Annotated in this window: 64 protein-coding genes and 1 riboswitch (2 of these 65 only partly in view); of the genes, 29 read left to right on the forward strand and 35 right to left on the reverse strand. The window is 64.7% G+C overall.

Annotated elements, in window-relative coordinates:
• A protein-coding gene (gene uvrC / locus ABIB06_RS23210) for an excinuclease ABC subunit UvrC (protein WP_354052392.1) crosses the window boundary here: on the reverse strand, positions 1–1190 show its 5' portion. The gene continues 886 nt to the left of window position 1, outside the view; the window shows 1190 of its 2076 coding nt (coding positions 1–1190); its start codon is at positions 1188–1190; its stop codon lies off the left edge, out of view.
• 251 nt (positions 1191–1441) lie between these two features.
• Here uvrC and ABIB06_RS23215 point away from each other — a divergent pair, with 251 nt between their 5' ends.
• The gene (locus ABIB06_RS23215) at positions 1442–2065 is read left to right on the forward strand and encodes an outer membrane protein (protein ID WP_354052390.1); all 624 of its coding nucleotides are present in this window, start codon (positions 1442–1444) and stop codon (positions 2063–2065) included.
• Between the two features lie 86 nt (positions 2066–2151).
• On the opposite strand, the gene ABIB06_RS23220 is transcribed toward ABIB06_RS23215, so the two are convergent.
• The 4 genes from ABIB06_RS23220 to ABIB06_RS23235 form a co-directional block, all read right to left on the reverse strand.
• Positions 2152–2367 carry a cold-shock protein gene (locus ABIB06_RS23220; protein WP_092029496.1) on the reverse strand — a complete coding sequence of 72 codons (216 nt, stop codon included), beginning with the start codon at positions 2365–2367 and terminating at the stop codon, positions 2152–2154.
• Between the two features lie 250 nt (positions 2368–2617).
• A complete protein-coding gene (locus tag ABIB06_RS23225) occupies positions 2618–3478 on the reverse strand; it encodes a 23S rRNA (adenine(2030)-N(6))-methyltransferase RlmJ (RefSeq protein WP_354052387.1) in 861 nt (286 codons plus the stop codon).
• 52 nt (positions 3479–3530) lie between these two features.
• Positions 3531–4223, reverse strand: a complete 693-nt coding sequence (locus ABIB06_RS23230) for a ribonuclease T2 family protein (RefSeq protein ID WP_247352972.1) — start codon at positions 4221–4223, stop codon at positions 3531–3533.
• A gap of 138 nt (positions 4224–4361) precedes the next feature.
• Entirely contained in the window at positions 4362–4826 is a 465-nt protein-coding gene (locus ABIB06_RS23235; RefSeq protein ID WP_247352974.1) for a hypothetical protein, read from the reverse strand.
• A 181-nt stretch (positions 4827–5007) separates the two neighbouring features.
• On the opposite strand from ABIB06_RS23235, the gene ABIB06_RS23240 reads away from it, so the two are divergent.
• Together ABIB06_RS23240 and ABIB06_RS23245 are read left to right on the forward strand one after the other, a co-directional pair.
• Positions 5008–5301, forward strand: coding sequence for a hypothetical protein (locus ABIB06_RS23240; RefSeq protein WP_247352976.1), 294 nt, complete (start codon positions 5008–5010; stop codon positions 5299–5301).
• A gap of 45 nt (positions 5302–5346) precedes the next feature.
• Positions 5347–5877: a DUF3617 domain-containing protein gene (locus ABIB06_RS23245; protein WP_247352977.1), complete on the forward strand. Its 531-nt coding sequence runs from the start codon at positions 5347–5349 to the stop codon at positions 5875–5877.
• Positions 5878–5897: 20 nt separating this feature from the next.
• Here the strand turns inward: ABIB06_RS23245 and ABIB06_RS23250 are convergent, their stop codons facing one another.
• The 3 genes from ABIB06_RS23250 to ABIB06_RS23260 are packed head-to-tail and all read right to left on the reverse strand — an operon-like array spanning position 5898 to position 8581.
• Positions 5898–7286 (reverse strand): ATP-binding protein, encoded by a 1389-nt coding sequence (locus ABIB06_RS23250; protein ID WP_247447843.1) that lies wholly within the window; start codon positions 7284–7286, stop codon positions 5898–5900.
• 24 nt (positions 7287–7310) lie between these two features.
• Positions 7311–8042, reverse strand: coding sequence for a response regulator (locus ABIB06_RS23255; RefSeq protein ID WP_247352981.1), 732 nt, complete (start codon positions 8040–8042; stop codon positions 7311–7313).
• Positions 8039–8581, reverse strand: coding sequence for a MarR family winged helix-turn-helix transcriptional regulator (locus ABIB06_RS23260; RefSeq protein WP_247352983.1), 543 nt, complete (start codon positions 8579–8581; stop codon positions 8039–8041). Before ABIB06_RS23260 ends, ABIB06_RS23255 begins: the two co-directional genes overlap by 4 nt.
• Before the next feature lie 339 nt (positions 8582–8920).
• Here ABIB06_RS23260 and ABIB06_RS23265 point away from each other — a divergent pair, with 339 nt between their 5' ends.
• The 5 genes from ABIB06_RS23265 (at position 8921) to ABIB06_RS23285 (ending at position 13098) form a co-directional block, all read left to right on the forward strand.
• The gene (locus ABIB06_RS23265) at positions 8921–10003 is read left to right on the forward strand and encodes a branched-chain amino acid aminotransferase (protein ID WP_354052383.1); all 1083 of its coding nucleotides are present in this window, start codon (positions 8921–8923) and stop codon (positions 10001–10003) included.
• A 215-nt stretch (positions 10004–10218) separates the two neighbouring features.
• A complete protein-coding gene (locus ABIB06_RS23270; RefSeq protein WP_354052381.1) occupies positions 10219–10743 on the forward strand; it encodes a YegJ family protein in 525 nt (174 codons plus the stop codon).
• 48 nt (positions 10744–10791) lie between these two features.
• Positions 10792–12312, forward strand: coding sequence for a histidine--tRNA ligase (hisS, locus tag ABIB06_RS23275; protein ID WP_354069244.1), 1521 nt, complete (start codon positions 10792–10794; stop codon positions 12310–12312).
• Positions 12313–12367: 55 nt separating this feature from the next.
• Positions 12368–12616, forward strand: a complete 249-nt coding sequence (locus ABIB06_RS23280; protein ID WP_256467622.1) for a tautomerase family protein — start codon at positions 12368–12370, stop codon at positions 12614–12616.
• 86 nt (positions 12617–12702) lie between these two features.
• Positions 12703–13098: a thioesterase family protein gene (locus ABIB06_RS23285; RefSeq protein ID WP_247352989.1), complete on the forward strand. Its 396-nt coding sequence runs from the start codon at positions 12703–12705 to the stop codon at positions 13096–13098.
• Positions 13099–13231: 133 nt separating this feature from the next.
• Here ABIB06_RS23285 and proC read toward each other — a convergent pair whose 3' ends face one another.
• Together proC and ABIB06_RS23295 are read right to left on the reverse strand one after the other, a co-directional pair.
• Positions 13232–14056, reverse strand: coding sequence for a pyrroline-5-carboxylate reductase (gene proC / locus ABIB06_RS23290; RefSeq protein WP_354052653.1), 825 nt, complete (start codon positions 14054–14056; stop codon positions 13232–13234).
• 224 nt (positions 14057–14280) lie between these two features.
• A complete protein-coding gene (locus ABIB06_RS23295; protein WP_354052651.1) occupies positions 14281–14781 on the reverse strand; it encodes a type III secretion system chaperone family protein in 501 nt (166 codons plus the stop codon).
• 430 nt (positions 14782–15211) lie between these two features.
• Positions 15212–15371, forward strand: a riboswitch (FMN riboswitch).
• Between the two features lie 76 nt (positions 15372–15447).
• Here ABIB06_RS23295 and ABIB06_RS23300 point away from each other — a divergent pair.
• On the forward strand, positions 15448–16011 hold the full coding sequence (locus ABIB06_RS23300; protein WP_354052649.1) for a 6,7-dimethyl-8-ribityllumazine synthase: 564 nt from the start codon (positions 15448–15450) through the stop codon (positions 16009–16011).
• A gap of 85 nt (positions 16012–16096) precedes the next feature.
• Here ABIB06_RS23300 and ABIB06_RS23305 read toward each other — a convergent pair whose 3' ends face one another.
• The 4 genes from ABIB06_RS23305 to ABIB06_RS23320 form a co-directional block, all read right to left on the reverse strand.
• Positions 16097–17131 carry a D-alanine--D-alanine ligase family protein gene (locus ABIB06_RS23305; RefSeq protein ID WP_247447850.1) on the reverse strand — a complete coding sequence of 345 codons (1035 nt, stop codon included), beginning with the start codon at positions 17129–17131 and terminating at the stop codon, positions 16097–16099.
• Positions 17128–18156, reverse strand: coding sequence for a putative zinc-binding metallopeptidase (locus tag ABIB06_RS23310; RefSeq protein ID WP_354052647.1), 1029 nt, complete (start codon positions 18154–18156; stop codon positions 17128–17130). The genes ABIB06_RS23305 and ABIB06_RS23310 overlap by 4 nt, the downstream gene beginning before the upstream one ends.
• A gap of 215 nt (positions 18157–18371) precedes the next feature.
• Positions 18372–19325 carry a ribose-phosphate pyrophosphokinase gene (locus ABIB06_RS23315; RefSeq protein ID WP_015688527.1) on the reverse strand — a complete coding sequence of 318 codons (954 nt, stop codon included), beginning with the start codon at positions 19323–19325 and terminating at the stop codon, positions 18372–18374.
• Positions 19326–19518: 193 nt separating this feature from the next.
• Positions 19519–20142, reverse strand: coding sequence for a hypothetical protein (locus tag ABIB06_RS23320; RefSeq protein WP_354052645.1), 624 nt, complete (start codon positions 20140–20142; stop codon positions 19519–19521).
• A gap of 93 nt (positions 20143–20235) precedes the next feature.
• Here ABIB06_RS23320 and ABIB06_RS23325 point away from each other — a divergent pair, with 93 nt between their 5' ends.
• Entirely contained in the window at positions 20236–20811 is a 576-nt protein-coding gene (locus ABIB06_RS23325; protein ID WP_354052644.1) for a hypothetical protein, read from the forward strand.
• Between the two features lie 3 nt (positions 20812–20814).
• On the opposite strand, the gene pgeF is transcribed toward ABIB06_RS23325, so the two are convergent.
• The 4 genes from pgeF to ABIB06_RS23345 all read right to left on the reverse strand — a co-directional run bounded on the left by pgeF (position 20815) and on the right by ABIB06_RS23345 (position 24503).
• Positions 20815–21582 carry a peptidoglycan editing factor PgeF gene (gene pgeF / locus ABIB06_RS23330; RefSeq protein ID WP_354052642.1) on the reverse strand — a complete coding sequence of 256 codons (768 nt, stop codon included), beginning with the start codon at positions 21580–21582 and terminating at the stop codon, positions 20815–20817.
• Positions 21579–22697, reverse strand: a complete 1119-nt coding sequence (locus ABIB06_RS23335) for a class I SAM-dependent methyltransferase (RefSeq protein ID WP_354052640.1) — start codon at positions 22695–22697, stop codon at positions 21579–21581. The genes pgeF and ABIB06_RS23335 overlap by 4 nt, the downstream gene beginning before the upstream one ends.
• 21 nt (positions 22698–22718) lie before the next feature.
• Entirely contained in the window at positions 22719–23561 is an 843-nt protein-coding gene (lgt, locus tag ABIB06_RS23340) for a prolipoprotein diacylglyceryl transferase (protein ID WP_354052639.1), read from the reverse strand.
• 210 nt (positions 23562–23771) lie between these two features.
• A complete protein-coding gene (locus ABIB06_RS23345; protein WP_027520357.1) occupies positions 23772–24503 on the reverse strand; it encodes a dienelactone hydrolase family protein in 732 nt (243 codons plus the stop codon).
• Between the two features lie 168 nt (positions 24504–24671).
• On the opposite strand from ABIB06_RS23345, the gene ABIB06_RS23350 reads away from it, so the two are divergent.
• The 4 genes from ABIB06_RS23350 to ychF all read left to right on the forward strand — a co-directional run bounded on the left by ABIB06_RS23350 (position 24672) and on the right by ychF (position 27632).
• The gene (locus ABIB06_RS23350; RefSeq protein ID WP_247353013.1) at positions 24672–24923 is read left to right on the forward strand and encodes an accessory factor UbiK family protein; all 252 of its coding nucleotides are present in this window, start codon (positions 24672–24674) and stop codon (positions 24921–24923) included.
• A 222-nt stretch (positions 24924–25145) separates the two neighbouring features.
• The gene (locus ABIB06_RS23355) at positions 25146–25865 is read left to right on the forward strand and encodes a 50S ribosomal protein L25/general stress protein Ctc (RefSeq protein ID WP_354052636.1); all 720 of its coding nucleotides are present in this window, start codon (positions 25146–25148) and stop codon (positions 25863–25865) included.
• A gap of 58 nt (positions 25866–25923) precedes the next feature.
• Positions 25924–26529: an aminoacyl-tRNA hydrolase gene (pth, locus tag ABIB06_RS23360; protein ID WP_354052634.1), complete on the forward strand. Its 606-nt coding sequence runs from the start codon at positions 25924–25926 to the stop codon at positions 26527–26529.
• A 5-nt stretch (positions 26530–26534) separates the two neighbouring features.
• The gene (ychF, locus tag ABIB06_RS23365; protein WP_247353018.1) at positions 26535–27632 is read left to right on the forward strand and encodes a redox-regulated ATPase YchF; all 1098 of its coding nucleotides are present in this window, start codon (positions 26535–26537) and stop codon (positions 27630–27632) included.
• A 144-nt stretch (positions 27633–27776) separates the two neighbouring features.
• Here ychF and ABIB06_RS23370 read toward each other — a convergent pair whose 3' ends face one another.
• Entirely contained in the window at positions 27777–28073 is a 297-nt protein-coding gene (locus ABIB06_RS23370; protein ID WP_211381495.1) for a DUF4282 domain-containing protein, read from the reverse strand.
• 157 nt (positions 28074–28230) lie between these two features.
• Here ABIB06_RS23370 and ABIB06_RS23375 point away from each other — a divergent pair, with 157 nt between their 5' ends.
• From ABIB06_RS23375 to ABIB06_RS23385, 3 genes are all read left to right on the forward strand, one after another.
• The gene (locus ABIB06_RS23375; protein ID WP_354052631.1) at positions 28231–28683 is read left to right on the forward strand and encodes a MaoC family dehydratase; all 453 of its coding nucleotides are present in this window, start codon (positions 28231–28233) and stop codon (positions 28681–28683) included.
• Positions 28683–29165 carry a MaoC family dehydratase gene (locus ABIB06_RS23380; protein ID WP_247447881.1) on the forward strand — a complete coding sequence of 161 codons (483 nt, stop codon included), beginning with the start codon at positions 28683–28685 and terminating at the stop codon, positions 29163–29165. The genes ABIB06_RS23375 and ABIB06_RS23380 overlap by 1 nt, the downstream gene beginning before the upstream one ends.
• Positions 29166–29364: 199 nt before the next feature.
• A complete protein-coding gene (locus ABIB06_RS23385) occupies positions 29365–29511 on the forward strand; it encodes a hypothetical protein (RefSeq protein WP_015688514.1) in 147 nt (48 codons plus the stop codon).
• A 40-nt stretch (positions 29512–29551) separates the two neighbouring features.
• Here the strand turns inward: ABIB06_RS23385 and ABIB06_RS23390 are convergent, their stop codons facing one another.
• The 5 genes from ABIB06_RS23390 to ABIB06_RS23410 form a co-directional block, all read right to left on the reverse strand.
• Positions 29552–29731 (reverse strand): hypothetical protein, encoded by a 180-nt coding sequence (locus ABIB06_RS23390; protein ID WP_354125638.1) that lies wholly within the window; start codon positions 29729–29731, stop codon positions 29552–29554.
• Positions 29732–29840: 109 nt separating this feature from the next.
• Positions 29841–30263, reverse strand: a complete 423-nt coding sequence (locus tag ABIB06_RS23395; protein ID WP_007596788.1) for a hypothetical protein — start codon at positions 30261–30263, stop codon at positions 29841–29843.
• 195 nt (positions 30264–30458) lie between these two features.
• The gene (locus tag ABIB06_RS23400) at positions 30459–31364 is read right to left on the reverse strand and encodes a hypothetical protein (protein ID WP_354052626.1); all 906 of its coding nucleotides are present in this window, start codon (positions 31362–31364) and stop codon (positions 30459–30461) included.
• 214 nt (positions 31365–31578) lie between these two features.
• The gene (locus ABIB06_RS23405) at positions 31579–32019 is read right to left on the reverse strand and encodes a nuclear transport factor 2 family protein (RefSeq protein ID WP_247353023.1); all 441 of its coding nucleotides are present in this window, start codon (positions 32017–32019) and stop codon (positions 31579–31581) included.
• Positions 32020–32232: 213 nt separating this feature from the next.
• A complete protein-coding gene (locus ABIB06_RS23410) occupies positions 32233–32685 on the reverse strand; it encodes a nuclear transport factor 2 family protein (protein WP_354069241.1) in 453 nt (150 codons plus the stop codon).
• A gap of 302 nt (positions 32686–32987) precedes the next feature.
• On the opposite strand from ABIB06_RS23410, the gene ABIB06_RS23415 reads away from it, so the two are divergent.
• The 3 genes from ABIB06_RS23415 (at position 32988) to ABIB06_RS23425 (ending at position 34336) form a co-directional block, all read left to right on the forward strand.
• Positions 32988–33230: a hypothetical protein gene (locus ABIB06_RS23415; protein ID WP_354052621.1), complete on the forward strand. Its 243-nt coding sequence runs from the start codon at positions 32988–32990 to the stop codon at positions 33228–33230.
• 169 nt (positions 33231–33399) lie between these two features.
• Positions 33400–33786 (forward strand): hypothetical protein, encoded by a 387-nt coding sequence (locus ABIB06_RS23420; protein ID WP_354052619.1) that lies wholly within the window; start codon positions 33400–33402, stop codon positions 33784–33786.
• A 7-nt stretch (positions 33787–33793) separates the two neighbouring features.
• Complete coding sequence (locus ABIB06_RS23425; RefSeq protein WP_354052617.1) at positions 33794–34336, forward strand: hypothetical protein; 543 nt, start codon at positions 33794–33796, stop codon at positions 34334–34336.
• Here ABIB06_RS23425 and uvrB read toward each other — a convergent pair.
• The 4 genes from uvrB to ABIB06_RS23445 all read right to left on the reverse strand — a co-directional run bounded on the left by uvrB (position 34233) and on the right by ABIB06_RS23445 (position 38850).
• Positions 34233–37223 carry an excinuclease ABC subunit UvrB gene (gene uvrB, locus ABIB06_RS23430; protein WP_354052614.1) on the reverse strand — a complete coding sequence of 997 codons (2991 nt, stop codon included), beginning with the start codon at positions 37221–37223 and terminating at the stop codon, positions 34233–34235. The two genes, ABIB06_RS23425 and uvrB, sit on opposite strands and share 104 nt — an antisense overlap.
• Before the next feature lie 83 nt (positions 37224–37306).
• On the reverse strand, positions 37307–37534 hold the full coding sequence (locus tag ABIB06_RS23435) for a hypothetical protein (RefSeq protein ID WP_354052611.1): 228 nt from the start codon (positions 37532–37534) through the stop codon (positions 37307–37309).
• Positions 37535–37591: 57 nt separating this feature from the next.
• A complete protein-coding gene (locus tag ABIB06_RS23440) occupies positions 37592–37819 on the reverse strand; it encodes a hypothetical protein (protein ID WP_247320737.1) in 228 nt (75 codons plus the stop codon).
• Between the two features lie 113 nt (positions 37820–37932).
• Positions 37933–38850, reverse strand: coding sequence for a LysR substrate-binding domain-containing protein (locus tag ABIB06_RS23445; protein ID WP_354052657.1), 918 nt, complete (start codon positions 38848–38850; stop codon positions 37933–37935).
• A 126-nt stretch (positions 38851–38976) separates the two neighbouring features.
• Here ABIB06_RS23445 and ABIB06_RS23450 point away from each other — a divergent pair, with 126 nt between their 5' ends.
• From ABIB06_RS23450 to ABIB06_RS23460, 3 genes are all read left to right on the forward strand, one after another.
• Positions 38977–39756 carry a TSUP family transporter gene (locus ABIB06_RS23450; protein WP_354052608.1) on the forward strand — a complete coding sequence of 260 codons (780 nt, stop codon included), beginning with the start codon at positions 38977–38979 and terminating at the stop codon, positions 39754–39756.
• A complete protein-coding gene (locus ABIB06_RS23455; protein ID WP_247353035.1) occupies positions 39753–39983 on the forward strand; it encodes a hypothetical protein in 231 nt (76 codons plus the stop codon). The genes ABIB06_RS23450 and ABIB06_RS23455 overlap by 4 nt, the downstream gene beginning before the upstream one ends.
• Before the next feature lie 178 nt (positions 39984–40161).
• The gene (locus tag ABIB06_RS23460; RefSeq protein ID WP_354052606.1) at positions 40162–40860 is read left to right on the forward strand and encodes a glutathione S-transferase family protein; all 699 of its coding nucleotides are present in this window, start codon (positions 40162–40164) and stop codon (positions 40858–40860) included.
• Positions 40861–40875: 15 nt separating this feature from the next.
• Here the strand turns inward: ABIB06_RS23460 and ABIB06_RS23465 are convergent, their stop codons facing one another.
• Complete coding sequence (locus ABIB06_RS23465) at positions 40876–41088, reverse strand: cysteine-rich CWC family protein (RefSeq protein WP_354052604.1); 213 nt, start codon at positions 41086–41088, stop codon at positions 40876–40878.
• Between the two features lie 114 nt (positions 41089–41202).
• Here ABIB06_RS23465 and ABIB06_RS23470 point away from each other — a divergent pair, with 114 nt between their 5' ends.
• From ABIB06_RS23470 to hmuQ, 3 genes are all read left to right on the forward strand, one after another.
• Positions 41203–42765 (forward strand): DUF1800 domain-containing protein, encoded by a 1563-nt coding sequence (locus ABIB06_RS23470; RefSeq protein ID WP_354052602.1) that lies wholly within the window; start codon positions 41203–41205, stop codon positions 42763–42765.
• Complete coding sequence (locus ABIB06_RS23475; protein WP_354052600.1) at positions 42762–43985, forward strand: DUF1501 domain-containing protein; 1224 nt, start codon at positions 42762–42764, stop codon at positions 43983–43985. The genes ABIB06_RS23470 and ABIB06_RS23475 overlap by 4 nt, the downstream gene beginning before the upstream one ends.
• 79 nt (positions 43986–44064) lie before the next feature.
• Entirely contained in the window at positions 44065–44388 is a 324-nt protein-coding gene (gene hmuQ, locus ABIB06_RS23480) for a heme-degrading protein HmuQ (RefSeq protein ID WP_354052598.1), read from the forward strand.
• Between the two features lie 16 nt (positions 44389–44404).
• Here hmuQ and ABIB06_RS23485 read toward each other — a convergent pair whose 3' ends face one another.
• The 6 genes from ABIB06_RS23485 to ABIB06_RS23510 all read right to left on the reverse strand — a co-directional run bounded on the left by ABIB06_RS23485 (position 44405) and on the right by ABIB06_RS23510 (position 48327).
• Positions 44405–45346: an aldo/keto reductase gene (locus ABIB06_RS23485; RefSeq protein ID WP_354052596.1), complete on the reverse strand. Its 942-nt coding sequence runs from the start codon at positions 45344–45346 to the stop codon at positions 44405–44407.
• A 302-nt stretch (positions 45347–45648) separates the two neighbouring features.
• Entirely contained in the window at positions 45649–46104 is a 456-nt protein-coding gene (locus tag ABIB06_RS23490) for a GNAT family N-acetyltransferase (RefSeq protein ID WP_247447649.1), read from the reverse strand.
• A gap of 65 nt (positions 46105–46169) precedes the next feature.
• Entirely contained in the window at positions 46170–46982 is an 813-nt protein-coding gene (locus ABIB06_RS23495) for a PAS-domain containing protein (RefSeq protein WP_247353048.1), read from the reverse strand.
• A 129-nt stretch (positions 46983–47111) separates the two neighbouring features.
• On the reverse strand, positions 47112–47270 hold the full coding sequence (locus tag ABIB06_RS23500) for a hypothetical protein (RefSeq protein WP_247353050.1): 159 nt from the start codon (positions 47268–47270) through the stop codon (positions 47112–47114).
• 73 nt (positions 47271–47343) lie between these two features.
• Complete coding sequence (locus ABIB06_RS23505; RefSeq protein ID WP_247353051.1) at positions 47344–47520, reverse strand: hypothetical protein; 177 nt, start codon at positions 47518–47520, stop codon at positions 47344–47346.
• Between the two features lie 156 nt (positions 47521–47676).
• The gene (locus tag ABIB06_RS23510; RefSeq protein ID WP_354052594.1) at positions 47677–48327 is read right to left on the reverse strand and encodes a glutathione S-transferase family protein; all 651 of its coding nucleotides are present in this window, start codon (positions 48325–48327) and stop codon (positions 47677–47679) included.
• Between the two features lie 595 nt (positions 48328–48922).
• On the opposite strand from ABIB06_RS23510, the gene ABIB06_RS23515 reads away from it, so the two are divergent.
• The 3 genes from ABIB06_RS23515 to ABIB06_RS23525 all read left to right on the forward strand — a co-directional run.
• Positions 48923–50125, forward strand: a complete 1203-nt coding sequence (locus ABIB06_RS23515; protein WP_354052593.1) for a pyridoxal phosphate-dependent aminotransferase — start codon at positions 48923–48925, stop codon at positions 50123–50125.
• A 164-nt stretch (positions 50126–50289) separates the two neighbouring features.
• The gene (locus ABIB06_RS23520) at positions 50290–50769 is read left to right on the forward strand and encodes a DUF992 domain-containing protein (protein WP_354052591.1); all 480 of its coding nucleotides are present in this window, start codon (positions 50290–50292) and stop codon (positions 50767–50769) included.
• Positions 50770–50907: 138 nt separating this feature from the next.
• Positions 50908–52647, forward strand: the 5' portion of a protein-coding gene (locus ABIB06_RS23525) for an elongation factor G (RefSeq protein ID WP_354052590.1). The gene runs 309 nt beyond the window's last position; 1740 of the gene's 2049 nt are visible here — the first part of the coding sequence; it begins with the start codon at positions 50908–50910; its stop codon lies beyond the right edge, outside the window.

The raw sequence follows: 52647 nt of genomic DNA on the forward strand, positions 1-52647 counted from the left end.
GCCAATGCGCTGGCGAGCAGCTCGCTCTCCTCGATCTCGTGCGAGAGCAGGATATTCCTCGGCGGCGGCTTGTCGTCGTAGAACTGGGCGAGGAAGGAGCCGAGCACTTCCTCCGGCGTATACGTCTTCTCCGCGCGCGGAAAATAGGCGCGGTTGCCCCAGTTCTGTCCGGTGCGGAAGAAGAACACCTCGACGCAGGAGAAGCCGCCCTCCTGGTGGATGGCGAACACGTCGGCTTCTTCCACCGTGCGCGGATTGATGCCCTGCTGCGACTGGATCGCAGAGAGCGCGGCGAGGCGGTCGCGGTAGAGCGCGGCGCTCTCGAATTCGAGCTCGCCGGAAGCCTTCTCCATCTCGCCAGCGAGCTCCTGCTTCACCGCCTGGCTCTTGCCCGAGAGGAAGTCGGTCGCCTCGCGCACCAGCGTCGTGTAGCCGGGGAAGTCGATCTCGCGGGTGCAGGGGCCGGCGCAGCGGCGGATCTGGTAGAGCAGGCAGGGCCTGCTGCGGCTCTCGAAGAAGGAATCCGTGCAGGAGCGGACCAGGAACGCGCGCTGAAGCGCGGTGATGGTGCGGTTGACGGCGCCGGCCGAGGCGAACGGGCCGAAATAGCGACCGGGACGGGTCTGCGCGCCGCGATGCTTCAGGATCTGCGGCGCCCAATGGTCGCCGGTGATCAGAATATAGGGAAACGACTTGTCGTCGCGCAGCTGCACGTTGAAGCGCGGCCGAAGCTGCTTGATGAGGTTGGCTTCCAGCAGCAGCGCTTCGGTCTCGGTGTTGGTCGAGATGATTTCCACGGTAACCGTGGCGGCGATCATGCGCAGGATGCGCGCCGGCAGTGGCGCACTCTGACGCGCATAATTCGACAGGCGCTTTTTGACGTTCTTGGCCTTGCCGACATAGAGCACGTCGGCATTCGCACTAAGCATGCGGTAGACGCCGGGCGAGGTGGGGGCGAGGCGAACCGCGCGCTCGATCGCCTCATGGCCGGTCGCCAGCGGCTCTTCGCCGACCGTGCCGCTCTCTTCCGGGATATCCGGCAGCCGTGCATCGTCCTCGTCGTCACCGCTTGCGGTCGCGGGATCGAGGTCCGGGGGCGCCGTTTCCTGGGGCGGGACGTCCGGCACGTTGCCGTGCACGGGTTTGCGCGCGTGCATGTCGTCCGGATCGTCGGTGGAATCGTGAACCATGGAGCGAATTTAGGCGCTTGGGGTGCTGATTTGAAGTTCCGGCCGTGCGGCACGCACAGAATGGCGGCGCAGTTCCCGGTAACGCTTGCTTAAGCCTGTTAACAGCGCGGTAACCCGACTTAACAGGCCTTTAACTTAAAACTCTCGATAAATCTTACACGAAAAGGTCTTGGTTCCGTAACCATGCGGTTTTGCCTCGCGCGGCGGCGCAGGTATCGCACCCGGTGACGGCAGTTGCGTTGGAGTGTGTGATGAAGAGGCTCGTTGTGGGCGCAGCTGCGTTGGTTGCTGCCGGCTGGACGGCTTCGGCAAAGGCGGCCGATCTCAATTACGGGCAGCGTGCGCCCTACACGGTCAATCAGCCGCTCAACGGCTATAGCTGGGCGGGCCCGTATCTCGGCGCCAATCTCGGCTACGAATGGGGCTCGGTGAACAACAATCCCGCAAAGCCCTCTGGCTTCGTCGGCGGTGTTCAGGCCGGCTACAATTTCCAGAACGGCCCGTGGGTGTTCGGCGTCGAGGGCGACATCCAGGCCGCGGGTGCCGACGACACCTTCGCGCCGTGGAAGTTCTCCAATCCGTGGTTCGGCACCCTGCGCGGCCGCGCCGGCTATGCCCTCAGCAACGTGCTGGTCTACGGCACCGCGGGCCTCGCCTTCGGCGAGCTGCGCGCGCAGACGTTCGGCTGGACGGAGTCGCACACCAGCGCCGGCTGGACCATCGGTGCCGGCGCGGAAGTCGGGTTCGCGCCGAACTGGAGCGCCAAGCTCGAATATCTCTACATCGATCTGTCGACGAGTCAGTTCGCGATTACAGGCGTGTCAAACGGCTATAGCGCCAGCGTTGTGCGCGCAGGCGTGAACTATCACTTCTGATACCCAAAGAAGAAAATACCGGACTACAGCCTCCCGGCCGCTCGCGGCCGGGATTTTTTTGCGCCGGTGTTTTCGCGTCGGACTCGCTAGGAAAGGATGACTAAATCGACCGCCTTCGGCCCCTTCCCCTTCTTGTCCGGTTCGACTTCGAAAGTAATACGCTGTCCTTCGGCAAGGTCCTTTAATCCGGCCCGCTCCACGGCAGTAATGTGCACGAAGACGTCGCGGCCGCCGTCGTCCGGTTTGATGAATCCGTAGCCGCGCTCGCCGTTGAAAAACTTGACCGTTCCCGTCATGGCCATCGGGAAACTCCCCCTCATTGCTCCTCCGTCGCGACGCAGACGCACGTCACGACATGACCGTGCCGTACGAAGCCCGGGAGCTGGCCATCCTTGGGCAGACCATTCGGTCCGACCGGATCTTTCTTAGGCCTTCACTCCGCCGCAACCATTCGCGGAAGCGGAACGTAAAGCCAGTCACGGAAACAGCATAATACGGTTCTTTGCAGATTGACTACGGCTCTTGCATATTTTTCCCAAGAATGCCGGAGTGTTAGGGCCTCGGCACCTCTAATCGGAATCTGGCAGCGCCACCCTGGCCGAGCGGCATTTCCAGCTCGGGCAGGATCGTCTTGAGCTCGCCCTGCAGCGTGTAAGGCGGATTGACGATCAAGAGCCCGGTGGAGGTGAGAGTTGCGCCGTCGGCTTGCGGCGACACACTGAATTCGAGGCGCAGGCAATTTCCCGGCGGCTTTGCTGCGGCTGCGAGGCGCGCCACTGATTGCACCAGTGCGTCGGTGGCGCGCCGGCTCTTGGCGGGATACCAGATTACATAGATACCAGTCGGCCATTTCGCAAAAGCCGCCGAGAAGGCCTCGCCCAGCTTGTCGAACTCGTCCTTTGCCTCGAACGGGGGGTCGATCAGCACGAGCCCGCGCCGTTCCTTCGGCGGCACGAAAGCCGGCAGCGCCATCCAGCCGTCGAGATCGACCACGCGGGCCTGCTCGTCGTGGCGCAGCACGCCGATCAGCGCTTTGCGCGCCTTCGGCTCGAGTTCGCAGGCGACGAGGCGGTCCTGCGGCCGCATCAGGGCGCGCGCAATCAGCGGCGAGCCCGGATAAGCCTTGAGCTCGCCCTTCGGATTGTAGGCGCGGACAATATCGAGATAGGGCTTGGTCAGCGCGATGGTGTCGTTCGAGAAACGCGCCTGCATCAGCCGGGCGATGCCCGTCAGCCACTCGCCGCCGCGGCGGGCCTCGTCGCTTTCGAGATCGTAGAGGCCGGCGCCCGCATGGGTGTCGATGACGCGGAAGGCGCCCGGCTTGTCCTGGAGATAGGTGACGATGCGCGCCAGCACGATGTGCTTGATGACGTCAGCGAAGTTTCCGGCGTGAAAGGCGTGGCGGTAATTCATGCAAGAGCACTACGCCACGTGACGGCTTGAGCAAAGAGGCACGACGCCGGGGCTACCCACCCCTGATCGGCGGCATCGTCACCTGGTCGCGGCGGCAGGCGCGGCGGTCGATCTCCTCGCAGGCGCGGAATTGCAGGTCCTTGCTGAGGCAGATGCGGACTTCGGACAGCCGCGTCCGGTTGCACGTGATCGAGACGGCGGCGTTGCCGAGGCCCGGATTGGCCTTGATGAAGGCCTCCTCCACCTCAGCCGGCGCCACGGTCTTGGCCTGCGATAGATCGAGATATTCGGCCGGAATCTTGATCGCGGCGCGCGCCTTTCGGATCGTTTCGAAATAGCTGCGGTCGGCGAGCCCCGAGCAGGTGCCGTGCTTGTCCCACTCGTTGAAAATCAGCCCCGGCGCCGGCATCAGATCGAGCATCGAGGAGACGATGCTGCGATTCAGCCGCGGCGACGGCCGCTGGCAATATTCCGGAAAACCGTTCTCATATTGCGGCCACAGACCATGCACCACGAAAGAGTAGGGCCGTCCGCTGCACTGGATCTGCGAGCGGCCGCCGCGCTCTGCCGCCTCCTCGCAGAAGGAGGGCGACCACGACAGCGACAGCACATAAAAATCGAATTCGCCGGGCGCGTTCTGCCGCTTGTCCTCGGCCTTCGCGCCGCCGGCCAGCGCAGCCAGCCCGGCCGCGAGCGTCAGCGAGATCATCAGGCGGGAGAACGAATGCAATCTGGAATGAAACATGGCGACCCCCTCAACTAGACTGTGCAGCAAGCCTAGCAGGCGATAGGAACATTTCAAGAACAAAATTCAGGCGGCCATTTCAGCCAACCGAATCAGAGCTTCTTCGACTGAGGCTGGGCTGCTTAAGGCTTAGGCTGCTTAAGGCTTGGCGGCGCGGCAGGACGGGTTGTAGGCCCAGTTGCGGTCGAGCCCGACCACGCACCATTCGACGCCCTGGCCGAAGCTGGCGAAGCCGCCATCCTCGATGATCGAGAAGTGCACCTTGCGCATCTTGCCGTCCGTGAGCATGGCCTCGCCGCTGCAAAAGCGGCGCGGAATGTTATCGGGTGCCCAGGGCCGGAACGCGGTCTCGCGAACCGCGGCGAAGCCGGTGATCTTCAACGAGGAATTCCAGAACGAGCTTTCCTTCTCCAGGAACTGGGAAGCGATCGTCGGCAGCGCCCTGTCGCATTCGGAGACGTTGCCGTCATAGCGCGGCCCGCTCAGCCAGAAATTCAGCTCCAGCGGATTGGCGGCCCTGGCCTCACCGAGCGACAGCGCCCCGAACAGGAGGCCGAGCACGGCGGCAAAGCGGAGCGATTTCAGGGAGGTCGAGGCGCGCATGGGCAATCCAGACAGCATGATCTGCGAGGGACGGACGGTGCCGTGAAGGCCGCGCGGGGTCAAGTGCAGCGCGGCAACACTTGCCGACGAGTTGACCACAAGGTCGCAGCAACCGGCCTTCCGTTCTTTCCACCGCCGCCCCGGCACCGTAAACTGCCACCAACCAATCGGAGTGACGGGAATGCGAATCATTGCGGCCGCGGGCCTACTTGCCTTGGGTATGATGGCGAGCCAGTCGGCGCGCGCCGATATCCTTCCGGTGCCTCCGTTCAAGGGCAACGACACCGGCGGCATCATCGCCTATTCGATGGCAACCCAGGTCGATGCGCGGCAGGTCGCGGTCGATCACTGCGCGCGCTACGGAAAGGTCGCGAAATTCCTGGGGGTGCAGGCCTATGAGGGCGGCTACATCTCGTTCTCGTGCCGCTGGGTGCCCTATGGCGCTGCCGACAAGCCGATCCGCACGCTCTACTGAGGCGTTTTCGTAACGCCAGCAATCTCTCAGCCGGGAGCTTCTCACATGACGCGCAAACTCGCTTTGCTCGGCTCGGCCCTTTGCCTCGTCTTGTCGGCCGGCGTAGCCAGCGCCGACGATCTGCCGATGCGCAAAGCTGGTCTCTGGGAATTGAAGATGCTCAGGACCGGTACGCCCGTGCCCGAAATGACCATGCAGCACTGCACCGACGAGACCGTCGACAAGGAGATGAACAACAACGTCTCCCCGATGGCCAAGCAGATCTGCGCCAAGCAGGACATCAAGAAGACCGCGACCGGCTATGTCAGCGATTCCGAGTGCAGTGTCGCCGGCATCAGCACGACCTCGCATGCCGAGATCACGGGCGACTTCAATTCGGCCTACACGGTGAAGACCTCGTCGCACGCACAGGGTGGCGCCGCCGGCGCCGCGGGGCGCGATTCCACGATGACACTCGAAGCCAAGTGGCTCGGAGCCTGCAAGCCCGAGCAGAAGCCCGGCGATATCGTGATGCCCGGCGGCTTCAAGATGAACGTGCGCGACATCGACAAGCTGAAGGCGCTGCTGCCGAAATAGGGCTATTGCGGCTACATCCGTTACACCGGTATCCGCACGCTCGCCCTTAATCCGCCTATCGGGCTATCGCCGAGCGTGATGTCGCCGCCATGCGAGCGGGCGATGTCGCGTGCGATCGCGAGGCCTAGGCCGGTGCCACCTTCGTCCTGGTTGCGGGCGTTGTCCAGCCGCAGGAACGGCTTGAACACCTCTTCGCGCAGATGGGCGGGAATGCCCGGCCCGTCGTCGTCGACCGTCACGGTCAAATAACGGTGATCGCGCTGGCCGGTGATGGCGATGCTTTTGCCGTAGCGGGCGGCGTTGGTGACGAGGTTGGCGAGGCAGCGCTTGAACGAGGCCGGCTTCACCGTGACCACGGGCAGCCCGTTGAACGCGACGGTCGCGGTGTGGCCGTGGCGTTCGGCGTCGCTGCGCAGCTCCTCGAGCGCCTGCGCCATGTCGGTCGGCTGCGACTGCTCGCCGGAATCGCCACGGGCAAACGCGAGGTAATCTTCCAGCATCATCGACATCTCGTCGACGTCCTTGCGCATGCCCTCCATTTCGGGGCTGTCGCCGATCAGCGCCAGTTCGAGCTTGAACCGCGTCAGGATCGTGCGCAGATCGTGACTGACGCCGGCGAGCATCGCGGTGCGCTGCTCCATCGTGCGCTCGATGCGCGATTTCATTTCGAGGAAGGCGACCGACGCGCGCCGCACCTCGCGCGCGCCGCGCGGCCTGAAGTTCGGCGCCTCGCGGCCCTTGCCGAAGCTTTCGGCGGCGTCCGCAAGACGCAGGATCGGCTTGATCTGGTTGCGCAGGAACAGCACCGCGACGATCAGGAGGATCGAGGACGTTCCCACCATCCAGAACAGGAAAATCTCCGAGTTCGAGGCATAGGCGGCGCTGCGCTGCGCGAACACGCGCATCACGGCATCGTCGAGCTGGATCCGGATCTCGACGAGGTTGGAGCGGCCGACGGTGTCGATCCAGAACGAACGCCCGATCTGGCGGCCGAGCTGCACCGACAGCGTCTGGTCGAGCAGCGAGAAGAACGGCTTTGGTCCGGGCGGCGGCATGTCGCCGGCCGGGAGGAAATCGACGACGAGGCCGAGGCGCTGCTGCGCAATGCGGCGGATCTGGTCGCGGTCCTTGTCTTGCGGATAGCCCTTGTAGACGTCGATCAGCGCGGCGATGTCCTGCACCACCGCCGCCGACAGGCGCCGCGTCACCGTGTTCCAGTGCCGCTCCATGAACACGAAGGCGACGACCGACTGCAGGATCACCATCGGCACGATCATGATCAGCAGCGCGCGGGCATAGAGGCCGGTCGGCATCCAGCCCTTGAATGCATTGCCCATCCAGCCATTGACGGCGGACACGCGGCCGGCGGCGCTCTTCAAAAGCGTCAGGCCGGTATCGATCGTGCTCATAGGGGGCGCTTCACTTCACAAAACTCAAGGCGAGGCGACCAGCCGGTAGCCGATACCGCGCACCGCCTGGAGGAACAGCGGATTGGCGGGATCGGTCTCGATCTTGCGCCGCAGGCGGTTGATCTGCACGTCGACGGCACGCTCGTTGACGCTGCCATTGCCGGTCAGCGCGCTGCGCGGCACGGTCTCGCCGGGCGTCTCCGACAGGATCCGCAGCATCTCGCGCTCCCGGTCGGTGAGGTGGATGACGTCTTCGCCCTGGCGCAACTCGCCGCGGTCGAGATGGTAGACGTAGGGACCGAACGCGATCTTCTCGACCGCTGCGGCCTGCGGCGGCGGCGCGGCGCGCTTGAGGATGTTGTTGATGCGCAACGCGAGCTCGCGCGGCTCGAACGGCTTTGCGACGTAGTCGTCGGCGCCGATCTGCAGGCCCTCGATGCGGGCTTCGGCTTCATGCCGCGCCGTCAGCATCACGATCGGCACCGAGGAGGAGGTCCGGATGAAACGGGCGAGATCGAAGCCGGTCTCGCCGGGCATCATGACGTCCAGGATCAAGAGGTCGAAGTGCAGGCCCATGAGCTTCGCGCGCGCGTCGCTGGCGCTGCCGGCGGTCGAAACGCGATAGCCTTCGCCGGCGAGAAAGCGCGAGAGCAGATCGCGGATGCGGCGGTCGTCGTCGACCAGCAGGAGATGCGGGGCATCGTCGGCCGGGCGTGCCGGCGGGCGTGCGAGCGTGGCAGCGAGCGGCACGGTCACTCCTTGGCGTCGTGGTTGACGGAAGCGAAGATCGTCTCGAGCACCTTGTCCGGATCCTCGCGATCGATCATCGCGCGCAGGAAGCGCTTGACGGTCTCGGCATCCTGCGGCGCCATCTCGGCGAGCGCCCTGGTGATCCGCGTGGTCTGGAGGCCGGCGAGCTTCTGCACCAGCGCCTCGCCCTTCGGTGTAGCAAAGAGCAGGCGTTGGCGGCGATCATTGTCGCCGGTCTTCTGCACGATATAGCCCTCGTCCAGGAGCTGCTTGAGCACCCGGCCGAGCGATTGCTTGGTGATGCGCAGGACGTCGAGGAGATCGGCGACCTTGAGGCCGGGATAGCGATAGACGAAGTGCATCACGCGGTGGTGAGCCCGGCCGAAGCCGAACGCCTCCAGCTCCTGGTCGGGATCGCCGACGAAATCGCGATAGGCGAAGAACAGCAGCTCAATGATATCCCAGCGCAAATTGCCTCCGTCGCCTGCCGCCGGCCGTGGCTCGGCAGCGTCTTGAGGGGGAGTCGCGAAATTTATGTCAGGCATATTGACGTATCTTGGGTCCAATGTTACAAAACGATCAGCTCGCACGAAATTTTAAATCGTTTCACTGCGGGCGGCATTTCCAGGAGCGGTTGGTGAGCGCCGAGCAGGCGGCGACAGCCGGATCAGATCTACCGTGCGATTGTCGAGCGGTGTTCGACAAAACATACTGGACTTCTGCCTTCCGCAAAAGCATGTCCTCGGCGACATGCTGGCCACGGAAACCGGCCGTAACAAGGCTGGCGTTGGTCCGGCCAGTAACCTAGTCAAGCCAGCCGAGCCCGGAAAAGGGCAGGCGGGCGCCAGAACAGCGCCGCCACCGGCAGCGGGAGGCCTAAGGACATGAGCATGAAATTCGACATCCAGCCGGCATCCAATCCGATCCCCGAGAAGGACCGCGTCGCCAAGCTGGTGGACCCGGGTTTCGGGAGGGTCTTCACCGATCACATGGCGGTGGTTCTTTACAACCAGGCCAAGGGCGGCTGGTACGAGGCGCGCGTCGAGGCCCGCGCCAATTTCCAGATCGATCCGGCCGGCGCCGTCCTGCACTACGCTCAGGAAATTTTTGAAGGCCTCAAAGCCTACAAGCGCGACGACGGCGGCGTGAACCTGTTCCGTCCCGACGCCAATGCGCGGCGCTTCAAGGACTCGGCCGATCGCATGGCGATGGCGCAGCTCCCCGAAGACATCTTCATCGAGGCTGTCGAGCAGGTCGTGCGCATCGACCGCGCCTGGATGCCGGGCGGCGAGGGCAGCCTTTACCTGCGTCCCTTCATGATCGCGAGCGAGACCTTCCTTGGGGTCAAGCCGTCCTCCGAATACATTTTCGCGGTGATCGCCTCGCCGGTCGGCTCCTACTTCAAAGGTGGCCCCGCGCCGGTGTCGATCTGGGTTTCAGAGAACTACACGCGCGCCGCGGTCGGTGGTACCGGCGCCGTCAAATGCGGCGGCAATTACGCTGCAAGCCTGCGGGCGCAGGCCGAAGCCATCCAGCACGGCTGCGATCAAGTCGTCTTCCTGGACGCGGTCGAGCGCCGCTACGTCGAGGAGCTCGGCGGCATGAACGTGTTCTTCGTGTTCGAGGACGGCTCGCTCTCGACGCCGCCGCTCGGCACCATCCTGCCCGGCATCACCCGCGACTCCATCATCGCGCTGGCGAAAGATGCCGGCAAGACCGTGCGCGAGGAGCCGTATTCGATCGACCAGTGGCGCAAGGATGCGGCCAGCGGCAAGCTGAAGGAAGCGTTTGCCTGCGGCACGGCGGCCGTCATCTCGCCGATCGGCAAGGTGCGTTCGGTGAGCGGCGATTTCGAGATCAGCGGCGGCGCCGCCGGCCCCGTCGCCATGGGCCTGCGCAAGCAGCTCGTCGACATCCAGTATGGCCGCACCAACGATCCGCACAGCTGGATCAAAAAGGTGTTTTGAGGTCTCGTGTCCCGGACGCGCTGCAGCGTGAAACGCTGCTGCGCAGAGCCGGGACCCATCTCGCCGCGGATGGACCCCGGATCAGCAGCGCACCACGCCGCCAAGAGGCGGCGCGTTGGCGCAGCATCCGGGGAACGCCAGCCGGCATGCCATGAACTCGCTTGCACGACCGCGCGACAAAGTCCTAGACATCAAGGCATCCGGACATCGCGATCATGGCTTCCACGCTTTCCCAACCCCTGAAATGGGCCGTTCTCGCCGCAATCGCTGGCGTCACCGTCTTCGGCGTCCTGACGATCGGCCCCAAGCCGCATGTCGCCGCGGAAGACCGTTCACCCATCGTCGACGTGCGCACCACCGATCCGGAGATGAACACCGCGATCGCGCGCGCCCGCGGCACGCTGCCGACTTTCTGGGCCTCCTACGAGGCGCCAAAACCGTCGGAGACAGGGCATGCCCTGAAGGTGCACTTTTCGACCCGCAAAGGCGGTGAGCACATCTGGATGGCCGAGGTGACGAAGCTACCGAACGGGACTTATTCCGGTCTCTTCGCCAACGAGCCACGCGATCTGCCCGGCAAGCGGGCAGGCGACAAGGTCGAATTCACTGAAGCCGACATCTCGGACTGGATGTTCATGCGCAACGGCAAGATCGTCGGCGGCGAAACCATCAAGCCAACGCTGAAGTCGCTGCCGAAGGCGGACGCCGATGCCCTCAGGGCGCGGATGGAGAAGCCGTAGGGCAAGCCGGCAGTTGCCGCACCCCGCGTCGGCTGGTAAATGCCGCACATGGCCGAAAAACCCAAAAAAACCCAGAAACTGAAGGCGCGGCTGCCGCGCGGGCTCGAGGATCGCGACCCTGCCGCGATCCGGGCGACGCGCGAGATGGTCGAGAAGATCCGCGCCGTCTACGAGCTCTACGGCTTCGAGCCGGTAGAGACGCCGGCGATGGAATACACCGACGCGCTCGGCAAGTTCCTGCCCGACCAGGACCGTCCGAACGAGGGCGTGTTCTCGTTCCAGGACGACGACGAGCAGTGGATCAGTTTGCGTTACGATCTGACCGCGCCGCTCGCCCGCTATGTCGGCGAGCGCTACGCCACCGACGCTCTAGTCTTGCCCTATCGCAGCTATCGCGTCGGCTACGTCTTCCGCAACGAGAAGCCCGGCCCCGGCCGCTTCCGCCAGTTCATGCAGTTCGACGCCGATACGGTCGGCTCGGCGACGCCGGCTGCGGACGCGGAAATCTGCATGATGGCGGCGGACACGATGGAGGCGCTTGGTGTTCAGCGCGGCCAGTACGTCGTGAAGGTCAACAACCGAAAGGTGCTCGACGGCGTTCTGGAAGCAATCGGGCTCGGCGGCGAAGAGAACGCGGCACGCAGGCTGACCGTGCTGCGCGCAATCGACAAGCTCGACAAATTTCCCGCCGAGGAGGTGCGCAAATTGCTCGGTCCCGGCAGATGGGATGGCGGCGAAGAAGGCAAGGGCGACTTCACGAAGGGCGCCAATCTGAGCGCGTCTGATGCCGACGTTGTTCTCGCCGTCACCAAACCGCGCGACGATTGGAAAGAGGCCATTGCCGCGGCGGAAACTTACCTCGCCAAGAGTGAAGTTGGTCAGGCCGGCGTGAGCGAGCTGGAAGAGATTGCCAAACTGGTTACGGCATCGGGCTACGGCGCTGATCGCATCAAGATCGATCCCTCCGTCGTGCGAGGTCTCGAATATTACACCGGCCCCGTCTACGAGGTCGAACTGCTGCTGGAGACCAAAGACGAAAAAGGCCGTCCCGTGCGCTTCGGCTCGGTCGGCGGCGGCGGCCGCTATGACGGCCTGGTCTCGCGCTTCCGCGGTGAGCCGGTGCCGGCGACTGGATTCTCGATCGGCGTATCGCGGCTTCAGGCCGCGCTGACGCTGCTTGGCAAGCTCGACACAAAACCCGAGTTTGGCCCCGTCGTCGTCACCGTGTTCGACCGCGACCGCGTTGCCGACTACCAGAAGATGGTCGCGAGCCTACGCACGTCCGGCATCCGCGCCGAGCTCTATCTCGGCAATCCCAAGAACATGGGCAACCAGCTCAAATATGCCGACCGCCGCAACGCGCCCTGCGTCATCATCCAGGGCTCCGATGAAAAAGCCCGCGGCGAGGTGCAGATCAAGGATCTGATCGAGGGCGCCAAGGCGGCTGCTGCGATCGCTTCCAACCAGGAATGGCGCGAGAGCCGCCCGGCGCAGTTCTCGTGCAGTGAAGCCGACCTCGTCACCAAAGTGCGCGAAGTGCTGGCGCGCCATGACGTGAGCTGGGGCTAGCCATTCGCTGACGCCGCCATGCCCGGGCTTGTCCCGGGCACCCACGTCCTGTTTGATGGCGCCCGTCAATGGCCGGTGTTCGGCCCCAAGGGAGAGAAAAATGCCTGAGATCACTGTCAGCATGGCCGAAGGCCGCAGCGACGAACAAAAGGCCGGCATGATGCGCGACATCACCCAGGCACTGGTGAAGAATCTCGGCGTCGATGCCGATGCCGTCGTCATCCAGATCAACGAAGCCCCGCTCCGCCACAAGATGAAGGGCGGCAAGACCTTCGTGGAGCGCGCGGCGGCGGCGAAGAAATAGCCACCGCTCGAGCGCCAATCACAACTGTCGTCCCGGCCTAGTGCGCAATTGCGCACGGGGGGCCGGGACGACGCCGAGCAAGCAACATGGACGCACGCGACTTCATCACAATCGGCATGAACGCCGAGCGCATGCTGGTGGTGCCAGTAGAGCGTACGGTCGGGCATTTCGTGCCCGGCATGCCCATGGTCTACGCGACGCCGATGATGATCCTGGAAATGGAGATGACGTCGGGCGATGCGATCCGCCCGGCGCTTCAGCCGGGCTGGGTCACCGTCGGCACCGAGGTCGACATCCGGCATCTTGCAGCAGCTCTGGTCGGCGCGACGGTGCGGACTACCGCGAAGGTCGTCGCGGTCGAGCGCCGCGTCATCCGCTTCGAGGTCGAGGCTTTCGAGGGCACGCGAAAGCTTGGCGAGGGCCGCCACGCGCGCGGGCTCGTCAATGTCGAGATGTTCAACAAGCGGTTGGGGACGACGTAGGAGCCGCTTGCTCTGCCCTCATCCTGAGGAGACCGCGCAGCGGTCGTCTCGAAGGATGGCTCGCGGGCGAGAGCCGGGCCTGCATGGTTCGAGACGGCGCTTCGCGCCTCCTCACCATGAGGGGATAGCTTCCTTACTTCGCCAGTTGCTTCGACCGCTTCGTCGCCGCCGCGATCGCGCGGATCATCAGATCGCGCAGGCCGGGCTCGCCCATCAGCACGCCGAGGGCTGCGGCGGTGGTGCCGCCGGGCGAGGTGACGTTCTGGCGCAGCGTAGCGGAGGGAAGCTCCGACTGGTGGAGAAGTTCACCGGAGCCGGCGACGGTTTCGCGCGCGAGCTTTGTCGCGAGCGCCTCGGGCAATCCCGCCTCGACACCGGCGCGCGCGAGCTCTTCGGCGAGCAGAAACACATAGGCCGGGCCCGAGCCGGAGACGGCGGTGACCGCGTCCATCAGGCTCTCATCGTCGACCCATTCGACCGAGCCGGTGGCGCGCAGCAACGCGTCGGCCACTGCGCGCTGGGCAGCACTGACGTGGTTCGCCGCGACCGCGACGGTGATGCCGCGGCCGATCGCGGCCGGCGTGTTCGGCATCGCGCGCACCACGGCGCCGCCGCAGACCTCTTCAAGCGATGCGATCGTAGTTCCCGCCATGATCGAGACCACCGAGGTTTTTTCAGAGACAAATGATTTCAGCTTCGCGCCGGCCTCGCGGAACATCTGCGGCTTCACCGCGACGACCATCGTCTCGACCTGGCCTGCCGCCTTCACATCGGGATTAAGCGCAACGCCCTTGGCGGCAAGTGCGGTGATCTCGGGCGAGATGTGCGGATCAACCACAGCGACGCGGCGCGGATCGAGCCCGCCCGAAAGCCATCCGGTCAGCATCGCGCCGCCCATCTTGCCGGCGCCGGCGAGCAGGATGGTGCCGGTGATGTTTTTGAGAGTGCTGTTCGCCATCGCTGTTGCCAATGCATCCGTCGTCCTGGCGAAAGCCAGGACCCATTACCCCGAGGGGTTCTAGTGGATGGAGGGCAGAGCAACAAGCATCGCGAGATGCGGAGAGATCCCGCGGTATGGGTCCTGGATCGGCGCGACGACAGCGCTTCGCGCCATCGTCGCTTGTCCAGGACGACGGCCAGGAGGGAGCGATGCCTTCCTCACACGCTGGAGAGCGGGGCGCCCTACGCCTCGCCCACCGTGTCGAACATTGCCGCGTCCATGGCTTCCGTCGTGGTCTTGCCCGCCCACACCACGAACTGGAACGCCGGAAAATAGCGCTCGCAGGCGTGGATGGCGCCGGCGAGCATGGCTTCGCATTGCGCGGTGGAGGCGGCGAGCCCGCCCGGCAGCACCAGGGCCTGCCGGTGCATGATCATGCCGGTGTTGCTCCACAGGTCGAAGTGCCCGACCCACAACTGCTCGTTGACCGCGGCGACGAGCCGCTGCACCTCCGGTCGCCGCGCAACCGGAATCTTCATGTCGAACGCGCAGGCCAGATGCAGCGCCTCGATCTCGCCCATCCAGGTGAAGGAGATCTGGTAGTCGGTCCATTGTCCCTTGGAGACAATCGTGAGTTCGTCTTCGCCGGAGCGTTCAAACGGCCAGTTGTTGCTGGCAGCGATATCCTCGACCACCGCGAGCGGATGGTTTTTCGAATCGATAGTGCCTTCGAGCAGGGACATGCCGTCTCGACCTCTTGCCTTTTTGTTGTCTCTGATACGCACGCGCTTGGTCCGGCGCGCGCTTCCTTAACGTCGTTAAGGCGTTCCCCTCGGAGTCGCTGTAGCGATCCCGGGATCAGCGCGGGCTTGTCGCGGATCAACTGATGTGATTTGCGGAATCTGCGCAACCGGCTGCCGAGTCCGTCCACAAGCCATGACTCGTTCGTCCACAGCTCATCTCGGCCACAATTATTAACGTGGGATGTCCCAACCGGGATGGAGGAGAACAAACCGGAATCGGATTCGCGTGGAATGCCCGATCGTTAATTCCGCCCTGCGAGGGCCGGGTCGCCAAAGCGGCATGGGACCATGCGATTTTCCCATGCGGAACGTACTTGCTGTGGCAGCTCGCCGGCGTCATATTTCCCTCAGGCCGTTCATTCCGGACGGCCGATGTTCTCAGGGCGGGGTGAAAGTCCCCACCGGCGGTAAGGGCCGAAAGGCCTAAGCCCGCGAGCGCCTTCCTCAAGGTCTCTTGCCGCAGGGAAGGGTCAGCAGATTCGGTGCAACTCCGAAGCCGACGGTTAAAGTCCGGATGAAAGAGAACGGTCGGTGGCAGACGCATCGCAGGATGCGGCTGTTTGTCGTTCCGTGTGCCCTGATTCTGGTCCTTAACTGAGGAAAGCCATGAATCAGATGTTGCAAGATCCCCAAACCGAAACGTCCCAACCAACCCAAACGCCGCCGCCGGTTCCACAGGATCCCGCGACGGAGCATCCGCGCTTCGCAAAGCCGCAGCGGGTGGCCTTCGTGCAGGCCTGCTGGCACCGCGACGTGGTCGAGGAGGCCCGCATCGCCTTCGTGAGGGAGGCAGAAGTGCGTCACCTCAATCATGTCGACGTGTTCGAGGTGCCGGGCTCGTTCGAGATCCCGCTGCATGCGCAGATCCTCGCCAAGACACGGCGCTACACCGCGATCGTCGCGGCCGGCCTCGTCGTCGACGGCGGCATCTACCGCCACGAGTTCGTCGCCGACACCGTGATCAAGGCGCTGATGGATGTGCAACTGCGTACCGAGGTGCCCGTGTTCTCCGCGGTGCTGACGCCGCAGCAATTCCACGAGACCGAGGTGCACTACGATTTCTTCCGCAGGCATTTTGCGATCAAGGGCGTCGAGGTCGCGGCCGCCTGTGCGGAGACATTGCTCGGTCTGGAGCGTCTGCGTGGCCAGGTCGCGGCGGGAATTGTGTAGCGCAGCGCAATGACCAGCACCCCTCATCCCGAGGAGCGCGAAGCGCGTCGCGAAGGATGAGGGGCGATTGCCGCCGTGTTCGTCATCACCCCAGCGACACCCCCGCCTTGGCGCGGCTTATTCCGAGCATCAGGATGCGTTGCAGGAGAGCCGGATATTTCAGCCCGGCATGTTGAGCCGCCGTGGCGAACTCCTGGCTCTTGGCGATCTCGGGATTGGGATTGGCTTCGATGAAATATGGCGTGCCGTCGGCGGCGAGACGAAAATCGATGCGCGCGTAGCCGTCGAGGCCAAGCGCCCGGTAGATGCGTTTCGCGGCCCGCTGGATGCGGGCGGTCACTTCCGGCGCCAGATCCTTCGCAGGCCCGTCGACGATGCCGACCTTCTCCTGATAGTCGGTGTCGTGCTTGGCCTTCTCCGTGGCGATGTGCCGTGACGAACGGCCGCCCATGCTGCCGAATTTCAACTCCCAGACCGGCAGAACGCGTAAGCGATTGTTGCCGAGCACGCCGACGTAAAGCTCTCGCCCCTCGATGAACTGCTCGGCGATGGCGGCGGATTCGACCCGCTCGTGGATGAAGGCAACCCGCTCCGCCAGCTTCTCGTCGGTGTCGACGATCGATGCCTGCGAGATGCCGAACGAGCCATCCATGTTCAGGCTCTTGACGATCAGCGGCAGCGCAAGACGGGTCGGGCGCTTCACCTTGCGACGCATCGGGAAGACGGCAAAGGCCGGCGCGGCGATCCGGCGGTGATGCACCAGCGTCTTGGACAAATCCTTGCCGCGCGCCAGGATCAGGCCGCGCGGATTGCATCCGGTATAAGGGACCTTCATCAGCTCGAGATAGCTCGCGATGTGCTGGTCGAAGGCGACGTTGTTGTGGAATTCCTCCAGCAGCGTGAAAACCACGTGCGGCTTGAACTCCTCGATCGCTACGCGCACCGGCTTGATTTCCTCCTGCGCGCCGAGTGGCCGCACCTCGTGGCCGGCCGCGCGCAAGGTGCTCACCACGTCGTATTCCGTTTTCCACGCATTGATCTCCTGTGCGGAGTATCCGTCGGAGGAGTCCGGGGGCAGGAAGTCCGGATGCATCAGCACGAGAATACGGAGACGTCTCATAGTGCGATCCATTTACGCCGAGACGGGCCAAACAGCGCGTGCATCGTCTTGGCGGTCACGAGGACGGTGAAATCGAGAGCGAGCTTCTGTTCGGGGCCGACGGCGCGGAGATCGAGCTCGCGGCAGCGGAAGATCATGTCGTCAAGCACGGCATCGAGCGTGAGCTGGTTCTCGCCCGTCCATCGCGCGACCAATTGCCTGATCTGGGCGCGGTGTCGCCTGATCAGGGTCGAAGCCGGCTTTGAGCGGTGATGCCGTGGATCGGCTGAAAACAGCCGGGAGAGATCGCGGTCGTAGGTCTTCGGGGGCGTGAAGGCGTAGAACGCCTGCTTCTTCTTGTAGTGCTCTTCGAGCGTCTGGCTGAGCCGGCCCAGCGGATCGACACGCTCCCGCGTCGTGACCGGCGGCCGCTTTCCCGCGATCTCGCCCATCAGCTCGTCGATATATTCGAGCTTCTTCAGCGCCGGCCAGCCGGCATATCGCGTCCGCCAGTTCGAGCGCGGCCGCAGCCACACCGCAAAGGTCTCGGCGAAATCCTCGTCCGGATGGCTCTGCGCATACCACAGCCGCAGATGCTGGACGTAACGCCTGCTCGCCGGATTGGGCCGGTAATAGCGCGGATAGCGTTTCGACGACGGGCCGAACAATTGCTGCCAGCGCCGGCGGCGTTGCAACTGATAGCCGTGCTGTATGGCGTGGCCCGCTTCGTGACGGAGGATGGCCATGCATTCGCGCCAGGTTCCGCCCTCGACGTCGAACATCATCTTCTTCTCGAGCTTCATCAGGCGGGGATGGGCGAGATAGAAGGGGATGGCGATGCCGGGGACGCCTCCCGGGCTGAACCATTCGCTCGAGATCCAGGTGTGCGGCCGCAGCCGGATGCCGCGCTCTTCGAGCTCCTCGTGGAGCGCGCCGACACAATCATCGAGCCAGGTGCCTTCGACCGTAACCCTCAGGCTGGAGAGCCGTTGCTTGAGCAACTCGTCATCCGACAGCTTTTCCCAAGCGAATTTCCGGCGTGGCATCAGGCATCCAGAGGGCAGAGATGACTCGGTATCCGGATGATGTCATGGGGCGGGGCCGGCAACAACCCGCGAGGTCTTCGAGGCGTGCCGCGGCGCGTCGGCGCCCGAGGCCATGTGGTGAGCAAAGTGAAGCGTGCTCACCGATTGCGCCGCAAAGAAAAAGGTGGGCACGGCGCATTGCGCCTTTGCCCACCCTGCGACATCGCGAAACTAATTCAGTCGAACAGGCTCGACACCGACTCTTCCGCCGCGGTGCGCGCGATCGCGTCGGAGATCAGGCTGGCGATGGGCAGCGTACGGATGTTCGGCGCCTTGCTCACCGCATCCGTCGGCAGGATCGAGTCGGTGATCACGAGCTCCTTCAGCCTGGAGTTCGTGATGCGGGCGGCCGCGCCGCCGGAGAGCACGCCGTGGGTGATGTAGGCGTAGACGTCCTTGGCGCCCTTGGCGATCAGCGCGTCGGCTGCGTTCACCAGCGTGCCGCCGGAGTCCACGATGTCGTCGATCAGGATGCAGGTGTAGCCGGCGACGTCGCCGATCACGTTCATGACCTCGGATTCGCCGGCACGTTCGCGGCGCTTGTCGACGATCGCGAGCGGGGTGTTGATGCGTTTGGCGAGGCCGCGGGCGCGTGCCACGCCGCCGACGTCGGGCGAGATCACCATCGTCTTGGAGAGGTCGAACTTGTCCTTGATGTCCCGCACCATCAGCGGCGCCGCGTAGAGATTGTCGGTCGGGATGTCGAAGAAGCCCTGGATCTGGCCGGCATGCAGGTCGAGCGTCATGACGCGGTCGACGCCGGCCTGCGTGATCAGATTGGCGACGAGTTTTGCCGAGATCGGCGTGCGCGAACCTGATTTGCGATCCTGCCGGGCGTAGCCGAAATAGGGCAGCACCGCGGTGATGCGGCGCGCCGAGGAGCGGCGCAGTGCGTCGGTGATGATCAGCAATTCCATCAGATGGTCGTTGGCCGGGAACGAGGTCGACTGGATGATGAAGGCATCCGAGCCGCGGACGTTCTCCTGGATCTCGACGAAGATCTCCATGTCGGCGAAGCGCCGTACCACTGCCTTGGTCAGCGGCAGGTCGAGACCTTGCGCGATGGCCTGGGCGAGAGCCGGATTGGAGTTGCCGGCGACGAGCTTGATGGAGCCGTTCTTGGCCGACATGGACGCTTCCTCCCGCGCTTTGTTGGACAGGATGTTCAACATCAGAGAATACCCACTGGAAGCACGGTTACGACGGGCGAGGAAATATCAGGCGGAGGGCTGCAATGGCAACCCGGGATGCTACGTTTTCCCTGCGAAATCCTGAGTCCGGCCAACGGTTTGGCCTGAAGTTGGGGCCGTGGTTTAGCGGGGGTTATCGCTCGGCATAGCCGAGCGCCGAGGCCGGCATCCCGGCCGCCGGAGCCTCCGGGATCACGCTCGCCACGGCCGGCCCGCGCAAGCCGGGAGCCGAGCCCGGCGCATCCGGTGTGCCATTGATCATGTTGGAAAGTCCGCTGAATCCGGCCTGGGCGATCTTCCGCAGCACGAGGTCGTCAGCGGCGCCCCACGGATCGCGGCCGCCCTTGGCGGACGTGGGTTCCTCGCCGGAAAGGCGCAGCGCGCGCTGCTGGTTGGCGTCGTAGACGTCCCAGACCCAGGCGATCACGGTTTTGCCGCGCACAATCTGGGCGGAGAGGTAGCTGCGCACGCGGTAGGCGGCCGTCCCCTCGCGGGAGACCACGGACAGGCTGCGCAGCTTGGATTCGCTGTCGAGCACGCCGACCATGCGGTCGAACACTTGCGGCGGCGGCCCGTCGATCGATTCGAACGCGACCGTCGCCCCGGAGCCGGCGCTCGGCGCCATCGCATAGGAGTTCGCAGCACCGCCGCCACCGGCGCAGCCGCCAAGCACGCAAGCAACCGCAATCGATGCGGCGGCGATCGCGGCGCGCATGATTGTCCCGGTTTGGAGCAGGCGGGTTGACGCTTCCCTCATCGCGCCTTGCGATATCGTTAAAATCGCTTAACGTCTAGGGCAGGCAGGACACAGGGCTTAACCGATCAGGCCAGCGTGCATGGGGAGCGGTCGATGAGAGACCCGGCTTTTGGCTTGATCATCGCGTGCCTTGTCGCAGGCCCGGTGGCCGCAGAGGAGAGCGCTGCGGAGGTCATTCAGTCCTTCGGATTGGTCGGGACGTGGTCGGTCGATTGCAAGCGCGATCCAAATCAGGCTTGCACGAGCAACGGCTGCGGCGCGCGGATGACATACATTGTGCCGCCCTCGGGATCGCCGACAATCAGGAACGTGATAGGGACGTTTTCGCCCGGCCAAGTGCGGACATTCATCAGCACGATCTACGCGGCGACCCGCATCGCGGCCGACAAGATCAAGTTCGTGTCCGTTCAGGATCCTCCGGCGAGCGTCGCGGCGGTGTGGTGGCGTCAGCCTGGCGAGCCTTGGGAGATTGTCCTGTTGAAGGTTGGCGACAAGTATCGAACATTTTCCGCGCATCGCGAGGACAAGAAGAAGTTCGACGTCGAAGAAGGCTTTTACGTCCGGCCGCCGCCGCCGCCATCCCCGCCCGCCAAGACATATGACGAACTGCCGACGAAATGGGATCGCACCCAGCAGCAAGCGCCGTTGTTTGAAAAGTGCAGCGACTGACGCCTACCCTTCGAGCACGATCGCGTGAACGTGGCGGCCGTAATCCGGCTCCTTGCGATGCACCGAGCGGCGATAGCTGAAGAAGCGCTCGTCGGCGTAGGTATCGAGGCCGAGATCGTCGATCATCAGGATGCCCGCGGCTTCCAGACGTTTCCGGATGAAGCCGGCTAGGTCGAACATCGCGTGGCCTTCGCGCACCGACGGGATGAAGAGCATGGCGTTGTCCGCATCCGCCTCGATGAAGCGGGCCACGAACTCGTTACCGACCTCGTAGCTGTCCTGGCGGATTAACGGGCCGATCGCGGCGATGATGCCGCTGCGCGAGGCGCCGAGCTTTTCCATCGCCGAGATCGTCGCCTCCAGTACGCCGGTGAGGGCGCCCTTCCAGCCGGCATGTGCGCCGCCGATCACGCGCGCGTTGGGATCGACGAACAGCACCGGTCCGCAATCGGCGGTGGAGACGCCAAGCGCGATGCCCGGCACCTTCGTCACCAGCGCATCGCCCTTCGGCCGCGGCCCGCTGGGCCACGGCGTGTCGGCGACGCGCACGTCGGGCGAATGGATCTGGTGCAGGCTGAGAAAGCGTTCCGGTGCGACGCCGACATGCTCGGCCATGCGGCGGCGGTTCTCTGCGACAAGGGCCTGATCGTCGTTGGAGCCGAGCCCGCCGTTCAGCGCCGAATAGATGCCGCGTGAAACGCCGCCCTCGCGGGTGAAGAAGGCGTGGCGCAGGCCGGGCACCGCCGACAGCAGCGACGAGCCAAGCGTCATGACGCGCCCCTGGCCTGTTCGAGATCGCTCAAGCCCGCAAGGCCGGTCAGACGCGGCTCGGAGATGCCGAGCACCTTGAACATCGAGCCCATGCCGCTGCGCCCGGTATCGGTCAGGCGCTTGAGCGCGATCGAAATGTCGGTGGCGACATCAGGCGTCGCCTTCTGCATCAGCGCGGCGGCACGGGTCTCGATGCCGACGCGCTTGAGGAAATCGCCCTGCGTCACCGGGCCGTGCACGTGGGCGCCGACATCCTCGGCCGCGCGCGCCAGCGCCTGGAAGTCGACATGGGCGGTGACGTCGGCCTGGCCCGGTGCCTTCAGGGGATCGGTAAAGGTGTGGCGCGCGATCGCCTGGAAGGTGTCGCCGGCATCGCTGCGCAGATGGCCGTAGTCGATGATCAGCGCCGCGCCGTCCTGGTCGCGCACGCGGCTGGCGAGCTTCATGATCTCCGCATCGGGCCGCCATTCGAACACGGCCCCGACGGGCGCGGCGCGCACCAGAGACGGCAGCAGCACCTCGAAGCGCGGCGTCGGCTCGGCCGCCGCGCCGAACTGAAGTTTTCCGTTGGTGTCGACCTCGATCACGCGCTCGTGCCAGCCGTTCTCGTGACGGACCATCTGGTGGATCGGCAGCACGTCGAAATATTCGTTGGCGAGGATGATGCTCGGTCCCTCAGGCACGTCGTCGATGCTATCGTGCCAGGCGATGTTGCGTACGCCCGCCAGCGTCGCACTCTGCCGGTCGCGCAGGACGGGATTAACCTCGACCATGTGGATGTGAAGCGCCTGGTAGAGCGGCGGCAGCACGCGGAGCGCACGCAGCGCATCCGCCATCATGGTGCCGCGGCCGGGGCCGAGCTCGATCAGCCGCAGGAATTGCGGCGAGCCCATCTGCTTCCACACCGAGGCGGTCCACAGGCCCAAAAGCTCGCCGAACATCTGGCTGACCTCGGGCGCGGTGGTGAAGTCGCCTTCTCGTCCCAGGGGATCGCGCGAAACGTAATAGCCATAGCGCGGGTGCATCAGGCACAGTTCCATGTACCGCCAGACCGGCATGGGGCCTGAGGATTTGATCAGCGCCTTGATCGCGTTGAGTAACGGCTGGTCGGTCACGGCCTATCTTCTCAAAAGGAATTAACGAATAGCCCCTGCGGGCTCGGGCGCACCGCGCCTGATAGCCAATACGATAAGTATGCCGCCGACAATAAGCATCGGGATCGACAACAGCATGCCCATGGTTAATCCGCCCCAGAGGTAACCGAGCTGGACGTCCGGTTCGCGGAAATGCTCGCCGATGATCCGGGTCAGGCCGTAGATCAGGATGAAGCTGCCGAGAATGAGCCCGGGCCGCTTCAAGGCGCCGCGGCGGATCATCACGGCGAGGACGATGAAGAGCAGGAGACCCTCCATGCCCGCTTCGTAGAGTTGGCTCGGATGGCGCGGCACGTCACCACCGGTCGGAAAGACCATGGCCCAGGGCAGGCTCGGGTCGGCGGGGCGGCCCCACAGCTCGCCATTGATGAAGTTCGTCAACCGCACCAGGAAAATCCCGACCGGCGCAACGCCGCAGGTGATGTCGCCGAGCGACAGGATCGAGATGCCGTTCTTCCAGGCGAACCACATCACCGCCACGACGCATCCGAGGAAGCCGCCATGGAAGGCCATGCCGCCTTCCCACAATTTGAAGATGGCAGCCGGATGTTCGACGAAGAAGGGCAGGTTGTAAAACAGGACATAACCGGTGCGGCCACCGAGAATGATGCCGAGCGTCACCCACAAGATGAAATCGTCGATCTGCGGCAGGCTGATCGGCGAGGTGCCGGCCCATAGCCTGTCGTTCTTGATCAGTGCACGTGCATAGAGCCAACCGAAGGTGATCCCGCAGATATAGCCAAGCGCGTACCAGCGGATCGCGAACGGTCCGATCTCGACCGCGATCGGACTGAACGATGGAAAGTCGATGAGCAGAAAGGGCATCGCGCCTTGCTTCTACAGAGTGAAGGGCAAGCAGCGGCCCCGTTGGAGCTGCGCCCCCTCTCCCGCTTGCGGGAGAGGGTTGGGGTGAGGGTGTTTCCGCGTTCGAGATAATCTCCGTGTGGAGAGAACCCCCACCCGGCGCTTCGCGCCGACCTCCCCCGCAAGCGGGAGAGGTGTACCGAGCTCGCGGATAGATCGATCCATCCCGTTCTACACGAGATTGCGGCGATAGAGCGCCAGCAGACGCTCCCAATGCCGCTCGGCGGCGTCGCGGTCATAGACCGGACGCTTGGGGAAGGCGAAGCCGTGATGGGTGCCCGGATAGATCTCGACCTCGGCTTTGGCGCCGCTCATGCCCTGCTTCACCTTCTCGATGATCTCGGCAGGCGCGTAGATGTCGGTCTCGGCGCAGGCGAAGTACAGCTCGGCTTTGGTCTTGGCTGCCGCGAGATGCGGGCTGTCGTCCTGGTCGGTTGCGAGCTGCGTGCCGTAGACCGAGGCGGCGGCCTTGACGCGATCGGGGAAATGCGTGGCGGCGTTGACGGCGTAGCGGCCGCTCATGCAGTAGCCGACGGTGCCGATCAGCTTGGTGTTAGCGGCCGCCTGGCCCTCGGCATAGGTCAACAGCGCGCGCGTGTCGTCCATGATCATGGGGATCGTGAGCGATCCCATCAGCGCGAACATGCGCTTGCGCTCCGGCGCGTTCGGATCGGCCGGCAGCGCGCCGAGCTCCATCACGCCGGAGCGGTAATAGAGGTTCGGCAGCATCACGTAATAGCCCGATGTCGCGAGCCGGCGCGCCATGTCGCGCAGCTCTTCGCGGATCGCCGGCGCGTCCATGTAGAACAGGATGACCGGAAACGGCCCGCCGCGTTCGGGATGGCTGATGAAGGTTGCGGTGTGACCGTCCTTGGTGGGGATCGCGATCTGCTGGTCGATCATCTCGAGCGCCTTTGTGATTCTTCTTATGCAGGGACGTTGAATACGATTGCAAGGAAACCGGGGCATGACAAGGATACCGCCGATCGGCCCTTGAACCGGGCCAAACGGATTGCCATTGTCTCCCGGCGCGTTCGCGCAGAGTTTATCGAAGGCCGCCAGGAGACCGACATGACCCAGACCAACAACCGGTTTTTCGACGAGATCGGCCGGCTGATGAACGATGCCGCCGGTGCCGCCCAGGGTGTCAAGCGCGAGGTCGACACCGTGTTGCGCACCCAGGCCGAAAAATTCCTGCGCGACATGGACCTGGTCAAGCGCGAGGAGTTCGAGGCGGTCAAGGATATGGCCCGGCTCGCCCGCGAGGAGAACGAGGCCCTGAAGGCCCGCATCGTGGCGCTGGAAGCCAAGCTCGGCGGCTAAGGCGCCAACCGGGAACGAACCGCGGCATGAAGTTCCCGGGTTTCGCCGCTCCATCCGGGCTAGCCGGTCCTCACCGGCGGCCCATTCTCCTTGTCATTTCCGCATCTTCCGGGTAAAAGCCCGCCACGTCCGCGGCCCCCGCACCCCTGGAGGCTTGCTGCGGCGCATGCCATGGGCCGCCTTGCGGCCCATTAACTTTTGCAAAAACAAGGACTTAACGTTATGGCGACCGTCAAGGAATTGAAGGCGACCGCACGTCCGAAGAGCGGCAAGGGGGCCGCCCGGGCTGAGCGTCGCGCCGGGAGAGTGCCCGGAGTGATCTATGGCAACAACCAGCCCCCGCTGACGATCTCGATCGAAGATCGCGAACTGCGCACGCGCATTCTTGCCGGCCGGTTCCTGACCACGCTGGTCGACATCGACCTCGAAGGCAACAAGCACCGCGTGATTCCGCGCGACTACCACCTCGATCCGGTCAAGGACTTCCCGATCCACGTCGACTTCATGCGGCTCGGCGAAGGCGCCACCATCCGCATCAGCGTTCCCTTGCACGTGGTGAAGGCTGAAGGTTCGCCCGGCGTGAAGCGCGGCGGCGCCGTGAACATCGTTGCGCATGCGATCGAGCTCGAGTGCGGTGTGGAGAACATCCCGCAGTTCATCGAGGTTGATGTCGGTTCGCTCGAAATCGGCCACTCGCTGCATCTCTCCGACATCAAACTGCCGGCCGGTGTGAAGGCGCTGACCTCGGAGGAAGCGACCCTTGTGACCATCGTGCCGCCGTCCGGCTACGCCGAAGAGCAGAAGGCTGCGGCCGCTGCTCCGGCTGCGGGTGCTGCTGCTCCGGCGGCCGGTGCTGCCGCTCCTGCTGCGGGTGCTGCTCCGGCAGCGGCTGCCAAAGCTCCCGCTGCCAAGGCTCCCGCCGGCGGCGACAAGAAGAAGTAATCTCTCAAAGCCGGCGCGCGGTCTCTGATCGCGCGCCGAGCGAGGGGCGCGCCGCGTCATGCGACTCTTTGTTGGGCTCGGCAATCCCGGCCCGAAATTCGCACGTAACCGGCACAATGTCGGCTTCATGGCCGTCGACGAGATCGCGCGGCGTCACGGTTTCGCGCCATGGCGCCGCAGGTTTCAAGGCGAGACCTCGGAAGGCACGCTCGATACTGAGCGCGTGATCCTGCTCAAGCCGGCGACTTACATGAACGATTCCGGCCGCAGCGTTCAGGAAGCGGCAAGCTTCTTCAAGATCGCACCGGGCGACGTCACCGTATTCCATGACGAGCTCGAACTGCCGCCGGGCAAGGTGCGGGTGAAGGTCGGCGGCGGCATCGCCGGCCACAACGGCCTGCGCTCGATCTCGGCGCATATCGGCAACGAGTACCGCCGGGTGCGGCTCGGCATCGGTCATCCCGGCGTCAAGGAACTGGTGCACGGCCACGTGCTGTCGGACTTCGCCAAGGCCGACAACGACTGGGTGGCGACGCTCTGCGACGCGGTGGCCGAGCACGCGGCACTGGTTGCCAAAGGCACGGACGCGACCTTCGCCAACAGGGTGCATCTCGCCATGCAGGCGAAGGGATTTTTGACCAAGGACGACAACGGCAAGGAATAACGCTCGTGGGATTTAAATGCGGGATCGTCGGATTGCCCAATGTCGGCAAATCGACCTTGTTCAATGCGCTGACCGAGACGGCCGCGGCGCAGGCGGCGAACTATCCGTTCTGCACGATCGAGCCGAATGTCGGCGAGGTCGCGGTGCCGGATCCGCGGCTCGACAAGCTGTCGGCGATAGCCAAATCGGCGCAGATCATCCCGACCCGGCTGACCTTCGTCGACATCGCCGGCCTCGTGCGCGGCGCGTCCAAGGGTGAAGGCCTCGGCAATCAATTCCTGGCCACCATCCGCGAGGTCGACGCCGTCGCGCATGTCGTGCGCTGCTTTGAAGACTCCGACATCACCCATGTCGAAGGCAAGATCGCCCCGCTCGCCGACATCGAGACCATCGAGACCGAGCTGATGCTCGCCGATCTCGACAGCCTCGAGAAGCGCGTCGACAACCTCTCCAAGAAGGCCAAGGGCAACGACAAGGACGCCAAGGAGCAACTCGACCTCGTCAATCGCACGCTGGTGCTGCTGCGCGAGGGCAAGCCCGCGCGTCTCGTCGAGCGCAAGGCGGAGGAGGAGCGCGCTTTCGGGATGCTCGGCCTGCTGTCGTCCAAGCCTGTGCTCTACGTTTGCAACGTCGAGGAAGGCTCGGCCGCGACCGGCAATTCGTTCTCGAAGGCGGTGCAGGAGCAGGCTGCCAAGGAAGGCGCCATTGCCGTCGTCATCTCGGCAAAAATCGAATCCGAGGTCGCCACCATTTCACGTGACGAACGCGCCGACTTCCTGGAGACGCTGGGTCTCGAAGAGGCCGGCCTCGATCGCCTGATCCGCGCCGGCTATACGCTGCTCGACCTCATCACCTATTTCACGGTGGGCCCGAAGGAAGCGCGCGCCTGGACCATCTATCGCGGCACCAAGGCGCCGGGTGCGGCCGGTGTGATCCACACCGACTTCGAGAAGGGTTTTATCCGCGCCGAGACCATTGCGTATGAGGACTATGTCGCGCTCAACGGTGAGGCCGGTGCCCGCGATGCCGGCAAGCTGCGCCTCGAAGGCAAGGAATACGTCGTCGCCGACGGCGACGTGATGCATTTCCGGTTTAATACGTAAGATTCTGGAGTTCGTGCCCCGGACGCAGCGCAGCGCTTCTTCAGCGGTGCGCTGCAGAGCCGGGGCCCAGGAGTCTTGATTGGAGTGAGTCCCGGCTCTGCGTCGCGTCATTTCATGCCGCGCCGCGTCCGGGACACGGAAGCCCTACCGCAATCCGCCGCCCTGGTCCCGGATCGCGCCGAGATGCTCGTTGATGCGGAAGATGATCAGGATCAGCTCCGCGACGATGCGCGAGAACACGATGCCGACGACCACGCTCGCGATCGACGACAGCAGCATCAGGAAACCGCCGAACGGGCTGATCGCCATCATCGCGAGGCCGGAGAAGATGCCGGAGAGGCCGAACAGGCAGATCAGCGCGATCACCAGCCAGTAAAAGGTCTTGATGATCGTCGGCGTGATAAAGCGGTCCCACTGAAACAGGTCGCTGAATGAAAACATCTCTTTCCCCCGGGCGAATCGCGCCCCCGCCGCGTCAATTGACCAAAAGGCGGGTCCGGCCCGACTCGTCGAATGTAGCACGAGCCATGCGGGCCGGCGGGTTGAGATTGCCGCAAAGTGCGGCCACAATCTGTCATTCCCTCAAAGCTTTCCCAAGATGACCCTGACCTTCGAAGATTTTCCGCCCGGCCGGTTCGGAACATTCGGCCCGCGCCATGTCACCCGCGACGAGATCCTGGCTTTCGCCGCCGAGTTCGATCCGCAGCCGATGCACCTCGATGAGGACGCGGCGAGCAAGAGCATGCTGCGCGGCTTGTCCGGCTCGGGCTGGCACCTCTGTTCGCTGATGATGCGAATGATGGCCGACGGCTTTATCACCCACGCCGCCTCGCTGGGTTCGCCCGGCGTGGACGAGGTGCGTTGGCTGTCGCCGCTGAGACCCGGCGACGACCTCATGCTCGACGTCGACGTGCTGGAAGCGCGTACCTCGAAGAGCCGCCCCGAGCTCGGCATCGTCAAGTTCAAATGCACCGTGCGTAACGCGGCGGGGCAGGCGCTGTGTGAGATGACCTCGCCGATCCTGATCAAGCGGCGCGAAGGGGCGGTTTGATGCGGTTCTTCGAGGACATCGAGATCGGCCATCGTCGCGAGATCGGCGCCTACAATTTCACGGCGGACTCCATCAAGGCGTTCGCCGCGAAGTTCGATCCCCAACGTTTTCACCTCGACGAGGAGGAGGGCAAGAACTCGCTGTTCGGCGGGCTCGCGGCCTCGGGCTGGCATGTCGGCTCGGCCTGCATGAGCCTGCTTGTCGCGGACGGCCAGCGTTTGGCGCGTGAGGCCGCTTCGCGCGGCGAGGAGATCGCGGTGTGGGGTCCGTCGCCGGGCTTTCGCGATCTGCGCTGGATCCGGCCGGTGCTCGCCGGTGACACCGTTGCCTACGCCAATGTCGTCATCGACAAGCGCAGCTCGGCCTCGCGTCCCGGCTGGGGCATCTTGACCGCCCGCACCACCGGCACCAACCAGCGCGGCGAGGAAGTCTACGCCATCACCGCCAGCGCCTTCGTGCCGATGCGCGTGCAGGGCGGTTAGATTCGTTCCAGGATGAATAGCGAAAACAGCGTGCGAGTGTTGCCCCCGCGCTATGGACGCGATTCCGGGTGGCTGCCATAAGCCTGCGCAACATGGTTTTCCCGCGAAGCAGTTGGCGGAACCATCGAGTTGCTAACCAATTATGAACCTGTCGCTGTCTATTTGATCGATCTGGGCAGAGTACAGGGGACAGAGGACCATGGCAGACCGCGGCGCACTCAAGCTGGTCGGATTCATCTTTGCTACCGCGACGCTGGCCGTGATGCTGGTCGCCGGCATGGTGGTGAAGGGCTATGCCGATGGTGGCTACACCCTGGAAGCCTCGAGCGTCGACGCGAGCCGTTAAGAGTTCGTTAACTCCGCGGGCCGCAACGCGGCCTCCGCCTTCAGCGGCTATAGACGAACGCTAATATGGCGATCGCAACCGCCAGCAATCCGACAAAACGCAGCATGATCGTGCTGAACTGGTTCGGCGCCGGCCGCAGCGGTATCGGGTCCGTGTTGTCGGGCCGAATGCTTTCCATGAAATTCCCCCAGCCCGGCCGCAGGGTGCGGGCGCTCGGCATTGGTCGCCAGGGAGAGGTGGAAAGTTCAAATTGGGGAACGAGACCCCACGAATCAAAACCGCCACGTCCCTTTCGGAACGCGGCGGCTGGTGATGCGTGATGCCAGAGATTAGCTGTTGCGCAGGCCGTCGGCGGCGCGCTTCCACTGCGAGACGTTGTCGGCGATCATGCGGGTCGACTTCATCGCGGCCTGGCTGAGCTGGGCGTAGCCGGAGATCTCGCGCTGGACGCGCTGGCCTTCGGCGTGGAGCAGGTCGCGCAGGCTCTCGAGCTCGGAGATCAAATTCTCGATCTCGGCGAGCGAGGTGCCGGCGACGCGCTGGATCAGCGAATTGACGTTGGTGACGGTGGCCTCCGCGCTCGGATCGAGCGGCGGCGCGTCCGTGGCGGTCGCTGCCGGACGGCGCAGATAGGCGATGTCGTTGCGGACGAAGTCACGGATGCCGGCCTCGACTTCCGTCACTGCGGCGAGGTTGGTGTCGATGGTCTCGGTCTCGGTGGTTTCGGTCTTTTCCGGACGCATGGCGTTCATCGTTATTCCCCTGTTCGCGTTGAGCGCAGCGCGAGTGTCCCCCGCACGACGACGTCGATCAGTGGACTAGGGCGCCGGATTTTGGCCGCAACTTGGCCGAGATGCGGCAAGGGCGGTCCATTCGGGGGTTTTGCCGTGGCGTATGGTTACGAGAGTCTGAACGCCGCTCGCGGGGGGAGGGATCCGGGCGCTCAGCTACCAGTTCTTCTTGAAACCCGCTGTCAGGCTCTTGTTGATCGCCCCTTGCGAGGTCTCGCCGACCGAGCCGGAGACGGTGACGTTGTCGAACAGCTTTTGCTCGGCGCCGACCTTGCGCAGCCATTTGTCGTCGGTGGTCGACAGCGACTGGCCCGCGGTGATGCTGGTGCCGGTGTCGGTGATGGTGACCTTGGCCGACTGGTCGGTCTCGTAATTCCGCGTGATGTGGCCGCCGACGCCGGGGAGCGCCGTGGTGCCCTGCTGGTTGACGCTGTAGCCGTTCTGGAGTGTCAGCGACGTGTCGTTCGACAGCGGCACCGACTTGGTCAGCGAGGCCCCGAGCTTGCTCTGTTCGGCGCCGGGGTCGACGCGGGCCTCCACCGCGGTCTTGTCCCAGATCGCGCCCGCGCCCGGCGCGGTCGCGGCCGCCCAGGCGCTGCCGGATGACTGAGGGACGCTGCCGCCATTGGTGGCCTTTTGTGCCAGGAGCTCGGACATCGTCCGCGGCTCGTTCGTCACCGTCATATCGGCGCCGATACGGGCTTCCCAGAACGAGGACACCGACTGCTTCACCGTCACCGCCGAGGAGCCGTTGGCGTTGGCGTTCGTCGCCCAGTTCAGCCCGTCCTTGGCGGCGGCCTGCGCGCGCTTCTTGGCCGTAATGATGTCGTTGAGCGTGCCGGCGTCGATCGCGAGCTGGCCCCAGTCGAGCTTGTCGATGTCGATACCGCGGAGCACGTCGGGGTCGTTGACGTCGGGGGCCTCCGCCGCCTCGGCGTCCTCGTCGGGCACTGCGGCCGTGGGCGGAATGATCTGCGCCGAAACCGTCAGCACCGATCCCAAAATGAACGCAGCCGCCAGCACCGGCAGCCTGGTCCAGCCAAAACCTGTCGCGAATTCCATAGTCCTGCCCGTCAGCCCAGTTCGCGCTCAGAATGCGGAACCATCATTGCGAAATTGTGGCGGTTCCATCAACCGCGAACCAACGGGCCGCGCGAAAGGCGCGCGCCCGATGACGAGCTTCTCCACGATTGCATCCGGCGGGGCTGGAGGCCAGGACGCATCGCGGGGAGCATCAGCCATCGGTCCCGAACAGCGGGGCCCGTTGGTGTCCCTTTCAGCCGACGCTGGTCATCTTCGGCAGATGAATGGCGCGGCCGAGTGCCTGCTCGACCAAATCAAACGTGTCGATCAGCACGCGCATGCTGGTGAGCTTGCCCGCCCTGAATTGGGCGAACTGCGCGACCCGCAAGCTGATCGGCTTGCTGGAATCGAGCGCGGTCAACGAATAGCGCAGCATCGAGGCCGCGGAATCGACGCCGAGCATGATGCTCTCGCGGTCGAAGCGGCGGACCTGGAAATTGTCGGCGAGCTGGCGGATGACCTCGAGCACGGCGTCCTTGCCCTGGCGTGCGCCGAGGAACGGAAACATGTCGATCGGGCCGTACAGTGCCCATTCGACGTCCTCGTCGATCAGGGCCCCGATGTCCTCGAAATGCCGGTCGTTGATCGCGCGGTGTAACGCACGCGAGAAACGCCAGAGACTGTGCTCTGTCATTTTGGGCAGTCCTGAAGCTGGCTTGCGAAAAACAAAAACCACCCCATGCGCACAGGAAAGATGCCGCGGGGTCGCTCTACTCATTTGTATACGAACAAAATACGCCGTTTCGGCCAAAACGCAATTCACGTTTTCGCAATGCACAATTGATCCTGGTTTGCGGGATTTGCAGTAGACCCCGTAGTTTACCGGTCCGGCCGGTCGGAGAGAGAACTACGCCCCGTCCACCCGATCGCCCACGATCAGCGGGCCGATCTCACGTTCCAGCACCTGCCGCACCAGGTCGAAGGAATCGATGATCTCCCGGATCTGCGCCACCTGGCCGTTGCGGAAAGTGTAGAACACGGCCATGTCGACCTGAATGATGCGGTCGTTGCTGCGCTTCCTGAAGAATACGCGCAGATAGGCCGCGACCGTGTCGCCTTCGGCGACGATCTGCGGCACCTCGTAGCGGATCTCGGCGTATCGCTCCTGCACGGTGCGCCAGAATTCGCCAAGTTCCTTCTTGCCATGGCAGGGACCCATGTGCGGCAGCACGTCGATCGGCGCGTGGGTGAGGAAGTCGACGTCGTCGGTGCAGCACGACAGCGCAGCCTGGATGTCGCTGCCGGCGATGGCATCGAGCAGATGCAGCACGCGCTGCCGATTGAGCTTCTCGACTGTCATTCCGCTCGTCCCTCATTGGCCGTGTGGAGTTTGCGCGCAAAGCTAACGCGCGGCCTCGGACACCGGCAATCCGCAACACCACAGGGATGTTGCAGATGATATGACGCGCAAGCGCAATGCCAGGTTCATGGCTGCAATTAGGGGTTGAGCGACCTGGCGCCTGCACAAGTTCATACCGCGTTCGGCTGCATGGCGCGCGAAGCCTTGTACGAACGCACAACGCAATGAGGCCTCACGCTTATGGAACCGCGACGCGCCCGCGCTCGTTGAAAGGCCGACCCAGCATCCGGAGACATCGATCCATGAAATCCCTCGCAGCCATCGCCGCCGCACTTCTCATGCTGGGAACGACCTCCGCCGCCGATGCCAAGGGCTGCATCAAGGGCGCCGTCGTCGGTGGCGTCGCCGGCCATTATGCCGGCCATCACGGCGTCCTCGGCGCCGCCGCCGGCTGCCTCTACGGCCGCCACCACGCGAAAGAGCAGCAAGAGCAGGAGAGACAGCGGCAACAGCAGAGCCGGGTGAACGGGCAGGGCAAGCTGTAGTCCCGTCATTTAGAGACAGCGACCCCGCCGCCGCATCGGCGGTCCACTCCCTCGCCCTGCTTGCGGGGCGAGGCGGAAAGCACCGTCCGCCGAACCAGCGTGACCCGTCTCACATCACGCCTCGGACATCGCAGCTAACGTCCTCCCCATGTCATCAGGGAGACGTGCCATGGCGGCCCTCGCCACCGTCAGAAAGTCCAGCCTGCACAATGCGCTCGAAGGCCTCGCGCTGACCGCGACGCTGCAGAGCTTCCCGACCTTCGCCGCCGCCGCCTTCCTGCTCAAGCTCGTCGGCAACCACGACCTCGTCGGCGATCCCGGCGTCGCCATCTTCGTCGCCATCGCCTCACTCGCCCATGCGCTGCTTGCGGTGACCTTCGGGCCAAGCTTCCCCGCCTTGTTCAAGACCGTCTACGAACCAAAATTCTTCGAGGCCCATTTGTCGCTAGCCGACAAGATCACCGCATGGGGCACCCAGCCGCTCGCCTGGCTCCAGCTCATGACCACCGTGCTGCTGCTGTCGGTGATGGCCGTGGTGACGGCGAGCGTGGGATGATCGCATCATGCCCTTCATCACCGCGGCGAAATCCGGTCCGCTCAACTGGCTCGAAGGCTTTGCGCTCACCACAATCCTACAGGGCTTCCCGATCTTCGCCGCCGCTTCACTGATGGTGAAGCTGCTAGGAGACTACCGCGGCAGCAGCCACGTGCCCACCGTTGCGTTGGCGTCGGTCTTCTACAGCATCTTCGCCGTCTCGGTCGGCTCGACATTCCCGAGGCCCTTCAAGAACGGCTATGAAGCGCAGTTCTTCGACGCCAGCCTGTTGTTCTCCGAACACCCGCTGGCGCGCAAAGCCCACGACGTCGCTGCAACTCATGGCGTCAGTGCTGCTGCTGTCGCTGCTGGCGACGATCGCGGGGTGAGGGGGCGTTGTCCTCATTCTAGGGCGCCGGCGAGCCTGGAATCCATAAGCACGTGCGGTGCCGGCGGCTCTACGCTCTCTACCTCTTCTTCCACCCACCCCTGTGCCCCGGCGCCCCTCCGCTCGAGCGCGGCGATGGCCCGAACTCCGGCCCCGACTGCTTTGAGTCCGTCGGCTGGATGATGCGGCTCTCGCCGCCGAACGGCTTTGACGGCGGCGCGCGGTCCGCGCGATAGGGCAGGGACTCCGGGCCGTGCATCTCGTCGAGATGCGGCTTGTGCACTTTCGAGCCGCCGCCTCCGCCGCTCGCTTTCAGCGCGGAGCTCACGGTCTTCTTCTTCATGGCGCTGACCGGCAAATTGGCGGCGTCGCCGTATTTCTTCGCTCCCGCATAAGCACCGGCCTTGCCCTGCACCGTGCGCTGCTTGACGGTGGGGTCGTCGACCACGGCGAGCTCGGTGGCGCGCAGGCGCTTGACTTCGTCGCGGAGGCGGGCGGCTTCCTCGAAGTTAAGATCGGCGGCGGCCTCGCGCATCCTTGTTTCCAGATCGCCGAGCACGGCTTCGAAATTGTGGCCGATCGAAATGATGTCGTCGGTCATGTCGTGACCGCCGACCTCGACCAGCACATGGTCGCGCTCGTAGACGCTGTTCATGATGTCGCCGATCGACTTCTTCACGCTCTCCGGCGTGATGCCGTGGGCGGTGTTGTACTCGACCTGTTTTTCGCGGCGCCGGTTGGTTTCCGCGATCGCGCGTTCCATCGACCCCGTCATCTGGTCGGCGTAGAGGATCACCTTGCCGTCGACGTTGCGCGCGGCGCGGCCGATGGTTTGAACCAGCGACGTTTCGCTGCGCAAAAAGCCTTCCTTGTCGGCATCCAAAATCGCGACCAGCGCGCATTCGGGAATGTCGAGGCCTTCGCGCAGCAAATTTATGCCGACCAGCGCGTCGAACGCGCCAAGGCGCAAATCGCGGATGATCTCGATGCGTTCGATGGTGTCGATATCGCTGTGCATGTATCGCACGCGAATGCCCTGCTCGTGCAGATATTCGGTGAGATCCTCCGCCATGCGTTTTGTGAGAACCGTGATCAGCGAGCGATAGCCGGCCAGCGCGGTGGCGCGGACCTCGCCGACGAGGTCGTCGACCTGGGTGCGGGCGGGGCGAATATTAACCGGAGGATCAATAAGTCCGGTCGGGCGGATCACCTGCTCGACGAACACGCCGCCGCTCTCGTTCAACTCCCAGCCGCTCGGTGTCGCCGACACCGCGACCGTCTGCGGCCGCATCATGTCCCACTCCTCGAAGCGCAGCGGGCGGTTGTCCATGCACGACGGCAGGCGGAAGCCATATTCGGCGAGCGTCGCCTTGCGGCGGAAGTCACCGCGGAACATGCCGCCGATCTGCGGCACGGTGACGTGGCTCTCGTCGGCGAACACCAGTGCGTTGTCGGGGACGTATTCGAACAGCGTCGGCGGCGGCTCGCCGGGCAGGCGCCCGGTGAGATAGCGCGAATAGTTCTCGATGCCGGCGCAGCTTCCGGTCGCCTCCATCATCTCGATGTCGAAGGTGGTGCGCTGCTCCAGCCGCTGTGCTTCCAGCAGGCGGCCCTGGTCATGAAGCTGGTCGAGCCGCATCTTCAATTCGGATTTGATCGACTTGATCGCCTGCACCAGCGTCGGGCGTGGCGTCACATAATGCGAATTGGCGTAGATTTTGATGAATTCGAGCTCGTCCTGCTTGTGGCCGGTGAGCGGGTCGAATTCCTCGATGTTCTCGACGGTGTCGCCAAACAGGTTCACGCGCCAGGCACGGTCCTCATAGTGCGCCGGAAAAATGTCGATGACATCGCCGCGCACGCGAAAAGTGCCGCGGGTAAAATCGGCCTGGGTGCGCTTGTATTGGAGGGCGACGAGGTCGGCGATGAGCTGGCGCTGGTCGATGCGCTCGCCCTTCTTCAGCGCAAACGTCATCGCGGTGTAGGTCTCGACCGAGCCGATACCGTAGATGCAGGACACCGACGCGACGATGATGACGTCGTCGCGTTCGAGCAGCGCGCGTGTCGCGGAGTGGCGCATGCGGTCGATCTGCTCGTTGATCGACGAATCTTTCTCGATATAGGTGTCGGTCCGCGGCACATAGGCCTCGGGCTGGTAGTAGTCGTAATAGCTGACGAAATACTCGACCGCGTTGTCGGGGAAGAAGCTCTTGAACTCGCCATAGAGCTGGGCGGCGAGCGTCTTGTTCGGCGCCAGGATGATGGCGGGGCGCTGCGTCTTCTCGATCACCTGCGCCATGGTGTAGGTCTTGCCCGAGCCGGTGACGCCGAGCAGCACCTGGGTGCGGTCGTGGCGCTGGATGCCTTCGACCAGCTCGGCGATCGCGGTCGGCTGGTCGCCGCGCGGCTCATAGTGGGACTTGAGCTCGAAGCGCACGCCGCCTTCGGACTTTTCCGGGCGGGGTGGCCGATGCGGCGTCCACACCTGCGTCGAACCGTCGTCCTTGCGGAACTCCGGCCGGCCATCGCGGATCAGCGCGTCCAGCGCATCCGCCGTCGCCTTGACGCCGAGCGCCTCCATCTTGCTGCGCGGCGGACGCGCCAGCGCTTCGGCATCGTCCTCCTCAGTCGGAAGACCAAGCTGACGGGCCAGTTCCGGATCGAGCGTCGGGATCGTGGCCGCGGTTCCGTAATTGGCTTGCGGTGCCTCGTCTAAACCCGCGTCGCGCGCCCCCGGCGGCTGCGGATTCGGCCGCAGCGGCAACGGCCTGGCATTAGTCCTGGCCGTATCCTGCGGAAACTCTCTCGGGGTCGACGCCCGTGCCCGATGCGCGGCGGCCTCGCCGCCGGAGCGGCGGTCGCGCGAATTGTCCGGCGGCGGCTGGAGCCCGGTACCCGACCCAAGCCCGGCATCGCCGCGATTGATCGCGGGATTGAGCAGCTCGGCCAGCGCCGGCCCGATCGGCTGCACGTCAGGGCGTGACGCCTTGGAATTTGGCGCCTTCGAGTTGGGAGCCTTGGTCTTGGGGGATTTGCCGGATTTATCTGAGGATGCAGGTTTCTTCGCCATGCTCCGAATATGGGGCGAGTCCGCCCCGCAATAAAGAGCGAATGCCCGTCCTGCGTCAGCATGCTGACAGCAAGCCGGAAAGCTTACGCCGCCGGCACCGGCCCCTCGTCCCCGGCTGCCCGGCGCGGTTCGAGGATGTCGAGATGGATCCCGCCGCAATCGGCGCAGCGCATGGTCCAATATTCGCATCCGGCGCGGCCGCTGATCACGCGGAGCACCGTGAGATCGCCGTCGCATTCCGGGCAGGTGCACAACACATTGCGGGCGTAAATCCTCGGCCGCGGCGTGTCTTCGAATTCGATGACTGACATGAAACGGTCCCCCTTTTACCCTGCGCCGTCCCTGGGTTCGCTTGCAGTCCCGCTCGCTTATTCGTCGTCGCTGTCGTCGGCCCGTCGGCGGAAGCGATCGATGTGATGCTTGGCATCGGCAATCGCGGCGTCGGGATCGGGCCAGGCGAAGCCGACTTCCATGGCCGGAAACAGCACCCCGTCGATGGCAACCGGGCTGAAATCGGCGCGCCTGATCCGGGCGTGCCACAGCCCCTTGCCAGCTTCGAAGGATTCGATGTCAAAGCCGTCGTAGATGGTCGTCATTGTAGTCCCCAAAATGTCCCGCTTGAGCGTCTTGTTGAAGGGTCAGGGGACCACGTTTGCGGATTCCGGGATGTGAAGCCGTTCACAAGCGGCGGGCTTTTTTGGCCGCCAGCCTAGTTCCGCGCCGAGCTGCGGCCGGTCCGCCGGACGGGACGCGCGGCAGGTTCCGACGCCGCGCGCATGATCCAGCGGCGGAAGGCGGCAAAGTCGCGCTGCTCGGTCTGAAAGCTGCGGTAGAGCAGGTACCAGCGCATGCCCTTGGGCACCGAGAGGTCGAATGGTGCCACCAGCCGGCCGGCGGCGAGATCGTCGTCGATATAGGGCCGGATGCCCATCGCGATGCCGAGTCCGTCGGCCGCGGCCTGAAGCGCCTGGCCGTAGAACTGGAACTCCGGACCGCGCGCGTTGATCCTTGTAAGGCCTGAGGCCTTCAGCCAGATCGGCCAGTCCTCGGGCGAATGCTCGACGCGGATCAGGCTGGGGCCTTTGAGGTCCGCCGGCCGCTTCAGGCTGGAAGCGAGCCGGGGCACGCAGACCGGCGTGAGGTCGCCGGCAAACAGCGGCTCGGCCACCAGCCCCGGCCAGTCGCCGGTGCCGAGCTTGATGCCGCAGCTCCAGTCCTCGCCGAACGGCACCGACGCGCCGCCGGTGGTGAAGCGCACCTCGATGTCGGGCTCTTCGTTGCGAAACTCCGACAGGCGCGGGATCAGCCAGCGCATCGCAAAGGTATGGCCGACGCCGATGGTGAGCACGCGGACGCCCGAGGGTGCCGTCACCTGGGCGGTGAGGCTTGCGAGCGCATCGAAGATCGGCGTCAGCCCGCTCTGATAGGCGCGGCCTGCCTGCGTGAGGAGCAGCTTGTTGGCCTTGCGCTCGAACAGCGCGACGCCGAGCCGTTCTTCCAGGATGTGCACCATGCGGCTGACCGCGGCGGCCGATACGCTCAGCTCGAGGCCGGCCGCGGCAAAGCTGCCGGCCCGCGCCGCGGCTTCGAATGCCTTGATGCCGTTGAGAAACAGCAAGCGCCGCAAATGACCGACCCTCAGGAAAGCTGATGCCAGGCCAAGATAACTCAGTTTGCGCGCCGGAGGCAAGCGCGGCACGTTCTCCTTCGCTTCTCCCCGCGTGCGGGGAGGTGGCCAACAGGAGATTCTCTCGTGACGCCGATCATGATCGCTGCCCTTGGATTGCTGATGGTCGGCACCGCGTTCCTGTCGGGCCTGTTCGGCATGGCGGGCGGGTTGATCTTGATCGGTGTGCTGCTGGCCTTGATGCCGCTGCCCACCGCGATGGTGCTGCATGCGATAACTCAGATGGCCTCGAACGGCTGGCGCGCGTTTCTCTGGCGCGCGCATATCCGCTGGCGGCCGGTCGCGAACTATATGGTCGGCGCGGCTGTCGCGCTCGCAGCGTGGTCGATCACCCGCTATGTGCCGGATAAGCCGGTCGCGCTGCTGCTGCTCGGCACCACCCCGTTCATGGCGCGGCTGCTGCCCGCCAACATCACGCCGGATCCCGACCGTCTCTGGCAAGGCACCGTCTACGGCACGATCTGCATGGGCCTGATGCTGATGACCGGCGTATCGGGGCCGCTGCTCGACACCTTCTTCCTCGGCGGCGATTTCGGCCGGTGCGAGAAGGTGGCGACCAAAGCGATGTGCCAGCTCGTCAGCCATTTCACCAAGCTGATCTATTTCGGCGGAGTCATCGACCAGGCCGCGACGCTCGATCCGGTGCTCGCCGGGGTCGCGATCTTGGCATCGATGCTCGGCACCACGCTGGCACGCCGCCTCCTCGAAGCCATGACCGACCAGCAATTCGTGGCCTGGTCGTACAAGCTGATCACCACCATCGCCTGCTACTACATCGCCTATGGCGGCTGGCTCCTGCTTCGTACGCCGGTGCTGGCGGCCTTCGACAAGGGAGGTTTGCAATGAGCGAGACCGCCGATCCGCTGGTGCTGGACTTCGTCGAATGGGTCGCGCGCGAGCCGCGCGCCTATGCCGAGGTCATTGCGACCTGGAAGACCTCGTGCCCGCGCCTCACAATATGGGAAGACGCCGCCGACCGCGGCTACGTCGCGCGCGAAACGCGACCAGGAATAGGACTGATCATCGCGGTGACGGAAGGTGGCGAGAGGTTGCTGCGCACGAACGGGCGTTAGCTCTCGCCACATCCGTCATTGCGAGCGCAAGCGAAGCAATCCAGAATAGGAGACCCTCACCCTGAGGAGCGCGCACCTTGCGCGCGTCTCGAAGGGCGAGGCCGAGATCGGCCTTCATCCTTCGAGACGCGCGTTCGCGCTCCTCAGGATGAGGGGCTGGCAGCTAAGGGCCCTTTCCATGTCACTCAAACTCTACGAACTCGTCGGCGCGGACGCCTCGCGACCGTTCAGCCCTTTCTGCTGGCGCACGCGGATGGCGCTGGCACACAAGGGGTTGGCGGCGGAATCGCTGCCCTGGCGCTTCACGGAGAAGAGCGCGATTGCGCCGCACGGCTCGGAGAAGGTTCCGGTGCTGCTGCATCATGACGAGCCGGTGGTCGATTCCTGGGCGATCGCGAACTACCTCGAAGACCAGTTTCCGGATAGCCCGTCGCTGTTCGGTGGCGAGGGCGGCCGTGCCATGGCGCGCATGCTCAATGCCTGGGGCGACATCGCCATCGTCGGCGGCATCTTTCCGCTGATCGTCGCCGACATCCCGAAGAATCTGGCCGAGGTCGACGCTGCCTATTTCCGCCAGTCGCGCGAGGCGCGTTTCGGCGGCAAGAGTCTGGAAGAGGTGATGTCGGGCCGCGATGCCGGCGTGGTCGCGTTCCGCAGATCGCTCGAGGTGATGCGTCAGACCCTGAAGAAGCAGCCCTTCATCGGCGGCGCCGCGCCGAACTATGCCGACTACATCGTGTTCGGCGGTTTTCAGTGGGCGCGCGTGACGAGCCCGTTCAAGCTGATCGAGGCGGATGACCCGGTTTACGCCTGGCGCGAAAAGCTGCTCGACGCATTCGACGGCATGGCACGAAAATCGCCGGGGCATCCAGTCTAAGCTTCGTAGCCCGGATTACGCTTGCGCACCATCCGGGCTTCGCGCCGCCGCAGCCTTGCGCAGGCACGCCCGGCACAGACAATCCTCGCCCTTGACCGGCATCGGCAACCGCGCCGTTTCCTCCGCGCACCAGCAGGTGCCGGAGAGGTCGCAACCGAACTCGGTGCCGCAGCGGGAGCAGGCGAGGCGGCGCGGTTCCTGCACTGGAATGTCTTGCGGATTTGTCATGATTTGCGCAAAAGCTGGGCCGTCATTTTCATGCCGGGTTCATCTCCGGCTGCGGTATATTAGGCCTCGCGCCCGGGCTCGGAAAGCGGTTAGCAACGCGCGAAGGACACATCGATGGCCCGCGATTCGCAAGCCGCCCTGGTTGCGCTCAACCGTTTCGGCTTCGGCGCCCGCGGCGGCGCGTCCGGCGACCTCATCAACGCGGCCTCGGATCCGCGCGGGTTCGTCAAGGCGGAACTGAGCCGCCCCAATGGCATACTGCTGGAGGCGCCAGGGCTGCAATCCACGCCGCAGCTCGGACAGGCCGTGTTCGCCTATCAGGACCAAGTCAAGCAGGCGCGCGAGGCCGCCGCCAAAGCCGGCGCGCCGACTGAGGCGCCGGCCGATCAGAAGCCTGGATTGCGTCGCAATCTCTCGCTGAATGCAGTCGCGACCGAGATTGCCGGCCAGATGGCGGAAGCCAAGCCGGCTGACAACAAGCCTGCCGACAATATGGCGAAGCCAGACGCCATGCAGCCTAACGCGGCGACACCGCCTGTCGCAAAGCCCGCTCCGCAGCCGCTCAACGTCATCCAAAAGACCTTTCGCGCCGAGGCGCTGGCGCGGTTGCAGCGCGCGACGCTGGTCGAGTGCGGCTTCACCGAGCGGCTGGTGGTGTTCTGGTCCAACCATTTCTGCATCTCCGCGAGCAAGGGTGAGCTGGCGCGGATTTGGGCCGGCGCGTTCGAGCGCGAGGCGATCAGGCCGAACGTGCTCGGGCGCTTCGCCGACATGCTCAAGTCCGTCGAGCAGCATCCGGCGATGCTGTTCTTCCTCGACAACCAGCAATCGCTCGGGCCGGACTCGCGCGCGGGCCAGAACCGCAAGCGCGGGCTGAACGAGAATCTCGCGCGCGAGATCATGGAGCTGCATACGCTCGGCGTCGGCGGCGGCTACACCCAGCAAGACGTCACCTCGCTCGCGCGCATCATCACCGGCTGGACCTTTGCCGGCCGACAGGGGCAGTTAGGGGTGCCCGGCTCGTTCGTGTTCAACACCAATGCGCACCAGCCCGGGCCGCAAATGCTGCTCGGCAAGACCTATGAGCCGACGGGCCTTGCGCAGGGCGAGGCCGCGCTTGCCGAAATTGCGCGCCATCCCTCGACAGCGAATTTCATCGCCGCCAAATTCGTGCGCCATTTCGTCGCCGACGATCCGCCGCCTGCGTTGGTGGCGCGATTGCGCGATGTTTTCATCAAGACTGACGGCGATCTCAAGGCGATGTCGACGGCGTTGGTCGATTCCGACGACGCGTGGAAAACACCGCTGACCAAGATGCGCAGCCCGTACGATTTCGTGATCGCGAGCGGCCGGTTGCTCGCGCGCGTGCCGGAGGATCCCGGTAGCTATCTCAACAATCTCAATCTGCTGGGACAGCCGCTGTGGTCGCCGGCTGGGCCGAATGGTTTTGCCGATACCAGCGCCGCCTGGGCTGCGCCCGAAGGCATCAAGCTTCGGCTCGACATCGCCGCGCAAATGGGTGCGCGGCTCGGCAACAATATTGACCCGATCGACCTGCTGGAATTCGCGGCGGCAGATGCTGCCTCCATCGAAACGCGGCGCACCATCGAGCGCGCGGAGTCGCGGCAGCAAGCATTGGCGCTGCTGTTGATGTCGCCCGAAATGCAGAGGAGATGACGATGATCGACTGCGTCGAGAACCGGCTCATCATCTCGCGTCGCACCCTCCTGCTCGGCGGTGCGTCCTTCGCGGCCTGGGCCTATTTGCCGAAATTCGCGCGCGCGGCCGATGGCCGCGACCCCCGGCTGATCGTGGTGATCCTGCGCGGCGCGCTTGACGGCCTCTCGACCGTCGCGCCGGTTGGCGACCCCGACTATGCCGGCCTGCACGGATCGATCGCGCTTACCGCTGACGGTACGCATCCCGCGATCATGCTCGATACTTTCTTTGCGCTGCATCCGGCGATGCCTGAGTTCGCGCGGATGTATCGCGACATGCACGCCGCGGTGATCCACGCGGTGGCGACGCCTTATCGCGACCGTTCGCATTTCGACGGCCAGGACGTGCTCGAAAGCGGCTACGCCGGCCCGGGGCGCGTGCAATCCGGCTGGCTCAACCGCGCGCTGGAAGCGCTGCCGCGCGGCGAGCGTGTGTCGAGCGGACTTGCGGTCGGCCCGACCACGCCGCTGGTGCTGCGCGGCAATGCGCCGACCGTCGGCTGGGTGCCGGTGGCGCTGCCGCAAGCCGATGACGATACCGCGATGCGTCTGGTCGATCTCTACCGTCACCGCGATCCGGGGCTGGCATCGGCCTTGTCGCAGGGCCTTCAACTCGAGAAGGCTGCGAGCGGCGACGACATGAAGCGGAAGCCCGGCAACGCGGCCGCGCAGATGCGGCAGGTCGCGCGCGGCGCCGCAAAACTGATGGCGGCCGACGACGGTCCGCGCATCGCCGCGCTCGCCTTCGACGGCTGGGACACGCACGCCAATGAGGGCGGGCCAGTGGGGCGCCTCGCGGTCCTGCTCGGCGGGCTCGACGGCGCGCTCGCCGAATTCGAAAGCGGCCTCGGCGAACGCTGGCGCGACACCGTCGTCGTGGTCGCGACCGAATTCGGCCGCACCGCGCGCAACAACGGCACCGACGGGACCGACCACGGCACGGGAACGATCGCGCTGCTCGCCGGCGGCGCGGTGAAGGGCGGCCGCGTCATCTCCGACTGGCCCGGCCTCAAGCTCCCCAACCTTTACGAGGGCCGCGACCTCAAGCCCACTACCGATCTGCGCTCCGTGATCAAGGGCGTGCTGCAGGGACAGTTCGGCCTGTCGGATCGCGTGCTGGCCGAGACGGTGTTCCCGGACAGCGCAGGCGCACGACCGATGAAAGGGCTGGTTGCCTAAACTGTCATTCCGGGTTCGCGCCTTGCGGCGCGTCCCGGAATGGCGACATGATCAGCCGAACATCAGGAGACCATCACCCATGTACATCGCCATGAACCGCTTCCGCGTCACCAAAGGCTCCGAAACCGCTTTCGAGCAGGTCTGGCTTTCGCGCGATACCCATCTGGACAAGGTGCCGGGCTTTGTCGAGTTTCATCTGCTGCGCGGTCCCGAGCTCGAGGACCACACCCTGTACGCCTCGCACACGCTCTGGGCCAACCACGCCGCGTTCGAGGCCTGGACCCAGTCGGAGGCGTTTCGTGCCGCGCATCAGCGCGCCGGCGACAACAAGCCGCTGTATCTCGGCCATCCCCAGTTCGAAGGCTTTGAGGTGATGCAGACTGTGGGACGCGGCGCGAAGTAGCACGCCGCCGCAGAGTTCAGCCCAGCGCGATCTTGTCGATCTCGGCAAGATCATCCGCACCGAGCTTCCACGCGATCGCCCTCACGTTCTCCTCGACCTGCTCGACGCGGGTCGCGCCGGCGATCACGCTCGACACTTGCGGGCGTGCGGCGAGCCAGGAGAAGGCGAGCTCGAGCATGCTGTGGCCGCGTACCTTCGCGAAGGCCGTGAGCTTCTCGACGATGTCCTCGTTGCGCGGCGTGACGTAGCGGTCGCGCAGCCGCGGCACCTTGCCGAAGCGGGAGTCATCAGGCGCGGTCTCCCCCTTTCTGTATTTGCCGGTCAGAAGTCCGCTTGCGAGCGGGAAGAACGGCAACAGACCGAGCTTGTATTCCTGCGCGGCCGGCAGCAGATCCTTCTCGATGTCGCGCACGACGAGGGAGTATTCGTCCTGGCAGGAGATGAAGCGGCTGACATTCATCGCGCGTGCGACGTACTCCGCCTCAGCGACCCGCCAGGCCGGAAAGTTCGAATTGCCGATGTAGCGTACCTTGCCTTGACGGACGAGATCGTCGAGGGCGCGCAAGCTCTCCTCGATCGGCGTCAGTGGGTCAAAATCGTGCTGCTGGTAGAGATCGATATAATCGGTCTTCAGCCGCTTCAGGCTCGCGTCCACGGCGTCCATGATGTAGCGGCGCGAGGCGCCCTGCTTGGTTCCGTCTTCCGCCATCGGCTTGGAATATTTCGTCGCCAGCACGATGTCCTTGCGGCGATCGCCCAGCACGGCGCCGAGTACATTTTCCGAACCACCCATGTTCGAATAGACGTCCGCGGTGTCGAACAGCGTGATGCCGAGATCGAGCGCGCGATGGATCACCTTGCGCGAGGTCTCCAGGTCGGTGCGTTGGCCGAAATTGTTGCAGCCGAGCCCAACCGCAGACACGCGCAGGCCGGAGGCGCCGAGATTGCGAATTTCCATGGGAGATCCCTGTCAGATGAGCAGCGGCGCATTGTGACCGCCGTACGCCGCAGCAGCAAGCCGCCAGCCGCGTTGCTGCCATACCGACAACGGATTGCCGACAAGGAACTACCGACAAGGAACTGCCGACAAGCAACTGCCGACAAAAAATGCGGCCCCTGTCAGACGCGGCGACTGACGGGGACCGCTTGGAGCGCTTGATCGGTGACGGGGGGCCTGATCAGACGCAGGTGCAACCTAGTCCCGCCATGTTACGCGCGGGTGACAGGCAAAGTTATCCACAGGGCTCGCGATCACGAGAATCAGAAGATCTTGCGATAGACGATGAAGCCGGAGCGCTCGGCGACCTTATCGTACAGGCGCTGCGCCGTGACGTTGGTTTCGTGCGTCTGCCAGTAGACGCGCGGGGCTCCCGCGAGTTTCGCGCGCTCGTAGACGCCGTGGATCAGCGCCGAGCCGACACCTTTGCCGCGAGCAGCCTCAGTCGTGAACAGGTCCTGCAAATAGCAGGACGGCTCGATCGCGGTGGTGCTGCGGTGAAAGAGATAATTCGTCATCCCGAGCAGGCGGCCGTCGCTCTCGGCGACCAATCCGTGCACCGGCTCATAGGCATCGAAAAAGCGCTGCCACGTCACGCGCGTGATTTCGGGGGCGAGCGCAGTCGGGCCCGAGCGGCCGTAGAAGGCGTTGTAGCCGTCCCACAACGGCAGCCATTGTTCGTAGTCCTGCCTCGTGACGGAGCGAATGGTGAGCGACATATGAAATTCCCGCGATCGATGAGCGTCCTTCATACTTGATGATGGACGTGCTGATCAATCGCGCACTACTCCGCGACGCGCAGATAGCGGATCAGCTTGCGGCCCGCGGGATCGCGCAGCGAGCGGTAGTAGTCGGCGCGGGACGGCGCATCGGTATGCCGCACGAGGTCGGTCACGGGCGTGTAGCTCAACATGCGCCCGCCATCGGGCAGCGCGGCGCACACGAAGCGCAACACCTCGCCATTGCGCAAGGCGATGTTGATCGGCGTGGCATCGCCGATCCGCACCATCTCCATGCGCTGGGCGATGAAGGTGCCGAGCTCGTCCTCGGGCAATTCGAACGCGCCGGTGTCGCGGCCGTGATACATCAGCGCGATGAATGGCGGCTTGCCGTCGGCGATGTCGTCCGGTACCGCAAAATAATCGCGGAACGCGCGGTTGATGAACTCGGCGCGCGTCTCGGCATCGAGCAGCACGATGCCGATATCGGCCTGGTCGAGCGCGGCCGACAGCCGCGCGGCGGTGGCGTGGCTCTGACGCTCGGCGGCAAAAATGCCGAGCAGCCGCCCGCGCATCAGGCCGGTGATGCCCGCGGTGCCCGCGGCCGTCATTGTCAGGAGGCCGAGCTGAACCAGATCCGCCGTGGTAAGGCCGGAAATGCCGTGCTGGCTGAGCAACAGCAGCGCCGCGCCGATGACGGCGACGGCTGCGCTGGCGACGGCGGGCGCGAGGCCCGAGAGCGCGCCGGCAAGCGCCACGATGCAGACCAGCAGCGGCGCAGGCGAGGGAGTGGGGACAAAACGATCGAAAAGCATCGTCAGCAGCGCAGTCGCTGCCGTCAGCGCCGGACCGAAGATCACACGCCATCCGAACCGCATGGGGCTGTCTCGCTCCTCCCTGAACGAGGTAAGGCGGCAACACTGACTGATCGTTGCGCCAATGCGATGCGGTTTCGCGCGGCGCGCTTAACGCGGACTTGCGTCCAAGCGCAAAGCTTTCGGATGATTTTAGACCAAGTGCGCGTGCTTGACGCGTTGTTGCAGCGCGGGCGCGTTCAGGGTCGACGTCCCCGGGCCCTTGCGCGTGCCGACCAATATCAGCAGCGATGCCGCGACGAGGATGGCCGCAGTCAGGGTGATCGCAACGACTACCACAGGTGATTTCATCGACGTCCTGTCGCGATGCCGGTCGGCGCGGGGCACGCGGCGCCTTGAAGGCGAGTCCAGGATGAAACGGGAATCAGACCGGCAGGCCCATCGCCATGGTCGCCTTGGTCGACAGCACTGTCAGGGTGACGATCAGGCACAGCGAGAGCGCGGCAACGGCAAGCGAGGCCGCGACCGCGTTGGTCAGCCGGGAAGACGAAACGGTAGCGGGTTGGCCTTGAAAGCCCGCCGCGCCGGACGCCCGTATCATGGTCTAAATCCTTCAACGCGCGAGCGAATCACCCACGACATCGAACAATTTCACCGTGGCAACCGGCAATATTGCGGCGGCCGGCACGCCGAAAATGGCGAGATTGCGGCAAGGAAGACCCTTGTGCCCGCTATTCGCCAGAGCGCGATCGCTCCGTCAAGCGCCCGCGGCGATGCTGGCGGGGTCCTCGATGTCGGCCGGCCGCCACTCCATTGCGACGAAGCCGGGGGCCGCTTCCACGCGCTCCAGCCAGTCCCGGATCGCCGGGAAGGTCGAGAGGTCGAAGTCGCAGCGGTCGGCAAGGTGGGTATAACCGTACAGCGCGATGTCGGCGACCGTGAGCTGGCGGGCGGCGAAATAGGCGTTGGTCTTGAGGTGGTTTTCCATCACCTGGAGGGCGCCATAGCCGCGCTCCATCCAGTCCTCCAGCGAATGGGTCTGCAGGTCGCGGCCGCCCCTCACCAGCGACAGCCAGAAATAGGCCGCGCCGATGTTCGGCTCCAACGCGTGCTGCTCAAAGAACATCCACTGCAGCGCTTCGGCACGATCGATGCGGTTCTCCGGCGCGAGCGGAGTGCCGACGGCGACATACCAGAGGATGGCGTTGGACTCGGCGAGATAGCGATCGTCGCCGACCTCGAGCAGCGGCACCTGACCGGACGGGTTCTTGGCCAGGAAGTCCGGGGTGCGGCTCTCGCCGCGCAGAATGTCCACCTCGACCGCTTCGTAAGGCAAGTTCAACAGCGCCAGCGCAAGGCGGACCTTGTAGCTGTTGCCCGAGCGTTGCATCGAATAGAGCTTGTACATTCTGAGGATGATTCCGGAAGACGGGAAGGCGCGGCGCTTGTTGCCCTGCAACGCGGCTAAACAATGATGCCGATGCGAATCCGCTGCAAGGGCCCGCCAATAGAAAAACTCGAAAACCCTACCGCATTGCAACGCGGCGGAAGATCATTTCCGTGCGACCATGCAATTCAGTTCACGCTTGCGTCAATTCGTGTGCGCATCGTTACGCACGAGGCGTGCGCTGAAGCCTTCACCTTGTTATGGCCGGGCATAGCCGCCCGAAAGACGGCGTCGCTTCCGGCCTATGTCCCGGCCATCCACGATCTCACTGCATCACCAAAGAACGTCGATGCCCGGGACAGCCCGGGCAAGACGACCTGCTGTCGCCAACACGCAAAATTGCTCCGAGGACAAGCCTTGTCGGATATGTGGGATTTGCCTGGCAAAGTTGCGGAAAATTGCGAAGAATCCAGTCTCGAAACGCTCCAGACCCGTAAACTTTTGCGAGATCGGACCGAAGTTTCTTGCGGTGCAACGGCACTCGTTTTAGGGTGGTTCATTCCCACAATCGGAGTCGTGAGGCCAAAGGGTTCACGACGCTTGTCAGGAGATGACGATGCCCTTCCTTGCCGCTGCGCTCGACCGTGTGAAGCCGTCCGCCACCATCGCGGTCACGGATAAAGCACGTGCGCTGAAAGCGGCCGGCCGCAACGTCATCGGCCTCGGCGCCGGCGAGCCCGACTTCGACACGCCCGCCAACATCAAGCTGGCGGCGATCCGCGCCATCGAAGCCGGCAAGACCAAGTACACTGCGGTCGACGGCATTCCCGAGTTGAAGGAAGCCATCATCGCCAAGTTTCAGCGCGAGAACGGCGTCGTCTACAAGGCAAACCAGATCATCGTCGGCACCGGCGGCAAGCAGGTGCTCTACAACGCGCTGATGGCAACCATCAATCCGGGCGACGAGGTGATCATCCCCGCGCCGTACTGGGTCAGCTATCCCGAGATGGTGGCGCTCGCCGGCGGCGAGCCGGTGCCGGTGGTCTGCACCGCCGCGACTGGCTTCAAGCTCCAGGCCGATGCGCTCGAGCGCGCGATCACGCCAAAGACCAAATGGGTGATCCTGTGCTCGCCGTCGAACCCGACGGGAGCTGCCTACACGAGGACCGAGCTGAAGGCGCTCACCGACGTGCTGGTCAAGCATCCGCATGTTTGGGTCATGACCGACGACATGTACGAGCACCTCGTCTATGACGACTTCCAGTTCACCACGGTCGCGCAGGTCGAGCCGAAACTCTACGACCGCACGCTGACCGTGAACGGCGTGTCGAAGGCCTATTGCATGACCGGCTGGCGCATCGGCTATGCCGGTGGTCCGGCGCAGCTCATCAAGGCGATGTCGACGATCCAGTCGCAGTCGACGTCGAACCCGTCGTCGATCGCGCAATGGGCCGCGGTTGAGGCGCTGAACGGTCCGCAGGACTTCATCCCCGCCAACAACAAGGTGTTCAAGGAGCGCCGCGACCTCGTCGTCTCCATGCTCAACCAGGCCAAGGGCATCGAGTGCCCGCGTCCCGAAGGCGCCTTCTACGTCTATCCGTCCTGCGCCGGCACGATCGGCAAGACCGCGCCGTCGGGCAAGGTGATCGACAACGACGAGACATTCGTGACCGAGCTGCTCGAGACCGAAGGCGTTGCCGTCGTGCAGGGTTCGGCGTTCGGGCTTGGACCTGCGTTCCGCATCTCTTACGCGACCAAGACCTCGGACCTCGAAGACGCCTGCAATCGCATCCAGCGCTTCTGCGGCAATCTGCGCTAAGCCTGTCACGACGAAACGAACTGGAATGAAAAGGCCCGCTTCGCGCGGGCCTTTTTTATTCCTGCACGCAATCTGGCACCGCAGGGAATGTTGTGCCATAGACCATTGCGTCACGGGTAGGCGTGCATCTCTGCTCGCATCACGTTCATCGCCGGAGATATTTCATGCGCCGTTCACTCCTTCTCGCCGGGATCGCCGCCGCCAGCCTCGTTGCCTCGGTCGTGGTCGCCGACGCGCAGCAGCGGATGGTGCGGGTCGGCGTGCTCGAATGCCGCGGCGGCGCCAGCGTCGGCTTCATCGTGGGATCGGTGACCAATCTCGGCTGCGTCCTGCGCGCCGAGGGCTTGCCGGAGGATCGCTACGTCGCGACCATCCGCAAAGTCGGCCTCGATATCGGCATCACCCAGGAGACCGCGCTGGCCTGGGGCGTGTTCGCGCCGGTCGACCGGCTCGGACCGGGCGACCTCTCGGGCACCTATGCGGGCGCGCAGGGCAGTGCCTCGGTCGGCATCGGTCTCGGCGGCAACGTGCTGGTCGGCGGCTCCAACAATTCGATCGCGCTCCAGCCGCTCAGCGTGCAGGGCCAGGTCGGCCTCAACGTCGCGGCCGGGCTTGAGAGCCTGGAACTTCGCCCCGGCCGTTAAGAGCTGGCCGTCAATAACCTGATCTCACTGACGACGCACCGCAGCGATTTTTGATGCTTGCCAAATCTCGGGGACGGGCAGAGCATCTGCGCTTGCCGACCCAATCATGGGCCGAGCTCCACACCAAGGAGGCGGCGAATGGGACAAGACGTCAGAAGTCCCCGAGGTCCACGGTGCATAGCGCTGGTGGGCCCTTTCCAAAGCGGTAAAACCACACTCCTCGAAGCAATCCTGGCGCGAACGGGCGCGATCCCGCGCGCCGGCAGCGTCGATGCCGGAACCTCCGTCGGCGACGCCAGTGCCGAAGCCCGTCATCATAAGATGACCGTCGGGCTCACTGCCGCCACCACGAATTTTATGGGCGACAGCTACACCTTCCTCGATTGTCCCGGTTCCGTCGAGTTCGCCCACGACATGCGCGCCGCGCTGCCCGCGATCGACGCCGCAATCGTGGTCTGCGAAGCCGACGAGAAGAAGCTGCCGCAGCTTCAGATCATCCTGCGCGAGCTGGAGGAGCTGAAGATCCCGCGTTTCCTGTTCCTCAACAAGATCGACCGCGCCAACAATCGCATCCGCGAGACGCTCGAGATGCTCCAGCCCGCCTCGCGCGTGCCGCTGGTGCTGCGCCAGATCCCGATCTGGAACAACGAGCTGATCGAGGGCTTCGTCGATCTCGCGCTGGAACGCGCGTTCGTCTACCGCGAGCACAAGGCCTCCGAAGTGGTCGCGCTCGAAGGCGGCGATCTCGATCGCGAGAAGGAAGCCCGCTTCTCGATGCTGGAGAAGCTCGCAGATCATGACGATGCGCTGATGGAGCAGCTGCTCGAGGACATCCAGCCGCCGCGCGATGCGGTGTTCGACGATCTCGCCCGCGAATTGCGTGAGGGGCAGATATGTCCGGTGCTGATAGGCGCCGCCGCACGCGAAAACGGCGTGCTGCGCCTGATGAAAGCGCTGCGCCATGAGGCGCCCGGTGTCGCGGAGACCGCAAAACGTCTCGGCGTTCCCGAGACCAGGGATGCGCTCGGCTTCGTGTTCAAGACGCTGCATTCGCAGCACGGCGGCAAGCTGTCGCTGACGCGGCTGCTCGCCGGCCATCTCGACGACGGTGCCACGCTGCAATCCTCCTCCGGCGGAGCCAGCCGCATCTCCGGGATCCTCGCCGTCACCGGCGCCTACGACACCAAGCGTGGCGCGGCGGAAGCCGGCGACACGGTGGCGCTCGCCAAGCTCGATCCCATAAGCACCGGCGACACGGTCTCGAACGGCAAGACCCAGCCGGCTGCGCTCGCAGCCAGCGAGCCGACGCCGCCGGTGCTCGCGATCTCGGTTGCGGCCACCGACCGCAAGGACGACGTCAAGCTCGGCCAGGCGCTGACGCGGCTGCACGAGGAGGATCCTTCGCTCGTCTTCGTGATGAACGCCCAGACCCACGACACCGTGCTGTGGGGACAGGGCGAGATGCACCTGCGCGTCGCGAGCGAGCGGCTGCGCGACCGCTTTGGCGTCAAAGTTGCCTCGCATCCTCCCGCGATCGGCTATCAGGAGACCATCCGCAAGCCGATCGTCCAGCGCGGCCGCCACAAGAAGCAGTCCGGCGGCCACGGCCAGTTCGGCGATGTCGTGCTCGACATCAAGCCGCTGCCGCGCGGCGACGGCTTCAAGTTCGCCGAGAAGGTGGTCGGCGGCGCGGTGCCGCGCAACTACATCGGCGCGGTGGAAGAGGGCGTCGTCGACGGGCTCACACGCGGTCCGCTCGGTTTCCCGGTCACCGATTTGCAGGTGACGCTGACCGACGGCTCCTATCACAGCGTCGATTCCTCCGACCTCGCCTTCCGCACGGCGGCGCGGGTCGGGCTGAATGAAGGCCTTCCGTTA

This window comes from Bradyrhizobium sp. LB8.2 (genome assembly GCF_040548035.1).
Lineage (GTDB): Bacteria > Pseudomonadota > Alphaproteobacteria > Rhizobiales > Xanthobacteraceae > Bradyrhizobium.

Bases quoted from the DNA above. Each gene is read 5' to 3' on its own strand.
- ABIB06_RS23215 (WP_354052390.1), top strand. From the start codon at position 1,442: ATGAAGAGGCTCGTTGTGGGCGCAGCTGCGTTGGTTGCTGCCGGCTGG.
- ABIB06_RS23220 (WP_092029496.1), bottom strand. From the start codon at position 2,367: ATGGCCATGACGGGAACGGTCAAGTTTTTCAACGGCGAGCGCGGCTAC.
- ABIB06_RS23225 (WP_354052387.1), bottom strand. From the start codon at position 3,478: ATGAATTACCGCCACGCCTTTCACGCCGGAAACTTCGCTGACGTCATC.
- ABIB06_RS23230 (WP_247352972.1), bottom strand. From the start codon at position 4,223: ATGTTTCATTCCAGATTGCATTCGTTCTCCCGCCTGATGATCTCGCTG.
- ABIB06_RS23235 (WP_247352974.1), bottom strand. From the start codon at position 4,826: ATGCGCGCCTCGACCTCCCTGAAATCGCTCCGCTTTGCCGCCGTGCTC.
- ABIB06_RS23240 (WP_247352976.1), top strand. From the start codon at position 5,008: ATGCGAATCATTGCGGCCGCGGGCCTACTTGCCTTGGGTATGATGGCG.
- ABIB06_RS23245 (WP_247352977.1), top strand. From the start codon at position 5,347: ATGACGCGCAAACTCGCTTTGCTCGGCTCGGCCCTTTGCCTCGTCTTG.
- ABIB06_RS23250 (WP_247447843.1), bottom strand. From the start codon at position 7,286: ATGAGCACGATCGATACCGGCCTGACGCTTTTGAAGAGCGCCGCCGGC.
- ABIB06_RS23260 (WP_247352983.1), bottom strand. From the start codon at position 8,581: ATGCCTGACATAAATTTCGCGACTCCCCCTCAAGACGCTGCCGAGCCA.
- ABIB06_RS23265 (WP_354052383.1), top strand. From the start codon at position 8,921: ATGAGCATGAAATTCGACATCCAGCCGGCATCCAATCCGATCCCCGAG.
- ABIB06_RS23270 (WP_354052381.1), top strand. From the start codon at position 10,219: ATGGCTTCCACGCTTTCCCAACCCCTGAAATGGGCCGTTCTCGCCGCA.
- hisS (WP_354069244.1), top strand. From the start codon at position 10,792: ATGGCCGAAAAACCCAAAAAAACCCAGAAACTGAAGGCGCGGCTGCCG.
- ABIB06_RS23280 (WP_256467622.1), top strand. From the start codon at position 12,368: ATGGCGCCCGTCAATGGCCGGTGTTCGGCCCCAAGGGAGAGAAAAATG.
- ABIB06_RS23285 (WP_247352989.1), top strand. From the start codon at position 12,703: ATGGACGCACGCGACTTCATCACAATCGGCATGAACGCCGAGCGCATG.
- proC (WP_354052653.1), bottom strand. From the start codon at position 14,056: ATGGCGAACAGCACTCTCAAAAACATCACCGGCACCATCCTGCTCGCC.
- ABIB06_RS23295 (WP_354052651.1), bottom strand. From the start codon at position 14,781: ATGTCCCTGCTCGAAGGCACTATCGATTCGAAAAACCATCCGCTCGCG.
- ABIB06_RS23300 (WP_354052649.1), top strand. From the start codon at position 15,448: ATGAATCAGATGTTGCAAGATCCCCAAACCGAAACGTCCCAACCAACC.
- ABIB06_RS23305 (WP_247447850.1), bottom strand. From the start codon at position 17,131: ATGAGACGTCTCCGTATTCTCGTGCTGATGCATCCGGACTTCCTGCCC.
- ABIB06_RS23310 (WP_354052647.1), bottom strand. From the start codon at position 18,156: ATGCCACGCCGGAAATTCGCTTGGGAAAAGCTGTCGGATGACGAGTTG.
- ABIB06_RS23315 (WP_015688527.1), bottom strand. From the start codon at position 19,325: ATGTCGGCCAAGAACGGCTCCATCAAGCTCGTCGCCGGCAACTCCAAT.
- ABIB06_RS23320 (WP_354052645.1), bottom strand. From the start codon at position 20,142: ATGAGGGAAGCGTCAACCCGCCTGCTCCAAACCGGGACAATCATGCGC.
- ABIB06_RS23325 (WP_354052644.1), top strand. From the start codon at position 20,236: ATGAGAGACCCGGCTTTTGGCTTGATCATCGCGTGCCTTGTCGCAGGC.
- pgeF (WP_354052642.1), bottom strand. From the start codon at position 21,582: ATGACGCTTGGCTCGTCGCTGCTGTCGGCGGTGCCCGGCCTGCGCCAC.
- lgt (WP_354052639.1), bottom strand. From the start codon at position 23,561: ATGCCCTTTCTGCTCATCGACTTTCCATCGTTCAGTCCGATCGCGGTC.
- ABIB06_RS23345 (WP_027520357.1), bottom strand. From the start codon at position 24,503: ATGATCGACCAGCAGATCGCGATCCCCACCAAGGACGGTCACACCGCA.
- ABIB06_RS23350 (WP_247353013.1), top strand. From the start codon at position 24,672: ATGACCCAGACCAACAACCGGTTTTTCGACGAGATCGGCCGGCTGATG.
- ABIB06_RS23355 (WP_354052636.1), top strand. From the start codon at position 25,146: ATGGCGACCGTCAAGGAATTGAAGGCGACCGCACGTCCGAAGAGCGGC.
- pth (WP_354052634.1), top strand. From the start codon at position 25,924: ATGCGACTCTTTGTTGGGCTCGGCAATCCCGGCCCGAAATTCGCACGT.
- ABIB06_RS23370 (WP_211381495.1), bottom strand. From the start codon at position 28,073: ATGTTTTCATTCAGCGACCTGTTTCAGTGGGACCGCTTTATCACGCCG.
- ABIB06_RS23375 (WP_354052631.1), top strand. From the start codon at position 28,231: ATGACCCTGACCTTCGAAGATTTTCCGCCCGGCCGGTTCGGAACATTC.
- ABIB06_RS23380 (WP_247447881.1), top strand. From the start codon at position 28,683: ATGCGGTTCTTCGAGGACATCGAGATCGGCCATCGTCGCGAGATCGGC.
- ABIB06_RS23385 (WP_015688514.1), top strand. From the start codon at position 29,365: ATGGCAGACCGCGGCGCACTCAAGCTGGTCGGATTCATCTTTGCTACC.
- ABIB06_RS23390 (WP_354125638.1), bottom strand. From the start codon at position 29,731: ATGCCGAGCGCCCGCACCCTGCGGCCGGGCTGGGGGAATTTCATGGAA.
- ABIB06_RS23395 (WP_007596788.1), bottom strand. From the start codon at position 30,263: ATGAACGCCATGCGTCCGGAAAAGACCGAAACCACCGAGACCGAGACC.
- ABIB06_RS23400 (WP_354052626.1), bottom strand. From the start codon at position 31,364: ATGGAATTCGCGACAGGTTTTGGCTGGACCAGGCTGCCGGTGCTGGCG.
- ABIB06_RS23405 (WP_247353023.1), bottom strand. From the start codon at position 32,019: ATGACAGAGCACAGTCTCTGGCGTTTCTCGCGTGCGTTACACCGCGCG.
- ABIB06_RS23410 (WP_354069241.1), bottom strand. From the start codon at position 32,685: ATGACAGTCGAGAAGCTCAATCGGCAGCGCGTGCTGCATCTGCTCGAT.
- ABIB06_RS23415 (WP_354052621.1), top strand. From the start codon at position 32,988: ATGAAATCCCTCGCAGCCATCGCCGCCGCACTTCTCATGCTGGGAACG.
- ABIB06_RS23420 (WP_354052619.1), top strand. From the start codon at position 33,400: ATGGCGGCCCTCGCCACCGTCAGAAAGTCCAGCCTGCACAATGCGCTC.
- ABIB06_RS23425 (WP_354052617.1), top strand. From the start codon at position 33,794: ATGCCCTTCATCACCGCGGCGAAATCCGGTCCGCTCAACTGGCTCGAA.
- uvrB (WP_354052614.1), bottom strand. From the start codon at position 37,223: ATGGCGAAGAAACCTGCATCCTCAGATAAATCCGGCAAATCCCCCAAG.
- ABIB06_RS23435 (WP_354052611.1), bottom strand. From the start codon at position 37,534: ATGTCAGTCATCGAATTCGAAGACACGCCGCGGCCGAGGATTTACGCC.
- ABIB06_RS23440 (WP_247320737.1), bottom strand. From the start codon at position 37,819: ATGACGACCATCTACGACGGCTTTGACATCGAATCCTTCGAAGCTGGC.
- ABIB06_RS23455 (WP_247353035.1), top strand. From the start codon at position 39,753: ATGAGCGAGACCGCCGATCCGCTGGTGCTGGACTTCGTCGAATGGGTC.
- ABIB06_RS23460 (WP_354052606.1), top strand. From the start codon at position 40,162: ATGTCACTCAAACTCTACGAACTCGTCGGCGCGGACGCCTCGCGACCG.
- ABIB06_RS23465 (WP_354052604.1), bottom strand. From the start codon at position 41,088: ATGACAAATCCGCAAGACATTCCAGTGCAGGAACCGCGCCGCCTCGCC.
- ABIB06_RS23470 (WP_354052602.1), top strand. From the start codon at position 41,203: ATGGCCCGCGATTCGCAAGCCGCCCTGGTTGCGCTCAACCGTTTCGGC.
- ABIB06_RS23475 (WP_354052600.1), top strand. From the start codon at position 42,762: ATGACGATGATCGACTGCGTCGAGAACCGGCTCATCATCTCGCGTCGC.
- hmuQ (WP_354052598.1), top strand. From the start codon at position 44,065: ATGTACATCGCCATGAACCGCTTCCGCGTCACCAAAGGCTCCGAAACC.
- ABIB06_RS23485 (WP_354052596.1), bottom strand. From the start codon at position 45,346: ATGGAAATTCGCAATCTCGGCGCCTCCGGCCTGCGCGTGTCTGCGGTT.
- ABIB06_RS23490 (WP_247447649.1), bottom strand. From the start codon at position 46,104: ATGTCGCTCACCATTCGCTCCGTCACGAGGCAGGACTACGAACAATGG.
- ABIB06_RS23495 (WP_247353048.1), bottom strand. From the start codon at position 46,982: ATGCGGTTCGGATGGCGTGTGATCTTCGGTCCGGCGCTGACGGCAGCG.
- ABIB06_RS23500 (WP_247353050.1), bottom strand. From the start codon at position 47,270: ATGAAATCACCTGTGGTAGTCGTTGCGATCACCCTGACTGCGGCCATC.
- ABIB06_RS23505 (WP_247353051.1), bottom strand. From the start codon at position 47,520: ATGATACGGGCGTCCGGCGCGGCGGGCTTTCAAGGCCAACCCGCTACC.
- ABIB06_RS23510 (WP_354052594.1), bottom strand. From the start codon at position 48,327: ATGTACAAGCTCTATTCGATGCAACGCTCGGGCAACAGCTACAAGGTC.
- ABIB06_RS23515 (WP_354052593.1), top strand. From the start codon at position 48,923: ATGCCCTTCCTTGCCGCTGCGCTCGACCGTGTGAAGCCGTCCGCCACC.
- ABIB06_RS23520 (WP_354052591.1), top strand. From the start codon at position 50,290: ATGCGCCGTTCACTCCTTCTCGCCGGGATCGCCGCCGCCAGCCTCGTT.